Origin of the sequence: Streptomyces sp. CWNU-52B (assembly GCF_047444975.1) — a bacterium.
GTDB lineage: Bacteria > Actinomycetota > Actinomycetes > Streptomycetales > Streptomycetaceae > Streptomyces.
Genome location: NZ_JBLFJV010000021.1, coordinates 9,198 through 66,868, shown reverse-complemented (window position 1 = coordinate 66,868; position 57,671 = coordinate 9,198). Strand labels below are relative to the sequence as shown.

At 70.6% G+C, this 57,671-nt stretch carries 45 protein-coding genes and 2 pseudogenes (1 of these 47 only partly in view); 31 read left to right on the top strand and 16 right to left on the bottom strand.

Annotated elements, in window-relative coordinates; all coding sequences use genetic code 11:
- Window positions 1-158: 158 nt before the first annotated feature.
- The 8 genes from ACLVWQ_RS21270 to ACLVWQ_RS21235 all read left to right on the top strand — a co-directional run bounded on the left by ACLVWQ_RS21270 (window position 159) and on the right by ACLVWQ_RS21235 (window position 8,360).
- Entirely contained in the window at window positions 159-794 is a 636-nt protein-coding gene (locus ACLVWQ_RS21270) for an SRPBCC family protein (RefSeq protein WP_414110630.1), read from the top strand.
- Window positions 791-1,651 carry an HpcH/HpaI aldolase family protein gene (locus tag ACLVWQ_RS21265; RefSeq protein WP_414110629.1) on the top strand — a complete coding sequence of 287 codons (861 nt, stop codon included), beginning with the start codon at window positions 791-793 and terminating at the stop codon, window positions 1,649-1,651. Before ACLVWQ_RS21270 ends, ACLVWQ_RS21265 begins: the two co-directional genes overlap by 4 nt.
- 121 nt (window positions 1,652-1,772) lie before the next feature.
- On the top strand, window positions 1,773-2,852 hold the full coding sequence (locus tag ACLVWQ_RS21260; protein ID WP_414110628.1) for an amidohydrolase family protein: 1,080 nt from the start codon (window positions 1,773-1,775) through the stop codon (window positions 2,850-2,852).
- Complete coding sequence (locus tag ACLVWQ_RS21255) at window positions 2,849-4,501, top strand: thiamine pyrophosphate-binding protein (protein ID WP_414110627.1); 1,653 nt, start codon at window positions 2,849-2,851, stop codon at window positions 4,499-4,501. The genes ACLVWQ_RS21260 and ACLVWQ_RS21255 overlap by 4 nt, the downstream gene beginning before the upstream one ends.
- Before the next feature lie 48 nt (window positions 4,502-4,549).
- Window positions 4,550-5,428 (top strand): hypothetical protein, encoded by an 879-nt coding sequence (locus tag ACLVWQ_RS21250; RefSeq protein WP_414110626.1) that lies wholly within the window; start codon window positions 4,550-4,552, stop codon window positions 5,426-5,428.
- A gap of 70 nt (window positions 5,429-5,498) precedes the next feature.
- Entirely contained in the window at window positions 5,499-6,491 is a 993-nt protein-coding gene (locus ACLVWQ_RS21245) for an ABC transporter substrate-binding protein (RefSeq protein WP_414110625.1), read from the top strand.
- 58 nt (window positions 6,492-6,549) lie between these two features.
- Window positions 6,550-7,410, top strand: a complete 861-nt coding sequence (locus ACLVWQ_RS21240; protein WP_414110624.1) for an amidohydrolase family protein — start codon at window positions 6,550-6,552, stop codon at window positions 7,408-7,410.
- A gap of 224 nt (window positions 7,411-7,634) precedes the next feature.
- Window positions 7,635-8,360, top strand: a complete 726-nt coding sequence (locus ACLVWQ_RS21235; RefSeq protein ID WP_414110623.1) for a GntR family transcriptional regulator — start codon at window positions 7,635-7,637, stop codon at window positions 8,358-8,360.
- 261 nt (window positions 8,361-8,621) lie between these two features.
- Here ACLVWQ_RS21235 and ACLVWQ_RS21230 read toward each other — a convergent pair whose 3' ends face one another.
- From ACLVWQ_RS21230 to ACLVWQ_RS21220, 3 genes are read right to left on the bottom strand one after another with little or no spacing between them, the layout of a single operon-like run.
- Window positions 8,622-9,710 (bottom strand): DUF5954 family protein, encoded by a 1,089-nt coding sequence (locus ACLVWQ_RS21230; RefSeq protein WP_414110621.1) that lies wholly within the window; start codon window positions 9,708-9,710, stop codon window positions 8,622-8,624.
- Window positions 9,700-10,362, bottom strand: coding sequence for a DUF2399 domain-containing protein (locus tag ACLVWQ_RS21225; RefSeq protein ID WP_414110620.1), 663 nt, complete (start codon window positions 10,360-10,362; stop codon window positions 9,700-9,702). Before ACLVWQ_RS21225 ends, ACLVWQ_RS21230 begins: the two co-directional genes overlap by 11 nt.
- Before the next feature lie 43 nt (window positions 10,363-10,405).
- A complete protein-coding gene (locus ACLVWQ_RS21220) occupies window positions 10,406-11,011 on the bottom strand; it encodes a TetR/AcrR family transcriptional regulator (protein ID WP_414110619.1) in 606 nt (201 codons plus the stop codon).
- A 114-nt stretch (window positions 11,012-11,125) separates the two neighbouring features.
- Between ACLVWQ_RS21220 and ACLVWQ_RS21215 the strand changes: the two genes are divergently transcribed.
- The 7 genes from ACLVWQ_RS21215 (at window position 11,126) to ACLVWQ_RS21185 (ending at window position 22,939) form a co-directional block, all read left to right on the top strand.
- Window positions 11,126-12,280, top strand: a complete 1,155-nt coding sequence (locus ACLVWQ_RS21215; protein WP_414110617.1) for a sensor histidine kinase — start codon at window positions 11,126-11,128, stop codon at window positions 12,278-12,280.
- A complete protein-coding gene (locus ACLVWQ_RS21210) occupies window positions 12,277-12,960 on the top strand; it encodes a response regulator (RefSeq protein WP_414110616.1) in 684 nt (227 codons plus the stop codon). Before ACLVWQ_RS21215 ends, ACLVWQ_RS21210 begins: the two co-directional genes overlap by 4 nt.
- A 255-nt stretch (window positions 12,961-13,215) precedes the next feature.
- The gene (locus ACLVWQ_RS21205; protein WP_414110614.1) at window positions 13,216-15,507 is read left to right on the top strand and encodes an MMPL family transporter; all 2,292 of its coding nucleotides are present in this window, start codon (window positions 13,216-13,218) and stop codon (window positions 15,505-15,507) included.
- A 465-nt stretch (window positions 15,508-15,972) separates the two neighbouring features.
- On the top strand, window positions 15,973-17,625 hold the full coding sequence (locus ACLVWQ_RS21200; RefSeq protein WP_414110613.1) for a serine/threonine-protein kinase: 1,653 nt from the start codon (window positions 15,973-15,975) through the stop codon (window positions 17,623-17,625).
- A complete protein-coding gene (locus tag ACLVWQ_RS21195) occupies window positions 17,626-18,465 on the top strand; it encodes an N-formylglutamate amidohydrolase (protein WP_414110611.1) in 840 nt (279 codons plus the stop codon). It abuts the gene before it with no gap.
- A gap of 194 nt (window positions 18,466-18,659) precedes the next feature.
- On the top strand, window positions 18,660-20,543 hold the full coding sequence (locus ACLVWQ_RS21190; protein ID WP_414110610.1) for a DNA/RNA helicase domain-containing protein: 1,884 nt from the start codon (window positions 18,660-18,662) through the stop codon (window positions 20,541-20,543).
- Window positions 20,544-20,797: 254 nt separating this feature from the next.
- On the top strand, window positions 20,798-22,939 hold the full coding sequence (locus tag ACLVWQ_RS21185; protein ID WP_414110609.1) for a DNA/RNA helicase domain-containing protein: 2,142 nt from the start codon (window positions 20,798-20,800) through the stop codon (window positions 22,937-22,939).
- Window positions 22,940-23,018: 79 nt separating this feature from the next.
- On the opposite strand, the gene ACLVWQ_RS21180 is transcribed toward ACLVWQ_RS21185, so the two are convergent.
- Window positions 23,019-23,147, bottom strand: a complete 129-nt coding sequence (locus ACLVWQ_RS21180; protein WP_414110608.1) for a DUF6408 family protein — start codon at window positions 23,145-23,147, stop codon at window positions 23,019-23,021.
- Window positions 23,148-23,813: 666 nt separating this feature from the next.
- On the opposite strand from ACLVWQ_RS21180, the gene fusA reads away from it, so the two are divergent.
- Complete coding sequence (gene fusA, locus ACLVWQ_RS21175; RefSeq protein WP_414110847.1) at window positions 23,814-25,952, top strand: elongation factor G; 2,139 nt, start codon at window positions 23,814-23,816, stop codon at window positions 25,950-25,952.
- Between the two features lie 78 nt (window positions 25,953-26,030).
- On the opposite strand, the gene ACLVWQ_RS21170 is transcribed toward fusA, so the two are convergent.
- Window positions 26,031-28,859: a DUF6493 family protein gene (locus ACLVWQ_RS21170; RefSeq protein WP_414110606.1), complete on the bottom strand. Its 2,829-nt coding sequence runs from the start codon at window positions 28,857-28,859 to the stop codon at window positions 26,031-26,033.
- A gap of 537 nt (window positions 28,860-29,396) precedes the next feature.
- Here ACLVWQ_RS21170 and ACLVWQ_RS21165 point away from each other — a divergent pair.
- Window positions 29,397-31,403: a bifunctional polysaccharide deacetylase/glycosyltransferase family 2 protein gene (locus ACLVWQ_RS21165; protein WP_414110846.1), complete on the top strand. Its 2,007-nt coding sequence runs from the start codon at window positions 29,397-29,399 to the stop codon at window positions 31,401-31,403.
- A gap of 319 nt (window positions 31,404-31,722) precedes the next feature.
- Entirely contained in the window at window positions 31,723-32,691 is a 969-nt protein-coding gene (locus tag ACLVWQ_RS21160) for an LCP family protein (protein WP_414110605.1), read from the top strand.
- Between the two features lie 91 nt (window positions 32,692-32,782).
- On the opposite strand, the gene ACLVWQ_RS21155 is transcribed toward ACLVWQ_RS21160, so the two are convergent.
- Both ACLVWQ_RS21155 and ACLVWQ_RS21150 read right to left on the bottom strand, forming a co-directional pair.
- Window positions 32,783-34,000, bottom strand: coding sequence for a N(5)-(carboxyethyl)ornithine synthase (locus ACLVWQ_RS21155; protein WP_414110604.1), 1,218 nt, complete (start codon window positions 33,998-34,000; stop codon window positions 32,783-32,785).
- A 91-nt stretch (window positions 34,001-34,091) separates the two neighbouring features.
- Window positions 34,092-34,364 (bottom strand): hypothetical protein, encoded by a 273-nt coding sequence (locus ACLVWQ_RS21150; RefSeq protein ID WP_414110603.1) that lies wholly within the window; start codon window positions 34,362-34,364, stop codon window positions 34,092-34,094.
- A gap of 554 nt (window positions 34,365-34,918) precedes the next feature.
- Between ACLVWQ_RS21150 and ACLVWQ_RS21145 the strand changes: the two genes are divergently transcribed.
- Together ACLVWQ_RS21145 and ACLVWQ_RS21140 are read left to right on the top strand one after the other, a co-directional pair.
- Complete coding sequence (locus ACLVWQ_RS21145) at window positions 34,919-35,122, top strand: cold-shock protein (RefSeq protein ID WP_055513500.1); 204 nt, start codon at window positions 34,919-34,921, stop codon at window positions 35,120-35,122.
- 159 nt (window positions 35,123-35,281) lie between these two features.
- Window positions 35,282-36,478, top strand: coding sequence for a fatty acid desaturase family protein (locus tag ACLVWQ_RS21140; protein ID WP_414110601.1), 1,197 nt, complete (start codon window positions 35,282-35,284; stop codon window positions 36,476-36,478).
- 11 nt (window positions 36,479-36,489) lie between these two features.
- On the opposite strand, the gene ACLVWQ_RS21135 is transcribed toward ACLVWQ_RS21140, so the two are convergent.
- From ACLVWQ_RS21135 to ACLVWQ_RS21125, 3 genes are all read right to left on the bottom strand, one after another.
- Complete coding sequence (locus tag ACLVWQ_RS21135; RefSeq protein ID WP_414110599.1) at window positions 36,490-37,167, bottom strand: response regulator; 678 nt, start codon at window positions 37,165-37,167, stop codon at window positions 36,490-36,492.
- Complete coding sequence (locus tag ACLVWQ_RS21130; protein WP_414110598.1) at window positions 37,136-38,491, bottom strand: histidine kinase; 1,356 nt, start codon at window positions 38,489-38,491, stop codon at window positions 37,136-37,138. Before ACLVWQ_RS21130 ends, ACLVWQ_RS21135 begins: the two co-directional genes overlap by 32 nt.
- A 108-nt stretch (window positions 38,492-38,599) precedes the next feature.
- Window positions 38,600-39,178, bottom strand: coding sequence for a TetR/AcrR family transcriptional regulator (locus tag ACLVWQ_RS21125; RefSeq protein WP_414110597.1), 579 nt, complete (start codon window positions 39,176-39,178; stop codon window positions 38,600-38,602).
- 383 nt (window positions 39,179-39,561) lie between these two features.
- Between ACLVWQ_RS21125 and ACLVWQ_RS21120 the strand changes: the two genes are divergently transcribed.
- Window positions 39,562-41,100 (top strand): MFS transporter, encoded by a 1,539-nt coding sequence (locus ACLVWQ_RS21120; protein ID WP_414110595.1) that lies wholly within the window; start codon window positions 39,562-39,564, stop codon window positions 41,098-41,100.
- Here ACLVWQ_RS21120 and ACLVWQ_RS21115 read toward each other — a convergent pair.
- Together ACLVWQ_RS21115 and ACLVWQ_RS21110 are read right to left on the bottom strand one after the other, a co-directional pair.
- The gene (locus ACLVWQ_RS21115; RefSeq protein ID WP_414110594.1) at window positions 41,030-42,547 is read right to left on the bottom strand and encodes a sensor histidine kinase; all 1,518 of its coding nucleotides are present in this window, start codon (window positions 42,545-42,547) and stop codon (window positions 41,030-41,032) included. The genes ACLVWQ_RS21120 and ACLVWQ_RS21115 overlap by 71 nt on opposite strands.
- Window positions 42,534-43,214, bottom strand: a complete 681-nt coding sequence (locus ACLVWQ_RS21110) for a response regulator transcription factor (RefSeq protein WP_414110592.1) — start codon at window positions 43,212-43,214, stop codon at window positions 42,534-42,536. Before ACLVWQ_RS21110 ends, ACLVWQ_RS21115 begins: the two co-directional genes overlap by 14 nt.
- 128 nt (window positions 43,215-43,342) lie before the next feature.
- Between ACLVWQ_RS21110 and ACLVWQ_RS21105 the strand changes: the two genes are divergently transcribed.
- A complete protein-coding gene (locus tag ACLVWQ_RS21105) occupies window positions 43,343-44,890 on the top strand; it encodes a hypothetical protein (protein WP_414110591.1) in 1,548 nt (515 codons plus the stop codon).
- A 389-nt stretch (window positions 44,891-45,279) separates the two neighbouring features.
- Here ACLVWQ_RS21105 and ACLVWQ_RS21100 read toward each other — a convergent pair whose 3' ends face one another.
- Window positions 45,280-46,062 (bottom strand): CDP-alcohol phosphatidyltransferase family protein, encoded by a 783-nt coding sequence (locus ACLVWQ_RS21100; RefSeq protein ID WP_414110590.1) that lies wholly within the window; start codon window positions 46,060-46,062, stop codon window positions 45,280-45,282.
- Between the two features lie 144 nt (window positions 46,063-46,206).
- Between ACLVWQ_RS21100 and ACLVWQ_RS21095 the strand changes: the two genes are divergently transcribed.
- From ACLVWQ_RS21095 to ACLVWQ_RS21075, 5 genes and pseudogenes are all read left to right on the top strand, one after another.
- Entirely contained in the window at window positions 46,207-47,217 is a 1,011-nt protein-coding gene (locus tag ACLVWQ_RS21095) for a zinc-dependent alcohol dehydrogenase (RefSeq protein ID WP_414110589.1), read from the top strand.
- A 175-nt stretch (window positions 47,218-47,392) separates the two neighbouring features.
- A complete protein-coding gene (locus tag ACLVWQ_RS21090; RefSeq protein ID WP_055513514.1) occupies window positions 47,393-47,791 on the top strand; it encodes a 6-pyruvoyl trahydropterin synthase family protein in 399 nt (132 codons plus the stop codon).
- Window positions 47,792-47,814: 23 nt separating this feature from the next.
- Window positions 47,815-48,915: a glycosyltransferase family 4 protein gene (locus tag ACLVWQ_RS21085; RefSeq protein WP_414110845.1), complete on the top strand. Its 1,101-nt coding sequence runs from the start codon at window positions 47,815-47,817 to the stop codon at window positions 48,913-48,915.
- A complete protein-coding gene (locus ACLVWQ_RS21080) occupies window positions 48,912-49,898 on the top strand; it encodes a hypothetical protein (protein ID WP_414110588.1) in 987 nt (328 codons plus the stop codon). The genes ACLVWQ_RS21085 and ACLVWQ_RS21080 overlap by 4 nt, the downstream gene beginning before the upstream one ends.
- Window positions 49,898-50,929: pseudogene (locus tag ACLVWQ_RS21075) on the top strand (lysylphosphatidylglycerol synthase transmembrane domain-containing protein); the annotation flags it as partial. The gene ACLVWQ_RS21080 and the pseudogene ACLVWQ_RS21075, both read left to right, overlap by 1 nt.
- Window positions 50,930-51,081: 152 nt before the next feature.
- On the opposite strand, the gene ACLVWQ_RS21070 reads toward ACLVWQ_RS21075, so the two are convergent.
- Entirely contained in the window at window positions 51,082-51,912 is an 831-nt protein-coding gene (locus tag ACLVWQ_RS21070) for a creatininase family protein (RefSeq protein WP_414110586.1), read from the bottom strand.
- A gap of 39 nt (window positions 51,913-51,951) precedes the next feature.
- On the opposite strand from ACLVWQ_RS21070, the gene ribA reads away from it, so the two are divergent.
- The 3 genes from ribA (at window position 51,952) to tgmB (ending at window position 54,676) form a co-directional block, all read left to right on the top strand.
- Window positions 51,952-52,611 carry a GTP cyclohydrolase II gene (gene ribA / locus ACLVWQ_RS21065; RefSeq protein ID WP_414110585.1) on the top strand — a complete coding sequence of 220 codons (660 nt, stop codon included), beginning with the start codon at window positions 51,952-51,954 and terminating at the stop codon, window positions 52,609-52,611.
- An 867-nt stretch (window positions 52,612-53,478) separates the two neighbouring features.
- Window positions 53,479-53,670, top strand: coding sequence for a putative ATP-grasp-modified RiPP (gene tgmA, locus ACLVWQ_RS21060; RefSeq protein ID WP_414110583.1), 192 nt, complete (start codon window positions 53,479-53,481; stop codon window positions 53,668-53,670).
- A gap of 16 nt (window positions 53,671-53,686) precedes the next feature.
- Window positions 53,687-54,676 (top strand): ATP-grasp ribosomal peptide maturase, encoded by a 990-nt coding sequence (gene tgmB, locus ACLVWQ_RS21055; RefSeq protein ID WP_414110582.1) that lies wholly within the window; start codon window positions 53,687-53,689, stop codon window positions 54,674-54,676.
- Between the two features lie 25 nt (window positions 54,677-54,701).
- Here the strand turns inward: tgmB and ACLVWQ_RS21050 are convergent, their stop codons facing one another.
- Both ACLVWQ_RS21050 and ACLVWQ_RS21045 read right to left on the bottom strand, forming a co-directional pair.
- The gene (locus ACLVWQ_RS21050; RefSeq protein WP_414110581.1) at window positions 54,702-56,054 is read right to left on the bottom strand and encodes an MFS transporter; all 1,353 of its coding nucleotides are present in this window, start codon (window positions 56,052-56,054) and stop codon (window positions 54,702-54,704) included.
- A 246-nt stretch (window positions 56,055-56,300) separates the two neighbouring features.
- Window positions 56,301-56,966 carry a TetR family transcriptional regulator gene (locus ACLVWQ_RS21045; protein WP_414110579.1) on the bottom strand — a complete coding sequence of 222 codons (666 nt, stop codon included), beginning with the start codon at window positions 56,964-56,966 and terminating at the stop codon, window positions 56,301-56,303.
- 153 nt (window positions 56,967-57,119) lie between these two features.
- On the opposite strand from ACLVWQ_RS21045, the pseudogene ACLVWQ_RS21040 reads away from it, so the two are divergent.
- Window positions 57,120-57,671 (top strand): annotated as a pseudogene (locus tag ACLVWQ_RS21040) (shikimate dehydrogenase); it runs 340 nt beyond the window's last position.

Below are 57,671 nucleotides of genomic sequence, written 5' to 3'. Positions count from 1 at the left end.
TGACGGGACGCCACCGCGGCGCGGTAGCCCGCCCGCTTCCCGGCCGGCTTTCCGGCCCACTGCCCGAGGGCTCCGTGCCCCGTGCCGTCAAGTCGCCGTGGCCGCCGCCCCCTTTCCTCTCCATGCCGTCATGTCTGTCGCCGAGTGAGGTCACCGCTTTGATATCGATCACGGACGAGATAGCCGTGCCGAGTCCGCCCCGACGTGTCTGGGAGGTCATCTCCGACCCCTCGGAGGTCGTGGGCTGCATCGGCGGCGCCGAACTGGGGCCTTCGCACGAGGACGGGTCCTTCGACGGGTCGCTGGCCATCAGGTTCGGCGGGATACGGGTCAGGTTCGCGGCCCGGATCACCCTGGACCTGGACGAGCCCGCGCACGAGGGCCGGCTCTCGGCCCGGGGCAGCGACGGGCAGGGCGCCACCCGCTTCAACGCCCACGCCACCTTTCGTGTCGCCGAGGGGGACGCTCCCGGGACCTCCCGGATCCACGTCGACGGCGAGATCAAACTCAACGGAAAACTCGCCAAGTTGATCGAATCCGGTGCGGGAGCGGTGGTCTCGCGCATGACGAAGGAGTTCTCCGACCAACTGGTCCAGCGATGCGCAGCGACCCCCGAGCCCGTCCCCATCACGGCCACGTCACCCGAGCCGCTCGTGGCAGCACCTCGACCGGCCGGACTGCTGGGCCGCCTGCGTGGCTGGTGGTCCGGGCTGCGGCTGAGGTCCGGGAGCCGCGGGACACGGCGTTCGGTGGACAACTCCGGTGAGGCACTCGGTCAGGGAGGCAGGCGATGACGGCGTCCAGGCTCAACAAGGTGATCGGTGCCCTGAGTTCGGGGAAGCACGTCTTCGCGACCTTCTCCGCGGCCGATCCGGCGTCCGCGGTCGAGCTGAGCAACTCGGACTACGACGCGGTGGTGTTCGAGATGGAGCACAAGCCCTGGGACATCAACGCGCTCCGGGACAGCCTGCAGTATCTGCTGAATCGACGTCAGGTCTTCGAGGCCGACAGCCTCGCGCCCGCCGTCACGCCGATCGTCCGTATCCCCGCCAACGGCGCGGAGAAGGCCCAGTGGCATGCCAAGCAGGTCCTGGACCTCGGCGCGTTCGGTGTCGTCTGGCCGCACATCTCCACGGTGGAGGAGGCCCGTAACGCCGTCGCCGCCTGCCGCTACCCGCGGCTGCCCGACGCCCCCCGCCACGAGCCCGCCGGTCTGCGCGGGGACGGCCCGCACGCCGCCACCCGCTACTGGGGCATCTCCAACATCGAGTACTACGCCAGGGCCGACGTGTGGCCGCTGGACCCGGACGGCGAGATCCTGGTGGGCCTCATGATCGAGGACCAGCTCGGTGTCCGGAACCTGCCGGACATCCTCGACCAGGTGCCCGGGATCGGACTGATCCTCATCGGCGAGGGCGACATGAGCCAGGAGCTGGGAGTCCCGCGCCAGTACGAACACCCGCGCGTCCTGGAGAGCAAGCGGCGGATCCTCGACATCTGCGCCGCCCGCGGGGTGGCCGTCGGCCATCCCCATGTGACGGCCGGCAACGTCGAGCGGGTGCTCGACGACGGTTACCGCTTCCTGATGTCGGCGCCGGTGCGCACCTACCCCGGCCTGACGAAGGGCCGAGAACTGACCGGCCGCGGCTGACGACGCGTAACCGGCCGGGCCGCGGCCGACGGGTGCACAGCCGGCCACGTCGCGGCCGAGGACACGTAACCGGTCCGTTCGCACACCACGAGACCACCGCAACGCGAGTTTCGGAGCATTCATGATCATCGACTGCCATGGCCACTTCACCACGGCACCCCCCGCGCTGGGCAAGTGGCGGGAGAAGCAGATCCGGGCGTTCGAGGAGTCCGGTGCGCGCGTCTCGCCCGACGAACTGCACATAGGTGACGACGAGATCCGCGCCGCCGTCGAGAACGGTCAGCTGAAGCTGCAGACCGAGCGCGGCACCGACCTGACGGTCTTCTCGCCGGGTGCGGGCAAGATGGCCCACCACTACGGCGACGAGCGGACCAGCCTCGACTGGTCCCGGGTCAGCAACGACCTGATCGCCCGGGTGTGCGGCCTCTTCCCCGAGCGGTTCGTGGGGGTGTGCCAACTCCCGCAGTCCCCGGGCGACGCCCTGGCCGCCTCGGTACGCAACTCCGTCACCGAACTGGAGCGCTGCGTCGAGGAGTTGGGCTTCGTCGGCTGTCTGCTCAACCCGGACCCGTCGGACGGGTTCTACCAGGCCCCGCCGCTGACGGACCGCGTCTACTACCCGCTCTACGAGAAGATGGTGGAGCTCGACGTCCCCGCGATGGTGCATGTCGCGATGTCGAGGAACCCCGCGATGCAGGGCACCTGTGCCCACTACCTGGCGGGTGACACCGCCGCGTTCATGCAGCTGTGCATGTCGGACCTGTTCAAGGACTTCCCGACGCTCAAGGTCATCCTGCCGCACGGCGGCGGCGCGGTCCCCTACCACTGGGGCCGCTACCGCGGAGTGATGCAGGACCAGGGCCGGCCGCCGCTGGAGGAGTCGATCCTGCGCAACGTGTACTTCGACACCTGCGTGTACCACAAGCGGGGCATGGAGCTGCTCCTGGACATCATCCCCGCCGGGAACGTCCTCTTCGCATCGGAGATGATCGGCGCCGTCCGCAGCGTGGACCCCGAGACCGGGCGCCGGTTCGACGACACCAAATACACCCTCGACTCCATCGACAGCCTGAGCGACACCGACCGGCAGGCGGTCTACGGAGGCAACGCGCGACGGGTCTTCTCCCGGCTCGACGGTGTTCTGAAGGCCAGGGCCGGCACGGCGGCCACCGCGACCAAGGTGAAGGAGTCCCAGAAGTGAAGGTCTACGAGGCGCTGGCCGAGGCGTTCGTCAAGGAAGGCACCAGGGACGTCTTCGGCATGATGGGTGACGCCAACATGCACTGGATGAACGCCCTCGCCGACCGCGGGGTGCGGCTGTTCGAGGTGCGGCACGAGGGATCCGGCCTCGGCATGGCGGACGGCTGGGCCCGTGGCGCGGGGCAGCCAGGCGTGCTCACCACGACCAGCGGGCCCGGCGTCTCGCAACTGGCGACCTCGATGATCGTGGCGAGCCGGGCCCGCACTCCGCTGGTCGCCTTCTGCGGGGAGACGCCCTTGGGGGACGAGAGTGCCACCCAGTACCTCGACCAGCGGCGTTTCGCCGCCGCGATCGAGTGCGGGTTCATCCACATATCCCGGGCCGAGCAGGCCCAGGAAGCCGTACGGCAGGCCTTCTACCTGGCACGGACCGAGTCCCGGCCGATCATGATCAGCGCGCCCTTCGACGTACAGCTGGAGGAACTGGACGACCCTGAGGAGTACGTGCCCTCCACCGCCCTCCTCCAGAAGCGCCGGCTGCTGCCCGACCCGACCGCGGTCCAGGCGGCCTGCGACCTGATCCAGGACGCCAAACGCGTGGTGATCATCGCGGGCCGGGGCGCGCGCCACGCGGGCGCCGGTGAGGAGATCCTCGCCCTCCAGGAACGGACCGGCGCGCTGCTGGCCACCACCCTGCAGGCGAAGAACTGGCTGTGCGACCGCACCGAGTTCCACGTCGGTCTCTCGGGACTGTTCGGTGACAAGGCCTCGATGGAACTGCTCCAGGAGGCCGACTGCGTGATCGCGGTGGGCGCCAGCCTGAACCACTACACCATCGAGAGCGGCTACCTCTATCCGGACGCCAAGTACGTGCAGATCGACACGTCCGCGCACGTGGTGATGGGCAACGGCAAGGCGGCCGACTGTTATCTGCAGGCCGACGCGGTGACCGCCGTCACCGAGCTGACCCGGGTGCTCCAGGAGCGGTCCGTACGGCTGGACGGCTTCCACACGGGCGACGTCCAACAGCGCCTTGCCGTACGGCTCCAGCCGCCGGCGGAGTACGTCCGCGAGCCCGGACTGATCGACCCGCGTGAGGCCATCTGGATCCTCGACGAGGAACTCCCCGGCTCGATGGGCCTGGTGCTGGGCAGCGGTCACCAGACCGACTTCGGCACCATGCTCTTCCAGCGCTCGCGTGACGTGCTCTCCAACTACGGCATGTTCGGCGCCATCGGCCAGGCCCCGCTGATCGCCCTCGGCCAGATGGTCGCGAACGGCAACAGGCCCGGCTTCGTGGTGGAGGGCGACGCGAGCTTCCTGATGCATCTGCCGGAGTTCGAGACGGCGTGCAGGTACGACATCCCGCTGCTGGTCGTGGTGATGAACGACGAGGGCCTTGGCGCCGAGTACCACAAGTCCAAGGCGAAGGGTCTTGACCCGGACCTGGCGCTGATCCCCACACCCGAACTGGGCCTGGTCGCGCAGGCGTTGGGCGGCGGCGGAGCCACGGTCCGCACACCGCAGGAACTGCGTGACGCCTTGGCCCAGTACGTGCGCTCGCCCCGGCCGACCGTGATCGACGTCCGCATCACCCGTCAGGTGCTGAGCACTCCCTACCGCCGTATCCAGTTCGGCGAGGACGTCTGAGCGAGCCAGACCCATGGACCGAGCCAGTCGACACGACAGGAGAGAGACATGAAGTTGGTACTGGGCCGTGACGATCTCGCGGCAGCCGCGGAGTCGGCGGTCCGTGAATCGGGTACGGAGCCGGAGCGGGTCGACATCAAGCCGGTGCACAAGGCCTCCCGCGGCTTTGTGAACGAGTCGGTCGTGGACCTGTGCGAAGTGGCGATCGTGACCGTCCTGCAGGCTCTCGCCCACGGCAAGCCGGTGCTGCTGCTGCCCGTGACCACCCTGGGCAGGCACCAGCACCAGACCTTGGTGACCCTCGGGAAGCTGTCGGCCGAGGAGGTGGAGGGGCGCAGCGTCGGAGTCCGTTCCTGGAGTCAGACCACCGGTGTGTGGATGCGCGGGTTTCTCACCGAGCAGTACGGCGTCGACCTGCGTAAGGCGGACTGGACGACGTACGAGGGCAGCCATGTCGACGGAGCTGAGGACCCGTTCTGGGTGCACCGGGCGCAGGAAGGGGCCCGGTTGCAGACGGACTTCCTGGAAGGACGGCTGGACTTCGGGATCATGGGCAATGAACTCCCCGCGGACGACCGCATCCGCACCGCCGTCGACAGCGCCCACGAGGTCGCCGAACAGTGGTCGAGGGACCAGGGGTTCATCCCGGTCAACCATGTGGTCGGCGTGTCCGAGGCCGCTGCTGCGGAGCACTCCGCTGCCGTTCTCGCCGCGTACGACGCGATGCGGTCGGTGCTCACCGCCGCCGAGGAGGGCGGGCCGGTCGCCCTGCACCCGGTGGGTTTCGAGGCCCTGCGCGGCGCTTTCGCCAAAGCGGCCGTCTACGCCCTGGAGCAGGGTGTCATTCCCCGGGCGGTGGACTACGACGAACTCGTCGAGCGGTCCTGCGCGGCGCTCGGTGTGCCGCCGTCCCGCCTCGGCGGCTGAGGACCGCGGCACGGGCAGCCGAACCAGAACCAGAACCAGAACCAGGACCAGAAGAAGCAAAGGACAGGCCATGGACAAGCTCACGGTGGTTCTCGGGGAGTTCCCGCACGCGCAGCCGCTGCTGGACGGTGACGTCGTGACAGACGGGTACCTGGTCGAGCCGGTGGAGGTCAGGCCGGTCATCGGCGCCTACCGGCGGATGATCCGGGACCTGGAGTTCGACGTGTGTGAACTGGCGCCGGTGTCCTACCTGATGGCACGCCAGGAGGGGATACCACTGACGGCGGTCCCGGTGTTCCTCAACCGGCGCTTCCACCACGGCGATGTGCAGTGTGCCGCGCATTCCGGCATCCGGGTGCCGCGGGACCTGGAGGGGCGCCGGGTCGGCGTGCGCGCCTACTCGGTGAGTACGGGCGTGTGGGTGCGCGGTGTCCTGCGCGACGAGTACGGGGTCGATATCGACTCGATCACCTGGGTGGTGGATGACGACGACCACGTCGAGGGCCGTGCTCCGGCCAACGTCGAGCGGGTCACCGACGGCCGCTCGCTGGGGGAGTTGCTGCGTGCCGGGGAGATCGACGCCGCGCTGACCGGGAACGCCGGGACGGGACGGGCGGGCGCACCCAAGGCCGGCTGGGCGGCGGCGTCCGAACCGAAGACCGGCAGTGACGGAGGTGACGGCGGCCCGTACCCGCTCTTCCCTGAGGCCGCGACCCTCGCCGTGGACCACTATCTGCGCAAGGGCGTCTACCCGCTGCACTCGGTGATCGCGGTGCGCACCGAACTCGTGGAGCGCGATCCCGGCCTGCCGGCCAAGCTGTACGCCGCGTTCGCGGAGAGCAAGCGCCGGCACCTCGCCGACCGGCCCGACTGGTCGGCGGTACCCCGGCTGGCCCGTCAGAGGCGCGTGATCGGTGGCGACCCCGTCCCCTACGGCATCAAGGCCAACGAGCCCAGCCTCAAAGCGATGGTCCGTTTCTCGAAGGACCAGGGTCTGCTCGACGCGAACTTCCCCTCCGACCTGCGCTCACTGTTCGCCGCGGGCGACTTCCCGGACGCCTGAGCCGGCCCGTACGGAACACACCGAAGACGCACACACCGAAGACAAGGGAGCACCACACGTGGACGTCGTCGACGCACACTGCCACATCATCTCCGAGGACCTGACCGGCTACCCCAGGGCCCCGATCGGGGGCAAGCAGTCGCAGTGGGCCGCGACCCGGCCGGTGACCGCCGAGGGCATGGCAGGACGCATGGACGAGACCGGCATCGGCCAGGCCGTCCTGGTCCAGGCCACCACGAACTACGGCTACGACAACTCGTACGTACTCGACAGCAGCCGGCGCCGGCCGGAGCGCTTCGTCGCCGTCGGCACCGTCGACCCGCTCCGTCCGGACGCCGCCGCGAACCTCAAGACCGCGGTCGGCGACGGCGGCCTGGCGGGGGTACGGCTGTTCACCAGCGGCAGCACCGTACCCACGCAGGGGGAGTGGTTCGTCGCCCCCGAGACGTTCCCCTTCTGGGAACAGGCCGGGGAACTGGACCTGCCGGTCTGCCTCCAGATGCGCCTCGGCCCGGCCACCCGGCAACTGGTGGAACTCCTGGAGCGGTTCCCCGGAGTGAAGGTGCTCCTGGACCACATCGGCTACCCCGACATCGCCGCCTCGCCCGCCCGCGCCGGCGCCGACGTCGCGGAACTCGCGGCCCACCCGGGCCTGCACCTCAAACTCACCCACCGCAACCTGGAGAAGCTGCGCGACGCCGGCGAGCGGGCGGCCGAATTCCTCGGACCGGTCGTCGAGGCATTCGGAGCGGAGCGGATCGCCTGGGGATCGAACTGCCCGGCGGCCGAGCAGACCCTGCCGGAACTCCTCACCCTCGCACAGGAAGTCCTCGCAGGGCTGCCGGAGCGGGACCGGCAGGAGATCTTCGCCGGGACGGCCCGGCGCCTGTACCCGGGACTCACCACATCCCGAGCCTGACCCTCACCCTCCTGCCTGATCGTCTCGCCCGCCCCTTCTCAGACGCACATTGTGCAACGATAAGCGGGTGGCGCTTCGGGTCCGGTCCCTTTCGAGGCGAAGAGCGGCTTCTGTAGCTTGCGTCATCCACCGGTTCTCGCCATGCTGTGGTTGAAGTTGTTATACAATATTTCGGACAACGCGACGCGTGTGCTGTATCCGGGCCCACGTTGGAGGACCACACCATGGCGCTAGCTACGGGAGCCACGGGTACGGACCCGGGCAATGAGGGTGGTGCGGACTCGAGTGCCAACCGGACGTCGCAGGCGTACAACGACCTTCGTGCGCTGCTGCTCTCCGGTCACTACGAACCGGACTCACGTCTCACCGAGTCGGAGCTGACGACACGTCTGGGAGTGTCACGCGGCACGCTGCGTTCCGTCCTCGCGCGTCTTGCCCAGGAGGGGTACGTCACCGCTGAGGCGCACCGCAGCGCCCGTACCCGGTCGTTCTCGGTGAACGAGGCCCTTGAGATCCTGGAGACCCGCGAGGTGCTGGAGACGGCGCTGGCGGCGAGCGCCGCCCGACGCGCGACCGACGCCGACATCGCCGCGATGACCGAGACCTGTGAGCGGATGTGGGAGTGCCAGGTACCTGGCGGACGTGACGAGTACTGGAGGCTCAACCGCAGGTTCCACGAACAGATCCGTGCGACGGCGCGCCACGCCACGCTCACCAGATTCGTCGACAGCCTGCTTTACCCCCTCGTCATGCAGCAGTACCGCGACGCGGACCGGGCCCACCCGCGGACCGACTCCGTCAAGGAGCACGAGGCCATTCTCGCCACGATCGCCACCCGTAACCCGGAGGCTGCCGCGGCGGCGATGAAACACCATCTGTCGGCGGCCCGGCGGGCTCTTCAGCTGCAACTCGCCGAGCCCGCCGACCCGCCGCCTCCGACCGGCCGTTAGAGGCGGTGTGCCGGGCCGGGTGTGGAGTGGCGGGGTGCTTACGTATGCACCGAGGTGCTCGTCGGGGTGCCCGGGAGGGCCTCGACGGACCCTCCAGGCTTCCTGTATCAGCCCACCGTCATCGGGATACCTCATCCCTCGGGCGTGGCGTGGCCCACGACAACCGTCACGCCCCGACGTAACCCGCAACCGTTAAAGACCTCTAGCCTCATGGGCGCCTGGTCCGCCGGGCCGTTGCCCTGCTGTGCTCGGACGGCCGGCTCAGTGTGGCCGCCTGCCGTCCGGCCCGTCGCCGCCCGCGCTCGTCCGGTCGTCCTCGGGCTGGATGACGCCGTTCTCGTCCAGGAGTGGGCGGATCCGCATCGGCTCGGTGGTCTCCGGGTCGGAGTGGCGGGGCGGCTCGGGGCCGTCGGGGCCGGTGCGCAGCATGCGTTCGACGCGGCAGATGCGGTAGGTATCGCTCCGGACCGTCATCTCGTTCACGTTCGGTGTGGATTCCAGGTGCTCCGCGGCGCGTGCGTAGGTGTCGCGGGTCGCGCCGTCCAGGTCGTACATCTCGGCCCAGAGCCCGGACAGGCCGCTGTGGAGGACGCGACGAGCGTCGTGCGGGGTCGGCTGGAGACGGCTGGCCGGCCGCCAGCCGGCCCCGGCGCGCTTGACGAGGCCGAATGCGACCGGGAGCAGGGCGAGTTCGGGGTGGTGGTGGACCGCCTCCCGGGACTCGGCACGCATGGCGGGTGGGATGTGCTCACCTTCGTAGGTGAGGTCCCGAAGGCCTTGGCGGGTACCTTCGGCCATGACGCTGGGATACTCCGTGGGACCGGCCGGCAGGGCGTCGAGCGGATGGCCGATGTCGGGCAGGGTCCGGGAGCGGCCGGGCTGGTGACCCCAGGAGCGGTCGGCCGGTTCGGGGTCGGTGGGGCGGGGCGGCTCAGGACCCTCGGTCAGGCCGCAGCGTGTGTACTCGTCGCCCCGTACGACACGGTAGCGGTTGCCGAGCACGGTGAGCTCGTCGATCCGCTCGCACTCCAGGAGGCGAACGGCCGCGAGGAGTTCGCGGCGTTCGGCGACGGTGTCGGCCTCGTCCTTCGCCCGGAGCCACAACAGCGAGTTGAGGGCGTCCCGGGCCTCCTGCGGGGTGCCGTCGGTCGCCTCGGACACCAGTCGCCAGCGGGCATCGGGTTCGGGACCGAGTGCGGCCACGCCGAACACCGGGCCGCGTGGCCACACATGGGGAAAGCGGGTTGAGGCGTTGAGCGCGTCGACCTCGCGGACCAGGGCCACCGGGTCGTCCCGGCGCAGCAGTTCAGCCGCAGCCCGTTCCATCCGTCGCTTCCAGTCATCGTTCATGCACACATTGTGGCCGTGGGGAGTGTGCGGTGTCAGAGAGTTCACGAAGATCACTGTCGGTGCGCAGGCCGCCCCAGCCGAAGTCGCCGTGGTGGTGGAGGGAGGTTCCGTTGTCGTGGAGCAGGCCGAGCAGGGCGAGGGCGGCGGCGGAGGGGGGCTGGCCCTGGAGACAGACCAGGAGCGGGCAGGCGTTGCCGTAGGCGTCGGCGGCGCCGGCCAGGACGGCCGGGTTCTCGCAGATGTACAAGGCGGCGGGCGCTGTCCGCGGGGGTGCCGGGTATCGAGTACGACCGTCTTGCCGACCGCGTACCGGGCGAGACCTGGGCGGGCCTCCACACGGTCGGCGGTGCGAGTGAGCAGGCCGAGCGCGGTCAGCTCGGCCGGCGCCTGCCCCACGAGCTGTGGTTCCGCGCCCGCCTGCTTGGCGGTTGGACCAGAACCCGGCGTGTTCGACGGCCAGTTCGCGTACGCGCCGCTCCGGATCCGCGACGACGACCGGCCCAGCCGCCGTCGCGATGTACTCGGCGACCAGGTCGGCGAGCCGGTCCTCGAAGGTCTGCTCGGTGACTGTGGACGGGCCCTTGCGGCCGACGGGCAGCCCCGCCAGGACACGGCGCTCCACGTCGTACAGGACGTCACCGCTCCCACTCACGTACGCGTCCTCGCGATCCGTCTGATCCGTCCGTCCGTTCGCATCAGCGCAGGTCGCGGACGAGCAGGTCGATCAGTCGATCGTAGGTGTCAGGGGAGCCGGACACCTGCCCGATTCCCCCCAGTTCCAGGTGGACCGCGCCGTGCAGGGCGGTCCAGACGATCTGGGCGGCCTCTCCCGAGTCGGCGAACCGCTTGAGCGAGTCGCGGCCGGCCAGGCCTTCGACGAGCTCGATCAGGACCTCGAAGACCGCGTGGCCGTACACCGACGCCTCGGAGCCCGTAAGGGCGACCGGTCCGCCGCCGCCGAAGACGAGCGCATAGCGCTGCGGGTGTGCCAGCGCGAACTGCCGGTAGCCGGCGCATCCCTGGCGGAAGCGCGCCTCCGCGTCCAAGGAGCGGTCCACCGTGACGGCGTCCCAGAGATCGTTGAGGGCCCGAACCGCCAGCGCCTGCAGCAGACCGTCCTTGCTGCCGAACCTGTTGTACACGCCCATGGGCGCGACGTCGGCCTCGCGGGCGACCGCGCGGACGGTGACGCGGGGCAGACCTTCGCGGTCGAGCACGTCCTGGGCGGCCTCCAGCAGGGCTGCCTGAACCTGGTCGCTCGCCGTGCGCCGTCGGGGTTCCGGCTCGGCTTCGACAGCCATCCGCTCCGCGTCTCCCCTCAGTCGCTCGTACCCTGTGGCACGTTGTCCTGTAGAACAGCGTGCCATAGTCTCCTCGGAAACTGGCGGACCCGGATGCGTACGGAGTGATCACTGGTGCGATCGGACCGATGGGCGGTCGGGGGCCTGCTCGCGGTGGTGGTGGCGTTGGCCGTGGGTGCCGTGTCCGCGGTCGTCGGCGACCAGGGCGACGCGACGACCCTGTGGGTCATCCTCGCCGTGGGAGTGGTGGGTGCCGGGTCGGCCGCACGGGCGTCGCCCCTCGCCGTGATCGTGTCCGCGCTGCTGGCCGGCCTCGAACTGCGTGATCCGGCGCCGTGGGGCACCTGGGCGGTCGCCGGGGGACTGCTGTTCCTGTTCGCGCTGCGGCGACCCCGCTTCGATGCGGTCGCCGCCGGTGTGGTGGTCGCGGGCACCGCGCTGTGCGCGACGTACGTTCCGTGGCTGGGCGGCAGCGGCGGCGGGGCGTTCGGCCTGATCGCCCTCGTGGTCGCGGTGGTCGGGGTGGGCCAGTGGGTGCAGGCGCAGCGGCGTTACGTGATCGCCGAGGCGGGACGGCGCCGGCAGGAGGCGGAACGCAGGCGGGAGGAAGTGGCCCGCCACGTCGCGGAGGAGCGACTGCGCATCGCCCGCGAACTCCACGACAGCGTCGCCCATCATCTCGCGGTGGTCAGCGTCCACACCAATGTCGCGCGGGCGAACCTCACGCGCTCGCCCCAGGTCGCCGGGCGCGCACTCGACGACGTCCAGGTGGCCACCCAGTCGGTGATGGAGGAGCTGGGAGTGATCCTCAGCGTCCTGCGCGCGTCGGAACCCGAACCGCTCTCGTCCACTCCGGTCGACGCCGCCATGATCGACGACCTGCTGCAGAGCTTCGAGGGCATCGGTCTGCGGGTCAGGACCGACGGGCTGGACCATCTGCTCGCGCTGGCGCCGCTGGCCCGTACCGCCGCCCAGCGTCTGCTCCAGGAAGCGCTGACCAACGCGCAGCGGTACGGCGACGGCGGCGCCACGGTGGTCGTCGACGCGCCTGTCGACGGGTACGTCACGCTGTCGGTCCGCAACACATGGGTGCCGCGCGAGACGGCGTCCGCAGGCAGCGGCCTCGGCCTGATCGGCATGGAGGAACGGGTCCACCTGCTGGGTGGCACCTTTCACGCGGGGCCGGACCCGGACGGGTTCGTGGTCACCGCGCAGCTCCCGGCGGCCGCGCCCCGCATCCCGGACAACTCGAAGGAGACGCCCGCATGAGCGTCGTACGCGTACTCGTCGTCGACGACCAGGTCATGATCCGCTCCGGGATACGAGCGCTGCTCGAGACCGGTGACGGTGTCGACGTCGTCGGTGAGGCGGCCGACGGACGCCGAGCCGTCGACATGGCGCGGGCCCTCGTGCCCGACGTCATCCTGATGGACCTGCGGATGCCGGTGCTCGACGGGGTGGGAGCGATCACCCAGCTGCGCGCCGACGCCGTCACCGCGGACATCGGCATCCTGGTGCTGACCACCTTCGACACCGACCAGAACATTCTTGCCGCCCTCCAGGCCGGGGCCAACGGCTTCCTCGGGAAGTCGGCGGACCACGAGGAGCTCATGCGGTCGGTCGAACGGGTCGCCGCCGGAGGCGCGTCCCTGTCCGCCGTCGCGACGGACACCGTCGTCGGGCATCTCGCGAGCACGGCACGCCGGCCCCGGCGGCACGAACCGGCCTCCCCCGAGGACCTGCGCAAGGCCGCCTCCTTGACCTCCCGTGAGCGGGAGATCGCCGTACTGGTCGCCCAGGGCCTGAGCAACGACACCATCGCGGAGCGCCTGTTCATCTCACCGCTGACGGTGAAGACCCATGTGAACCGGGCCATGAGCAAGATGCACGTCGGGGACCGGGCGCAACTCGTCGTCGCCGTACTCCGCGCGGGCCTGCTCGACGACTGACCGCGGTACGCGGCCGGCGGCTGACCGGCCGGTGACGTACGAGCCGGTCATGCCCCGGCCGGTGACGCACAAGCCGGTCATGCCCCGGCCTGCGGCGCGCGAACCTGCGGCGCGCGGGCCGAAAAATACACCGGACGCGGTATGCCCAGTACCGCGGATACGCGACGACCAGGAGGCACCCTCCGGCGGAAGGTGAGGCATCGGGTCCGCACCAGCGGCCCAAGTCCGGCCTTGACCTTGACCGCAGGAGTTCTGATGTCTCGATTGCTGTCCAGGGTCGGCGCGTTCAGCGCCGGCCACCGACTCGTCGTAGCCGGCGCGTGGATCGTGCTGACCGCGGTCTTCACGTTCCTGACGATCAGCGGAGCCAAGTTCTCCGACGCCGAGTTCAGCATCGCGGGCGCGGAGTCGACCACGGCACTCGCCACGATGGACAAGGCGTTCCCCGCGGCGGCCGGCCCGGAGTCCGGTGAGCTGATGCTGGTCGTCGAGGCGCCCGACGGCACGTCCCTCGCCGATCCGGCCGGCAAGAAGCTTGTCACGGGGGCGGTGTCCCGCGCCGCTGAGATCCCCGACGTACTGTCCGCGGCGGATCCGTACGACGAGAACCGCCCCTACGTGTCCGAGGACGGCTCGGTCGCCGTCTCGACGCTCACGGTCGACCTGGAGGCCGACCAGGCAGTCGTGGAGGCCGACATCCGTGAGGCGTCGACCGCGCTGACGGACGAGGGATACACCGTCGAGCTCGGCGGCGCCCTCGAAGACGGACCGCCCGAGATCGCCGGCATCACCGAGGTCGTCGGTGTCGTGGTCGCCTTCGTCGTACTGCTGCTGACCTTCGGTTCACTGGCCGCGGCCGGTGCGAACATGCTGACCGCGCTGGGCGGTGTCGTCGTGGGCGTCGTGGGCATCCTCGCGTGGTCGTCGGCCGGTGAGGGCATCCAGTCCACCACGCTGATCCTCGCGGTGATGCTGGGACTGGCGGTCGGTATCGACTACGCCCTCCTGATCCTTTCGCGGTTCCGCGACGAGCTCCGGCGCGGAGCCGACGTCACCTCCGCCGTGGCCCGCGCCTCCGGCACCGCCGGCACCTCCGTGGTGGTGGCCGGCACCACCGTGGTCATCGCACTGGTGGGGCTGTCGATCGTGCAGATCGCGTTCATCACCGAGATGGGGCTGGGCGCGGCCTTCGCCGTGATCGTGGCGGTGGCCGCCTCGCTCACCGTCGTACCGGTGGTGCTGAAGACCCTTGGGCACAGGGCTCTGCCGCGCAGGGAACGCCCGAGCGCCGGCGCGGTGAGCGGGGACGGGACAGCGGCGACGGTCCCGGTTCGGCGTGCGGTTCAGCGCGCGGTTCCGCGTGAGGCGAAGTCCCGGTCGGGACTGTTGGGCCGCTGGGCCCTGCTGGTGGTCAATCGGCCCGTCGTCACCATCCTGGGCGCCCTGATCGCCGTCGTGCTGCTCGCTCTGCCCGCCCTCTCGCTCAAGACGGAGCTCGAGCCGCCGGGCGGCCCCGACCCGGCCAGCTCGCAGCGCGCGGCCTACGACACCGTGAGCGACGCCTTCGGTGAGGGCGAGCAGAACCCCCTGATCGTGCTCTTCGAGGGTGCGGACGCGGCACGGACCGCCGCCGGTACGACGAAGGAGATCGCCGCGGTGGACGGCGTGGTCGACGTCAGCCCCGTGCAGCCCGCCGAGAGCACGGAGGTCGCCTTCGTGGCGGTCACTCCCGAACACGGCCCGACCGACGCGCGTACCGGCGACCTGGTGACCGCCCTGCGCACGGCGATGGACGACGTGGAGGGTGCGAAGGTCTCGGTGACCGGTCAGACCGCGGTCGACGTGGACGTCGACTCGCAGCTCTCGTCCGGCCTCGTCACCTATCTGATCTGCGTGGTCGGGCTCTCGCTGCTCCTGCTCACCCTCGTGTTCCGTTCCGTCGTGGTGCCGTTGCTGGCCACCGTCGGGTTCCTGATGTCCCTGGCGGCGGGCCTCGGAGTCACCGTGGCGGTCTTCCAGTGGGGCTGGGCGGGCGGCCTGGTCGGCCTCGACGAAGCGCGCCCGCTGGCCAGTCTGATGCCCCTCATCGTGGTGGGCGTGCTGTTCGGCCTCGCCATGGACTACCAGGTGTTCCTGGTCTCCCGTATGCACGAGGCGCACAAGCAGGGACTGCACACCCGGGCGGCGATACTGAAGGGGTTCGGGCAGGCGTCCCCCGTCGTCGTCGCCGCGGCGACCATCATGGCGGCGGTGTTCGCGGGCTTCGCGTTCAGCGGCGGTGACCCCATGGTCGCGTCGGTCGGCCTGGCCCTGACCGTCGGCGTACTGGTCGACGCGTTCGTGGTCCGCATGCTCCTGGTCCCGGCGACCCTGCAACTCCTCGGCGAGGCCAGCTGGTGGCTGCCGCGCCGGCTGAACCGGGTGCTTCCGAACGTGGACACGGAGGGTACGGCGCTGGAGCGGGAAGAGCCCGCCGGATCGCAGCCGCAGTCGCAGTCGCCGTCGCAGGATGGTGAGGACCAACTCGCTGATTCCGTAAGGTCGTAGCCGCCTGCGAAACCACGACAGGCCTCGGTCTGGACGAGGGCTGCGACCTGATGGCCGCGGTCCTCGTCGTGTATGGCGTGTACGGCGCGTACGTCGTGTACCGGACGTCGGCCGGACCCGCCACCGGGCGACACGGGCGGGGCGACACGGGCGGGGCGACACGGGCGGGGCGGTCGGCGAGACCGGCCGTGCCCGAGGTCTCCCCAAGGTCTCCCCGAGGTCTCCTCGGGCGGCCCCGGCGGCGAACGGTCTGGGCCGCGATCGGACTGTGACCGGCGGCGTATGCGCTCGTCGGGCCCGACGTCCGGGACATCCGGTCCGTCCTTCCTGCCCTGTCGTCCTTGCCCCGCTGCCGTCACTCAGGGCACGACCGGGCGCCGCTCTCCCCGCTATGCTCGCCGGTGTTCGAGTGATGCATGGAACCGGTGGCACGGAAGCCATCGGGAGGGGCGTGAGGCGGGCGTGATGTCCGGCAGTGATGATCAGCAGGGTGCGGCTTACGCGGCACGAGGCGCCGGGCGTCTGATCGCCGGCCGGTACCGGCTGACCGGTCAGCTCGGCAGAGGCGGCATGGGCACGGTCTGGCGGGCGCACGACGAACTGCTCGCGCGGAATGTCGCGGCCAAGGAGCTGCACGTCTTCACCCAGGGCGACGAGGACCACCGCGTGTGGCTGCGCCGTGCCGTGCGGGAGGCGCGCGTGGTGGCCCGGGTGCCGCACCCGCACGTGGTCGGAGTCCACGACCTGGTCGAGTCCGAGGACCGGCTCTGGATCGTCATGGAACTGGTCGACGGCCCCTCACTCGCCCAACTCATCGCACAGTACGGCCCATTGGAGCCGAAGCGGGTCGCCTTGCTGGGATCGCAGGTGCTCAGCGCGCTGGACGCCGTGCACGCCGTGGGAGCCCTGCACCGCGACGTCAAGCCGGCCAACGTCCTGCTGCGCCGCAACGGCAACGCGGTCCTGACCGACTTCGGTATCGCCGTCCTCGACGACGGTGAACTGCACACCAACTCCGGTGAGTTCGCGGGCTCCGCCGAGTACATGGCGCCCGAACGCATCAACGGCGGCGAGGTCGGGCCCGCTTCGGACCTGTGGTCGCTGGCCGCGACCCTCGTGACCGCCGCCACCGGGGTGTCACCGTTCCGCCGGGCGGTGAACGTGGCCACCCTGCACGCCGTGGCCTACGACGAGCCCCACCTGTCACCGCAGTTGGGTCCCCTGCTGCCGGTCGTCGAGGCGCTGCTGCGCAAGGCGCCCGAGGAACGGCTCTCGCTCCCCGACGCGACGACCGCGCTGCGGTACGCCGCCGAGGGAGGCGCGGCGGGCGGCGCGGAGCCAGGCGCGGGTCCCCGGTCGCTGCCGGCGCCCACGGTCCGGGCGGCGCTCCCTTCAGGGGTGTCCCCCGACGCGGAGACCCGGATCCACCAGCACACCCCGTGGGTGGACCAGGCGGCACCCACCTCGCGGTACGACGCCCGGACCGCGTCCGAGCTGATGAGAAGAGACATGGCCCGGCGTGACAGACGGGTCCTGGGATGGGTGGTCTCCTCCGTCGCGCTCCTCGTCGTGGGGACCGGCCTGGGCCTCTTCGTCACCGGGGCCCCGCCCTTCGACGGGACGGCGCAGGCCGACGCGGCGGGGGGCCGCGAGGAGCAGGAGGTCGGGGCCTCCTCGCCGGTCGGAACCCCTCTGCCACCGACACCCGTCGTCAGCGAATCGGTGGTCCAGAGCGCCCAGGGCTGGCAGCAGGCCGGCGACACACCCATCGAGGCCGGCGACACCGTCACCGTCCGCTTCACCTCGGGCCAGTGGACCGTGGACGACCCCGAGATGCCGCTGACCGGACCGAACGGCTACGACGCCGAGACCGACAGGGCGCTGTCATTCGCCGCGGCGGACTGCAAGGTAAATGACTCGGCTCCCTTCGGGGCGCTCCTCGGGCGCGTCACCGAGGGCGGGGAGGGCGAGGAGAGTCACCTCGTGGGCGAGCGGTGGGTCTTCGAGGCGAAGAGCGGCGGCACCCTCGAACTGCGCATCAACGACGCCGACGACGGCTGTATCGGCGACAACGCGGGCGAGCTCTCCGTGACGGTGACCATCACCAAGGGAGCCTGAATGGAGGGCGGTTCGCCGGCGTACCGGGTTGTGCAGGGCGCTCCCGAGTCACCGGTGATCCTGCACGTGCCGCACTCCTCCCGGACCGTCCCCGCGGACGCGCGCAGCACCATCGTGCTCGACGACGCCGCGCTGGAACGGGAGTTGGACCACATCACCGACTCGCACACCGCCAGGATCGCCGCGGAGGCAGCCGACCGGTGCGCCGGGCGACCCTGGCAGTTCGTCAACCGGCTGTCCCGACTGGTCGTCGACCCCGAACGCTTCCCGGACGAGCGGGAGGAGATGCGGGCGGTGGGCATGGGAGCGGTGTACACCCGCACGACGCACGGCGCCCCGCTCCGCCGGCACCACGGCAGAGATACGGGCCTCCCGGGCGCCTCTGTCGAGCACCAGCTCCTCGACCGCTACTTCCACCCGTACGCCGCCGCCATGACCGAAGCGGTGGCACGGCGACTGGACGCCGTCGGCCGGGCCGTGATCATCGACGTGCACTCCTACCCGACCCGGCGGCTGCCCTACGAACTCCACGGAGAGGGGCCCCGGCCACCCGTCTGCCTAGGACACGACGCCTTCCACACCCCGCCGGCCCTGCTGGCCCACGCGGAGCGGGCGTTCGCCGGCTTCGGCGGCACAGGCATCAACAGCCCCTTCGCCGGAACGTACGTCCCGCTGAGGTACTACGGCGACGACCGCCGGGTCGGCGCCCTGATGATCGAGATCCGCCGGGACACCTACATGACCGAACCGGGCGGCCCGGCGGGGCCGGGGCTCGCCCGGGTGGCGGGGGCGTTGGCGGAACTGGTCGACGGGGTGGCTGGCGTGCCGGGGACTGCCTGAACCCGGCAGCGGGACGCACACGGGGCTCGCTCGGCCGCCCCGGCAACGGGTAAGGAAGCCCATCGTGGTTCCGTCCCCGGTACCCTTGATCACATCGTTGTCGCGGCCCGACGGGCTTCCGCTCCATCCCGGTGGAGTATCGAAGGACACGCCCCCACCCGCACGAGTCACTTCGTGCTGCCTGGGGGAAGTCGTTGCTGTTCCGTGGGTCCGCTGAAACGGTCGCCCTCATGGCGCTCGACAATTCGTTGTTCCTGCATCTCACCGAGCAGTTCGTCCACACGCACGGGTATGGTCCCGGTGCGTCCGAGGTCCACTCCTGGGAGCGGAGCATTCCGGCGTTGACCGCTGTCCTGAACGAGGCAGGTCTTGGCGATGTCGAAGTCCTGATCGAGTACGCGTTGCCGCTGAGCAGCAAACGTGCCGACGTCGTGCTCGCGGGCGTGCACCCGGTCACAGGTGACCCGTCGTACGTTGTGGTGGAGTTGAAGCAGTGGAGTCAGGCGGTGCCCGATGAGGAGGACCCGGTTCTCTGCCGGGTCGAGCCGTACACACATCTCGTCCTCAACCCCATCGAGCAGGTACGCCGCTATTGCCAGTACCTCGTCAACTTCAGCGGCGCGGTAGCCGAACACCCGGAGCGCGTCAGCGGAGTGGCATTCCTGCACAATGCACTCGACGCCGGGGTGAGCGGCTTGCGTGAGATCGAACTTGACGACCAGGGCCAGCTGTTCACCGCCCAACGACGAGGAGAGTTCCTCGATCACCTCCGCACCAAACTGAGCGACACGGCTCCGGGAACCCGAGTGGCTGACGAGCTCCTCGGCGGCAGGACGGTGCCGTCCAGGCAGCTGATGTCTGTCGCGGCCCAGGAGGTACGCGACCGCGAGCAGTTCGTCCTGCTGGACGAGCAGCAAGTGGCGTACCGTACGGTGCTGAACGCCGTGCGCAAGGCGAAGCGGTCCGATCACAAGGAAGTTCTGATCGTCACCGGGGGCCCTGGAACGGGCAAGAGCGTCATCGCGCTCTCCCTGCTGGGTGAGTTGTACCGACAGGGCGTTCCGGCCCTGCACGCCACTGGTTCCCAGTCGTTCACCAAGACCATGCGTAAGGTCGCGGGCGCCCGCAAGCGAGAAGTGCAGGATCTCTTCAAGTACTTCAACAGCTTCATGGCCATCGAGAAGAACGCCCTCGACGTCCTGATCTGCGACGAAGCCCACCGCATCCGGGAGACCTCGGCGAACCGTTACACGTCAGCCGTTCACCGCACCGGAAAACCGCAGATAGACGAACTGATCGACGTCGCCCGTGTTCCTGTGTTCCTCCTCGATGAACATCAGGTGGTGCGTCCGGGGGAAATGGGCACGGTTGCCGAGATCGAGGCAGCCGCCGCCCGCAAGGGACTGCGCTGTCATGTCGTTCCGTTGGAGAGCCAGTTCCGCTGCGGTGGCAGCGACGCCTATCTGCGGTGGGTGGTGAGGCTTCTCGGCCTGGAGCCGGGCGGTCCCGTGACCTGGGACCCGGACGACCGCATGCAGCTCTTGGTCGCCGACAGCCCGCAGGAGGTGGAATCCTTCCTGGAGAGTCGCCGTGCTCAGGGCTACGGCGCTCGCATGTCCGCCGGCTACTGCTGGCCCTGGTCCCCGGAGCCGAAGCCCGGACACCCGCTCCCGCTGGATGTCGTCATCGGCGGCTGGGCCCGCCCGTGGAACCTGCGCGGTGAACGTTCCGTCTCGGGTGCACCCCCGTCGGCCTTGTGGGCCACCGACCCGGCGGGTTTCGGACAGATCGGCTGCGTCTACACCGCCCAGGGTTTCGAGTACGACTGGTCCGGTGTCATCCTCGGCCCGGACCTGGTCTGGAGAGGTGATCGCTGGGTCACGGACCGTACGGCGTCCAAGGATCCGGTGTTCAGGAAGGCCACGCCGGACACGGACGTGGACCGGCTGATCCGCAACACCTACAAAGTTCTCCTGACAAGGGGCATGATCGGTACCGTCGTGTACTCGACGGACCCGGAGACCCAGGAGAAGCTGCGGAGCCTGGTCGGTGTGGAGCGGGAAGTGGCCGCAGTGTGACAGTGCGGTTCGCCTGACGGCTCATATGCTGAACGCCACCGTCGATCAGGCATATGAACCTTGAGACGGCGTGGATCGGCGCCGCAACTTTTGCGCCAACTGCTGTGTCCGACCGTGGAAGCCCCGGCCCGGACGTGTCTGCGTGAGCGATCGAACTGCCTATGATCGCTGGTACCGGTTGCGGCCCGACGGGCTTCCCCACGAGGACATGCCCCCACCCGCACGAGTCACTCGTGCCCTGGGGGAACCACCACATGTCCATGCTGCTGCTGAAGTTATCGGCGCAGGATCTGCTCAATCTGAACGCAAGACGGCGCATGGTGCCCCACCTCGCAGCGCGGTGGCGACACTTTCGAGGTGCTGACGCCTCGGACTCGGAGCGCTCCGCCTGGGCGGAGAGCCTCATCGACCTTGCGAACGATCTGGTCGCGGCCGACCGTGGCAACGTGGAGATGATCGTCGAGTGTGCGGCGACGGTCGACGAACCCGAGGACCGCAGCAAGCCCCATCTCATCGACGTGGTGCTCGTCGGCAGACACCCCGAGACAAGACTGCCCTCGTTCCAGTTGGTGGAACTCAAGAGATGGTCCATGGTGACCCGAGTGGAGGCAGCCACCGCTGAACTCGTATGGGTTCCGGGGATGGACAGGAACGGGCCGAAGCGGCACCCAGCCCTTCAACTGCGTGACTGTTTTGAGCTCTTCACCGGGGACAAGGGGCCGCTGAGCGGCGTCACCGTCGAGTGCGGTGGCTTCACCTACCTCCACAACGCGACCGACGAGTCGGTGAAGCCGCTGCTGGACGTGAACGCACCCACGGGGGCCTATGCGCGCACATACACCAACGACAGCCGACACAGACTCCTCACCGACCTGCGGAAACACTTCGCAGAGGACGGTGCCGAGTCAGAGGCCGAGCAGCTCCTGCGCCGCATGAACCTGCGGAACACTCCGTTGCTCGACGCGATGATCCGATCGCAGGGTGAGGACACGGTGTTCACCCTGCGAGGTCAGCAGAAGAAGGTCGCCGAAGATGTCCTGGAGCGAGCCGACTTGGTCCTCGGGGACCCCGAGCGCCCGGGACTTGTCCCGGACGACAGACGAGCGGTGTTCCTCGTGACGGGCGGAGCCGGCACCGGCAAGAGTGCGGTCGGGCTGCAGCTCAAGGCGGATCTGGAAGCAGCCCACCGCACGGTCAAGTACGCCAGTGGAAGCAGGGCGTTCAACGGTGCGATCCAGGAGCATGTGGGGTATGGGGACAAGGAGTTCAAAGAGTCCTTCACCTACTTCAGCAACTTCGTCACACCTCCTGACCCGCCTCTGGACGTCCTGATCTGCGACGAGGCCCACCGCCTGCGCGACCGCACCACCAACCGCTACCTCCCCAAAGAGATGCAGGGCACGAAGCCGCAAGTGGACGAGTTGCTTGACGCTTCCCGCCTCGCTCTGTTCTTCCTCGACGAGAGTCAGTCCGTGCGGCCCAACGAGGTGGGCACGGTCGACTTGATCGAAAAGGCCGCGAAGGACAGGGGTATCGATCCTGTGCGGTACAACCTCCGCGAGCAGTGGCGCTGCGGGGGCAGCGACGCCTACGTGCGGTGGGTGCGTGCCGTGCTCGGCCTCTCGGGCCAGACGCCGGAGCCGTGGACCCCCGACGGGCTGATGCACGTCGAGGTGGCGGAAAGTCCCGCGGAACTCGAACGGATCATCAGTACTGAGGCCCGTTCCGGAGCCTCGGCCCGCATGGTCGCCGGATTCTGCTGGCCTTGGACCAAACCCCTGGGCAAGGAGAAACGGCTGGAGGCCGACGTACGCATCGGCGACTGGCACCGGCCTTGGAACGCGGACAGTTCGAGCTTCTGTGAGGGCGGGACGGTACCTCCCTCCAAGATCTGGTCCGTGCATGAGAACGGGATCAATCAGATCGGCTGCGTCTACACGGCCCAGGGCCTCGAATGGGACTGGTGCGGTGTGATCCTCGGCGAGGACATGGTGCGGAGAGACGGGCAGTGGGTCTTCAAGAAGGGCAAGGCGCGCAAGGACACGGAAGCGGGAGTGAAACGCGTCGCGGTACCGGGTTCGTTCGACTCGAGACTGAACGGGACAAAGCTGAGCGAGGACGACTTCGCCCGGTGTGTGCGACACGCTTATCACGTCCTCATGACGCGAGCGAGCCGCGCGACGGTCCTCTACTCCACGGATGAGGAGACTCAGTCATATCTGCGGGAGGTCGTCGGCGACGTGCACATCCACGGCCTGCGCCCCACCTGGAAGAACCTTCCTCCTGAGGCTCGGCCGCCGCATTCGCCCCGTCCATCGCGAGGGCGAAACCGTTCACGGGCCAGGAAGAAGAAGCAGCAGGAGAAGAATCCCCCCGGGCAAAAGCCCCTCTTCTAGATGTGCTTGACAGCGCTTGCGTGAGCGGCGCGGAAACGGAGAAGAGTGGCGGGCTCACCGGGCCCGCCACTCGCCTGCCTCAGATGAGCAGGCGGGCTGCCGCCGCCAGGCACTCCAACACGAGGTTGGAGATGATTCCGGCGGCGGCGCCGACCAGGATCTCGCGGATCCACGGACGACGCGCAGGCGTGCACTCGACGGGGTTCATGAAGGCCACTCCAGTTGTGAGTTCGGAATGGCAGGGATCGCCCTACCGGGCATCCGCCCTCACCGCAGTGAGGTCCACGTGGTGGCTTCACCATTCGTCACTCACGACCGGCGGACCGGACCGTGAACTCTGCCTTGTACCCTCCGGGAAGGTGCGCAGCGCTCAGAAACTTTATCGCACCGAACGAGGTTCGCGCGGTGACCAAACCCTCCCAGGACGAGTGGTGTCGGACGCCGACCTCCACCGCTGGGTCGCAAACCGGCACTCACCTGCTCGCGGATCGGATTCCGCCGGAAAATAACCCGGTGCCCTGGCTTCACTCGGTTCCCTACACTCACCACACACAGCGTGCCCTGCACCGTCGCAGCACGCTCCGTGACCATTGAGGGGAGCCCGGCCATGCGCTACCGCACCGCCGTCGTCGTTCCCCTGTCGCGGTACGAGGTGATCCTCGTGTCTCCGTGGAGCCGGTGTGTGCTGCGCGGCTCGCACCGGATGCCCGTCACGAATCTCTGAGCTTCCACGTATTGCTGCCATGGCTTCGTACGGGAATCGCGCCGACCCCCATCTGGACCGCTGATCAGCGAGTAATGGTCAGCGAACAGTTCTGAAAGGCCATGGGCCGTGCGTACCGAAACCCAACTCCACCGTCAGGCCGGCCGAGCCGTGCAGGTCGCGAACCCGATCACCGCGGTCCGCAATCTCGGCATTCTCGCCCACGTCGACGCGGGCAAGACCACCGTCACCGAGCGGATCCTGTACGTCACCGGGACCACCCACAAGCGGGGCGAGGTTCATGACGGGACGACCGTCACCGACTTCGACTCGCAGGAGCGTGACCGTGGGATCACCATCTTCGCCGCGGCCGTCAGCTGTGCCTGGGACGAGCATCGGATCAACCTGATCGACACTCCGGGGCACGTCGACTTCTCCGACGAGGTCGTCCGTTCGCTGCGCGTCCTCGACGGGGCGGTCGCGGTGTTCGACGCCGTCGCGGGGGTCGAACCGCAGAGCGAGTCCGTGTGGCGGCAGGCCGACCGGTTCGGTGTGCCGCGGATCGCCTTCGTCAACAAGCTGGACCGGGCCGGGGCCGACCTCGACTCGGCGGTCGCGTCCATCCGGGCACGGCTCCATCCGGCGCCGCTGGTGGTGCAGTTGCCCATCGGCTCCGAGGACGGGTTCCGCGGAGTCGTCGATCTGGTGCGTATGCGGGCGTCGGTCTGGGGCGACGGAGGAGACGGGGTCGTGGAAGGGCCCGTACCCGAAGCCCTGCGGGAAGAGGCCGAGCGGCGTCGGCGGTTGCTGGAGGAGGCCGTCGCGGAACTGCATACCGGCGCGTTGGACGAGTTCTGCGCCCGGCCCGGCCTGTCCGCGACGACCCTCGCGGGTGCGCTGCGCGACCTGACCCGTACCGGTGACGGCGTGGTCGTGCTGTGCGGCTCGGCCTACCGCAACCGGGGCATCGAGCCGTTGCTGGACGCCGTGGTCGCGTACCTGCCCTCGCCGTCGGACGTGCCCGCCGTACGCGGCACGCTCGACGGTACGGACGGTCACGACGGTGCGGAGCAGGAGCGGGCCGCCGATGCGGACGCGCCGTTCGCGGCCCTCGCGTTCAAGGTGAACGCCACCGCCACCGGGCGCCTGACCTACCTGCGCGTGTACTCGGGAACGATCCGGAAGGGAGAAGCCGTGGCCGTGTGCGACACGAGCACGACGCGTACCGAGCGGATCGGCCGGATCCTGCGTGTCCAGGCCGACCGGCACGCCCAGTTGGACCTGGCGGTCGCCGGGGACATCGTCGCCGTCGTCGGGTTGAAGTCCGCCCGCGCGGGGACGACCCTGTGCGCACCGGGTGCTCCACTCGTCCTCGAACCGACGGTCACGGCCGAACCCGTGGTCTCGGTCGCGGTCGAGGCCCGTGCGAGCACGGACACGGACCGGCTGGTCGCGGCGTTGGTCCGACTCGTCGAGGAGGACCCCTCACTCGTCGTCCGGACCGACGACGAGACCGGCCAGACCGTGCTGTCCGGCATGGGCGAACTGCATCTGGAGGTGGCGGTGGAGAAGATCCGCCGCGCCCAGGGTCTCGACGTCCGGGTCGGCCGGCCGAAGGTGGCGTACCGGGAGACCGTCGTACGCGGAGTCGCCGGACTGCTCTACCGGCACGTCAAACAGGACGGCGGGGCAGGGCAGTTCGCCCATGTGGTGCTGGACGTGGAACCGCTGGAGCCGCCGGAGACCCGGGCCGAGGGTGTCGCTCCCGACCATGGGGGCAGCGCGACCGGGTTCGAGTTCCGGTCGGCCGTCGTCGGCGGCCGGGTCCCGCAGGAGTACGTGCGGGCCGTGGAGGCGGGCTGCCGGGACGCGCTGGGCGAAGGTCCGCTCGGCGGCCATCCGGTGACCGGGCTGCGGGTCGTCCTGCGGGACGGGGCGACCCATACGAAGGACTCGTCGGAGATGGCGTTCCGCACCGCCGGACGGCTCGCGCTGCGCGAGGCGCTGCGAGCCGCCGTCATGACACTCCTCGAGCCGGTGGTCGAGGTCACGGTCACCACGCCCGACGAGTCGGTGGGCGGGGTCCTCGGTGACCTGGCGGCACGGCGGGGTCGGGTCACCTGCTCCACGACACGTGCGGGGGCGGCAGTCGTCACCGCCACCGTGCCGCTGGCCGAACTCTTCGGCTACGCCACGCGGTTGCGGAGCCGGACGCAGGGCCGGGGCGTTTTCACCGCCCGGCCCATGGGGTACTCCCCGGCGCCGGGAGAGGCGTCTGACGCGGTGCGTGAGGGGGCATCGGGCCGGTAGTACCCGCACGACGGTCCCGCCCAGTACTCGGGCGGGACCGTCGTCCATGGGCGCATGGGGGCTCTCCGCGAGTGAGCCTCAGCGCAGCGCGTCGCGCAGCAGGCCGGCGTTCTTCACCAGCCGGCTCGATCCCGTACGCGCCGCCGTCGCCGTGACCTCGGGCAGTTCCCCCTTCGCCCCGCAGCGCGACACGCATTCCACGGCCAGGGCGAGCAGTTCGCCCACGCCCCTGACCGGTGTGTCGTGGAGCAGGCCGGGCAGGGCGGACCGGAGCACGGACCACACCGTGGCGTACGCACCTGTCTCGGCTGCGGTGCGCAGTGTGTCGGCCGCTCGGTTCGCGCCGGGCCAGCCGTGGTTCAGTAGCGCCTCCAGCTGCCGGCCGAGCAGGTCGGTGTCCAGTTGGCCGCGCGCGGCCAGGACCAGCAGGGCGTCCACCACTGCGTCGGGGTCCAGCCGCCAGATCAGTCCGAAGGCCGCCGCCAGGTGCACCGAGTAGCCCGCCGGGCCGCCGGACTCCGCGACGCGGGGCAGGACGCTCGGCCAGCCCTTCTGGGACATACGCGGCTCGAAGTAGTCGCGCGCCATCAACTCCTCGCGGTGATGCGGAAGTTGGGCCACCCAGAACGGGCGGATCGGGTCGGCCAGGCCGTTGTTGCCCTCGTACGGGCCGATCAGCGCCGCCGCGACCGGCGGGAACGCGGGATCGATGGCCGCTCCAGGGCGTACGGGCGTCCACCAGCCCTGGGAGGCGGGCTTCGGCGGCTTGCGGTGGGGCCAGCCCGTCGGCTCCGAGTCCTGGTGCGCGAGCCCGCCCTCGCGCAGCCAGTGCGCCAGGCGGCGTCCGGCGTCGGAGGTGAGGGCTTCGGCCGCGCCGATCACCTGTCGGCCCACCTGGTCGTCCGCCGACGGGGTGACGCGCAGCAGGGCCTGGGCCAGGTCCACCGGGGCGGGTGTGACCCCGAGTGCGTCGAGCGCCGTGATCCGCTCCAGCAGCACGGCCGCGTCCAGCGCCCCTGTGGACAGGGTCGGCACGGCCAGCAGGAACGGCTGTGTGCCGGACTCGATGACGGCCATCGCCTCGGCCAGCCGCGCGGCGAGCATCGATCCGGCGAGGGAGTAGCCGCCGCTCGGGCGGATCCCGCTGAGGTGGACGGCCCGGTGCAGCAGGCCGACCCGTGACCTCGGTTCGTCACCCCGCACCGCGCGCGCCACGTCGTAGAGGTCGCCCTGGACCCAGTCGACGGTGCCCTTCGGCTCCTTGCGCATGACCGGCTTCAGCGACTCGGCCAGTGCTCGCCTGTCCAGGTGGGCGTGGCGGACCAGGCCGTCCAGGGCGCGCTCGAACGCCACCACGTCCTGGTCGTCCGCGACGACCGCCGCGACCTCCTCGGCGACCTCGGCGGGCGAGGCGAGGGGGTCCGGCACCGGGCTGGGCTCGGGCACGCGGGGGAGCGTGTCCGCGTACGGCCGCTCGGTGGCGAGCCCCTCCGGTGCTCCGAACAACTCTGCGGCACGCGCCGCCAGTCCGGGGGTCAGCCGCGCGGCGGCCGAACGCAACTCTGCCCGCAGTCCCGACAGTTCCGGCAGTCCCGGCAGTGCCGACTCGTCCGCGGCCTTCAGGTGGCGGCCGATGACCGCGAGGGCGCGCTCCTGCAACGCCATGTCCCGGTGCTCGAAAGCTATGGCCACGTCGGCCAGCGTCCGTGCCGCTCGGGACGGGTCCCGCCGGACTGCCTTGTCCAGCCACATCAGTTGGGCGCGCACCAGCTTCTTCTCGGGGCGGAGCAGGACCCGTTCGCACGCCTCGGTACGTAGGCCGGGCTCCAGCAGTCCCGCCTCGTCCAGCCCGGTCAGGACCTCCTGGGCGTACGTGGCCACCGGCAGCGACCCGTCCAGCAGGGCCACGTACTCCCTCGCCAGTGGTGCGTTCTCGGCCGGCGTGGCGTCCAGGGCCCGCAGGAACGACAGCGACGGGGCGGTCTCCACCCGGGTACCGTCGTCGAGCAGCCGCCCGAGGTGATCCCCGACCAGTGCGGCTCGTTCGGGGGCCACCCCGGCATGTTCGGCCGGGGTGAGCGCGAGCGCCTCCAGGACCGCCCCCGCCTGGGTCGCCCGAGCCCCCTGAACCGGATGAGGTGACTGGGCGGCCATGTCCGCGAAGAGGTTGCGGACCAACTCGGCACGGTCGACGGCTCCTTCGGCGGCGAGGCCGAGCAGCGCCTCCAGGACCCAGGCCGGCCGGTCGAGGACGAAGTGCCCAGGTCTCGCCACGACCACGGGGAGCAGCCGTGGGGCGAGGACGTCCGCCCGCAGCCGCGCCAGAAGGTCGGCGCCGGGTGCTCCGCCCAGCACCCGCGTGGGCCGCTCGCGGTTGTTGGCGCGGTTGAACAGCCAGGCCAGGACGAACTTCTGGGAGGTCGGCAGCGGACAGCCAGTGTCGTGGACCAGGTGTTCGGTGAGCGTGTACACGGTGTCCGAGGACGTCGCGCGGTCGTCGAGCCGCGCGACCAATTCGGCCCGCCAGGCGACGGGGTACAGGTTCAGGACGTCCACCGTCCAGGTGTCCAGCTTGAAGTACCGGTAGCTCAGGAGCCAGGCCGTCGTGGCCTCCGGGGTGACCTGGCACCCCAGTTCGGCGGCGAACAGGGCGGCCTTCTCCTGAGCGGTGAGTCCCTGCCGGGCGACCGCCTCGCGGTGGCCCTTCAACCCGGCGGCACAGGCCTTGCGCCGGGCGGGCGTCAGCGCGCGCAACTCCCGTACGACTCCCGGGACGTCGCCGGCCCGCACACGGGCGATCAGCTTCTTCGTGTCGTCCTCGTCGTCATCGTGATGGGCGCGTCCGCCGTCGGACCCGCCGACAGCGGATGATCGCGAGCGCGTACGGGAGTCGGTGTGTTCGGTCACTCGGACACGCTAAGGCCGAGCGCCGACAGGACGAAGAATGCGTTCAAGTACCAAGCAATAAGCGGGAGTTGGGCGGAGGGCGAGGTGCGGCCGACCTGCTCTCGACGAGGTCCGGCCGGAGGCGGCCTGTGAGACTCGTCGTCCGGCCCGTGCGATCGCAAAGCGGTGGCTAGACTCGCGCCCCATGCGTAACTCAGGCCCCGCCACCCAGTGGCAGCAGACGTTCCCCAACGCATCGGCCGTCGACGCCGGGGGCCGGAGAAGAACGGACCGGGAGATGGTGCGGTCCCTGTCCCAGTCCCACTCCCAGTCCCACTTCCAGTTCCCGTCCTTGTTCTTGTCGCCGTTCCCGTTCCCGTCCCCGTTTCTGTCTTTGGCTCAGCGTGCCTCGGACGAGGGCGACCTGGGCGACCGGGGCGCCGGGGATGACAAGGATGACCGCGACGACAGGGGGGACGACCTTCCGTGAGGGCTCGGCACAAACAGTCCCGCGATCCCCGAGGTCACTGGCTGCTCCTGATACTCGTACTGCCCGCGATGTTCGCGGCCCTCCTCTTCGAGGGCTGGACCAACCACGAGGTCGACGCCGCGGACACCCGCTCCGCCTGCACCTCGCCCGCACCCGACGTCGTCACCCGTGGCGGCCCGGTCATCGGCATCAACCGCGACGGCGTACGGACCGCCTCGATGCCGGCTCGCACCGTCGCGCTCACCTTCGACGGCGGCCCCGACCCCGTCTGGACCCCGCGCCTCCTGGACCTCCTGAAACAGCGTCAGGCCCGCGCGACCTTCTTCCTCCTCGGCTCCCAGGCCGCCCGCCATCCGGACCTCGTGCGACGGATCCGCGCCGAGGGGCACGAGATCGGCTCCAACACCTACACCGGAGCCGTCCTGGGCGAGACGTCCACGGTCCGCTTCGGCGCCGAACTCGAACTGACCCAGAGTGTGTTGGCGGGCACCGCGGATCTGCGTACCAACCTGCTGCGGATGCCGCGGACCACCTCGCCGGACACCCTGTGCGGCCGCGAGTGGACGGCGGCCCGGCGCGCCACCGCACAGGGGTACGTGCTGGTCGCCGCAGACAAGGGGACACGCAAGCCGGCGCAGGGCCTGGTCCGTCAGTTCAGCCAGACGGCGACCGCGTACCGCGAGACGGCAAAGCTCCTCAAGAACCCGGCTGTCGACCGCTTCACCACCGTCTCGGCGGGGCTCCGGCTGGACCCGTACGAGCCGGTCTCGGCCGTCGAGCGGTGGCGCGGCACCGCGCTGATCTGGGCCACCACCCTGGGGCGCGCGTTCTCCGACGCCATGACCTGGATACTCGGCATCGCCGGTGCCCTCGGCGTGCTGCGCCTGATCCTGCTCGTCCTCTTCGCCCGCGCCCATGTCCGCCGGCTCGAACGCTCCCGGCCTGGCGCGCCCTGGCTGCGGGAGGTGACGGAACCGGTCACCGTGCTCGTGCCCGCCTACAACGAGGAGGCCGGGATCGAGGCGACCGTCCGCTCGCTGCTCGCCTCCGACTACCCCCGGCTGCAGATCGTCGTGATCGACGACGGCTCCACGGACCGTACGGCTGAACTCGCCGAAGGAGTCGACGACACGCGGGTCCTGGTGATCCGCAAGCCCAACGGAGGCAAGGCCGCAGCCCTCAACACCGGTCTGGAGTACGCCAGTCACGACATCCTCGTCATGGTGGACGCCGACACCGTCTTCGAGCCCGACGCCATCCACCACCTCGTCCAGCCGCTCGCGCACCCTGCCGTCGGCGCGGTCAGCGGCAACACCAAGGTCGGCAACCGGCGCGGTCTGCTCGCGAAGTGGCAGCACCTGGAGTATTGCTTCGGCTTCAACCTCGACCGCCGGATGTTCGAGGTGCTGGAGTGCATGACCACCGTGCCCGGCGCCATCGGGGCCTTCCGGCGGGACGCGCTGGTGGGGGTCGGCGGGGTCAGCGACGACACCCTCGCCGAGGACACCGACCTCACGATGGCCCTGTGGCGGGCCGGCTGGCGTGTCCTCTACGAGGAGTCCGCCGTCGCCTGGACCGAAGTGCCCACCTCGCTGCGGCAGTTGTGGCGGCAGCGCTACCGCTGGTGCTTCGGCACGATCCAGTCCATGTGGAAGCACCGCGGTGCCGTCCTGGAGACGGGCGTCGCCGGCCGCTTCGGCCGCCGCGGCCTCACCTACCTGGCGCTCTTCCAGGTCGCCCTCCCGCTGCTCGCGCCGGTCATCGACGTCTTCGCGCTGTACGGCGTGCTGTTCCTCGACCCGCTGAGTTCGGCCTCCGTGTGGATCGGCTTCATGGGGATCCAACTGGTCTGCGCCGGGTACGCGTTGAAGCTCGACGGGGAGCGCGTACGGACGCTGTGGTGGATGCCGTTCCAACTCGTCGTCTACCGGCAGCTGATGTACCTGGTCGTCATCCAGTCCGTGGTCGCGGTGCTGCTCGGCAGCCGCCTGAAGTGGCACCGCATGAACCGATCCGGCACGGCCGCTGAACACATCGGTGACCCCGCCACGTATAAGAGCCTGCCCACGAGATGACCCCGTGGCGACTTGTGGCGGTCCGTTACCGACCGTTATGGACCGCGATGGGGTGACGCCATGTGCTGAGGGACTGGACAGGCCGATGAACGACGGGATCCACCACCCCATCCGCGGCGACGGGCCCACGTCGCCCCGTGCCGGCGGACCCTGGCCGTCGGGGCGTGGGAACGGCGCCCCGACCTCGACGCGTACGGCGCCCCTGCCCGGTATGCCTTCGCCCGCCACACCGGGCCGTACGGGCGACGGGAGCCGGCCCCACCGGGACCCGGGCAGCGGCAGATCCCCGAAGCCCCGCCCCACCCGGCGCCGCAGAGTCGTGCGACTGACGGTCCTGCTGCTCGCCGCGGCGGTCGCCTCCTCCGTCGGCACCTATGTGTGGGCCGACACCGAACTGGAACAGGGGGTCGACCTCGGCGCGCTTCCGGACCGCGCGCGGGACGGAAAGGGCACCAACTACCTGATCGTGGGCTCCGACAGCCGTGCCGGACTGTCCGAGCAGGCCAGGAAGGAGCTGCGCACCGGGTCGGCCGAGGGCCGCCGCACCGACTCGATGATCCTGCTGCACACCGGCGCGAACGGCTCCACCATGCTGAGCCTGCCGCGCGACTCCTGGGTGACCATCCCGCCGTACGTCCGACCCGAGACCGGCAGGAGCTACCGCGCCGAGCCGAACAAACTCAACGCCGCGTTCTCCCTCGGCGGCCCCGACCTGCTCGTACGGGCCGTGGAGCGCAACACCGGGCTGCACGTCGACCACTACGCGGAGATCGGCTTCGCGGGGTTCGTCGGTGTGGTGGACGCGGTCGGCGGCGTGGACATGTGCCTGGAGCGGGCCGTCAAGGACGACAACTCGGGCGCCGACCTGCGCAAGGGGTGCCAGACGCTCGACGGCTCCGAGGCGCTGGCGTTCGTCAGGCAGCGCAAGCAGGAGGCCCAGGGCGACCTGGGCCGTACCCGCAACCAGCAGAAGTTCCTGACCGCCCTCGCCGAGAAGGCGGTCACACCCGGGACCCTCCTCAACCCCGCCAAGTCCTTCCCGACTCTCGGCGCGGGCCTGGACACCCTCGTCGTCGACAAGGACACGGACCTGCGGGACCTCATGACGCTGTTCCGGTCGATGCGGGGCGTCACCGGGGGCGGCGGCCGGCAGATCAACGTGCCTGTGTCCGACCCCGGGTTCGCCACCTCCAAAGGCAGCGCGGTGAAGTGGGACGACCGCCGGGCGCGGACACTCTTCGCGGAGCTCAGGGCCGACCGGCCGGTGACGCTCGCGCAGGAGAGGTGACCACGCCCGGGTGCCGAAACGCCAGCCCGTCGGACCGCCGGACCGCCGGTCCCTGGACCGCCAGTCCGCCAGTCCGGAGGCAGGCAGTCCGTCAGGCCGGCTGCGCGGAGGAGCGCAGGCCGGGGGCGGGGGCGACCGCCGGGACGGGGGCGGCGGCCGGCGACGGGGCGGCCACGGCGTGCGGGTACTGGGCCGGCCGGTTCTGGAAGGAGAGGATCTTCGGGTTCATGACGACGCCGTCGCGGATCTCGATCGCGTTCTTGACCGTGGCGTCGGTGTCCCAGGACGTGGGACCGCTCAAGACCTTGCGCAGATACGGCAGGAGCGCCTCGCTGATCTCCCACGTCGCCGAGTTCCACAGGTGGGACGGGCTGTGGTCCACGCCGTAGTAGTGGCAGCCGGGGCCCACCAGGGGCATCGGGTCCTCGAAGGTGGTCGGCCGGGCCCATTCGAAGCCCATGCCCTCGTCGCAGGAGACGTCGACGAAGAAGGTGCCGGGCCGGAACTGGGCCAGCTCCTCCTCGGTGACGAATGTCAGCGGTGCGTCGGTGTCCTGCCGGATGCAGTTGACGATGATGTCGAACCCGGCGAGATACTCCGCGAACGGCACGGGCCCGAGCCCGGTGAGCGCCTCCAGGCGGGTCGGGTCGTCGTCCCGCTCCGCGAAGTGACCCATCACGACCGACGGCATCGGCGAGGCCACCGCGGCCGCGGCACGCTGGGTGAGCACCGTGACGTCGGAGACACCCATGGCGCCCAGACCCGTGACCGCCCCGCGGGCCGTGGCGCCGAAGCTGATGACGACCGCGCGCATCCGACGGCCGTAGCTGCCGGTCAGCCCGCCGAGCTGCAGGGCGTGCAGCACGGAGCAGTAGCCGGCCAGCTCGTTGTTCTTGTGGAAGACGTGGACGCTGAAGGCGCCCGTGGAGGTCCAGTGGTTCATGGCCTCCCACGCGATGAGCGTGAGCTGCCGGTCGATGGCGAGCTGGGTCATCCGCTCGTCCTGCACGCAGTGCGGCCAGCCCCACAGCACCTGGCCCTGGCGCAGCTGGGTGACGTCGTCGTGCATCGGCTTGGGCAGCAGCAGCACGTCGCACTCGTCGAGGAGCTGCTCGCGGGAGCGCAGTCCGCCCACCAACGACCGCAGTGCGTCGTCACCGACGCCGAACCGTCCGCCGTAACCCTCTTCGAGGAAGATCTTCGCGCGTACGTCGGGATCGATCCGGTCGAGGTGACCGGGGTGCAGCGGCAGCCGGAACTCGTTCTCCTTGAGGGAGGAGGCGAGTACTCCGAGACTCATCAGACTCATTGCGCGTCCTTCTATTTCGTTGTGGTCGTGCTATTTCGCCGACGCCCTGCGTGTACACATATATACATGTATGCGCTTGTGCGTGCGTCGGTCAGGAACGGTCGCCCTGGTGCCGGCTGACGCGTTCGCTCAGCGGGAGGGCCGTCTCGCCGAGACCGTTGACGGACCCGCACGCCATACGCGCACACGTCCCGTGGCAGGCGAGGATCTGTCCGCCGTCGTGATGGGAGACCACCACGGCGTCCGGGTCGGGAGAGTTCCGGTAGTCGGTGCCGCACATGAGGCAGGCCAGTCCGGAGAGCATCTCGGCGGTCGGTTCGGGGCGGCCGCGGCGGTGGCCGGAAATCGATTCCTGGGAGTACATGTGTCCCGCATCCTCTGTCGTCGGGTCGGGCCGTGCGCGAGACTCCGCATGTGCCTGGAACGCCTGGGAAACCCGGAAGGCGCCAGGGGTGAGGGGAGTCGGGAAAGGGCGCGCGGAGCTATCGCCGGGTGCGGAAGGGGCTGCGGGAGACGGCGGGACGGTACGAGCCAGAAGGCATCGCGCGGCTCATTTCCGGCCGGATTCGATCGTGTCGGCCATTGCCGTTCTCCGAGTGCGACGCCGAAACGGATGACGGCGTACGAGGTGCGCCCGGTCACGCCACCGTACTCCCTTCCTCGGCGGCCGCCGACCGTCGGGAACGGGCCGAACCCCTGCTCGGGGCCTTTTTCGCCCGGCCGGGAACGTTTCCGGCACACCAGACGTTTTAGAAGATGGTTGTAGTTGAAGTTTGCGAACGTGGAAGCGCCCGCGGAGTTCTCGCAGCGGGCGTCATGTCGTTTTCGGGGGTTTTCTTCGACGGCTGACGACCGGCAACCCGGAGTCGCGCGAGTGCGCGCTCTCCGATCAGCTCGTCAACTCGAAGGAGACATCACATGGCTCAGGGAACAGTGAAGTGGTTCAACGCGGAGAAGGGGTTCGGCTTCATCGCCCCCGATGAGGGCGGCAACGACGTCTTCGTGCACCACTCGGCGATCGACACCGACGGTTTCCGCTCCCTGGAGGAGAACCAGAAGGTGGAGTTCACCGCCAGCCAGGGCCCCAAGGGCATGCAGGCCGACCAGGTCCGCCCCCTCTGAGGCGACCCCCCTTCCCCACCCCAGCGGGCCCTTTGTCGAAGCAGGCCCATTTCCGAGGCAGGTCCGTGTACGGGCCTGCCTCGGGGCGCATCCGGCGCCCGCCGCGACCCCAGCGACCCCGAGCCCTAGCCCTAGCCAGAGAGGCGACACGTGACGCACGTGACCACTGAGACCATCGACCGGGGCGACGGCGGCGACCGACGCGGCCGAGTACTCGCCCACGATCACGAGCACGACCATGGCCACGTCACGGATCCGGTGGACCTCGCCCGGATGGCCAAGCCCCCGCCCGCCCGCCGCGGCAGCGACTACGCGGCGCTGTCCCGTGAGGTCAGGCAGAGCGGGCTGCTGAAGCGGCGCCCGCTGTACTACTCCGCCAAGGTGGGGGCGAACCTGGCCCTGCTGGCCGCCGGATGGACCGCCTTCGCCCTGATCGGGGAGTCGTGGTGGCAGCTGGTGACCGCCGCGTTCCTCGCGGTGATGTTCACCCAGACCGCGTTCATCGGGCACGACGCGGGGCACCACCAGATCGCCGCCTCGAAGCGGGTGAACAACCTGCTCGGCCGCGTCCACGCCGACCTCCTGGTCGGCCTCAGCTACGGCTGGTGGATCTCCAAGCACACCCGGCACCACACCCACCCCAACCACGTCGACCGCGACCCCGACATCGCCGACGGCGCGATCGCCTTCACCGAGGACCAGGCACGCGTCCGCCGGGGAGCGTACGCGTGGCTGGGCCGCCACCAGGCCTGGCTGTTCTTCCCCATGCTCCTGCTCGAAGGGCTGGCCCTGCACGTCGCAGGAGTGCAGGCGACCTTCGACCGCGCGGGTACGGGGAAGGGGGCAGGCACGGGTACGGGTACGGGGTCACGGACCGGGCGAGTGACCAGGCTGGCCGAGGCGAGCATGCTGGCCACCCACATCGTCGGCTACCTCGTCGCCCTCTTCGTGGTCCTGACCCCGCTCCAGGCCGTGGTCTTCCTCCTGGTGCACCAGGGACTGTTCGGGCTCTACATGGGGTGCTCGTTCGCCCCCAACCACAAGGGCATGCCTGTCTTCGCCAAGGACGCCAAAATCGACTTCCTGCGCCGACAGGTCCTCACGTCACGCAACATCCGTGGCCACCGGCTCACCGACCTGGCGCTCGGCGGCCTGAACTACCAGATCGAGCACCACCTGTTCCCGTCCATGCCGCGGCCAAGCCTGCGGCACGCCCAGGGGCTGGTCCGCGCGTTCTGCGCCCGGCACGGCATCGCGTACCACGAGACGGGGCTCCTCGACTCGTACGCCCAGGTGCTGAAGCACCTCCACGCGGTCGGCGGCCCACTGCGCCTGCGTCCCGAGCTGGAGTACTGAGCCCTCGGTCGCTACCGGGTGCCGGTGGCGCGCGGTACCACCAGCCCGCAGTCGTACGCGAGGATCACGGCCTGCACCCGGTCGCGGAGCCCGTACTTCTCCAGGATGTGCGCGATGTGCGTCTTGACCGTCGTCTCTCCCACTCCCAGTTCCGCCGCGATCTCCGCGTTGGACAGCCCTCGGGTCAGGGCGCGCAACACGTCGATCTCGCGGCCGGTGAGAGCGCCGAGGCGGGACGGTACGTCGGGGGCGACGGGCGCGCCGAGATGGGCGAAGCGGTCGAGCAGCCGGTGGGTGATCCGGGGTGAGAGCACCGCGTCACCGGCGGCCACGGTCCGGATGGCGCCGACGAGCGAGTCGGCCGGGCCGTCCTTGACGAGGAAGCCGCTGGCTCCGGCGCGCAGGGCGTCCACCACGTGGGCGTCCAGGTCGAAGGTGGTCAGGATGAGGATGCGGCTCGGCGATCCCGATTCCGCTATGCGTCGGGTGGCCTCGACACCGTCCATGTTCGGCATGCGGATGTCCATCAGGACGATGTCCGGGCAGAGCGTGCCGGCGCTCTCGACGGCTTCGACCCCGTCCGCCGCCTCGCCGACGACGGTGATGTCCGGCTCGGCCTCCAGGATGAGCCGGAAGCCCGTCCGGATCATGGGCTGGTCATCGACCAGCAGGACGCGGATGGCATGCATGTGGGGTGTGCCCTTCGTACCGGGAGTCGTGCGGAGCGGGGTCGTGCGGAGCGTGGTCGTCGTGCGGGGGAGCGGCCGGCGTCGGCAGCGGCACCACCGCGTGGACGCAGTAGCCCCCGTCCGGGCGGGCGCCGGTGTGCAGGGAACCGCCCACCGCGCCGACGCGTTCGCGCATGCCGACCAGTCCGTGACCGGGGCCGTCCGGCCCGTGCGGCAGGGCGGGCGGTCGCGGCGCGGCCCCTTCGCCGGGCCGGGGCCCGTCGTCGCAGAGCCGGACGGTGACCCTTCGGTGTTCCGGTTCCCAGGCGAGGGCGAGTGCGGTGTGCGTGTGGCCGGCGTGCTTGAGCGTGTTGGTGAGGGCCTCCTGCACGACGCGGTAGACGGTCAGATGTGACCCGGCCGGCAGCTCCGCGGGCGTCCCGGTCGTCGTGAAGTCCACGGTGAGGCCCGCCGCGCGGACCGAGTCCACCAGCGTCGGCAGGGCCTCGATGGTGGGCTGCGGCGGTTCCTTGCTGGGGTCGGTGCCGGCCTCGTCCTCCGTGCGCAGGACGTCGAGAAGCCTGCGCAGTTCGGTGACGGTCGCCCGGCCGGTCTCCTCGATGGTGCCGTGCAACTCGTGGGCCTTGGCGCCGTCGCGGTCCTGGATCCGGTCGGCGGCGATCGTCTGGACGACCATGAGGCTGACGTTGTGCGCGACGATGTCGTGCAGTTCGCGGGCGATCCGGGCCCGCTCCTCCATGACCGCCGCCCGGGCGTTCGCCTCCTGGGCGCGTTCGAGGGCCCCGGCCCGTTCCAGCGCCTGGTCGCGGATGGCGGCCCGCGCCCGGGTGAGCCGGCCGAGCGCCCAGGCGGCGACCAGCAGCACGGCCTCCGTCAGCAGGGTGGCCATGTGGTGTCCGGCCGGGGCGAGGACCGCCTCGGTGACGGCCGCTGCCGGGATGAGCGCGGCCACCACCAGGGTGGCCGTCCTCGGCGTGCCCCGCAGCGCGGTGAGGAACACGGCCGTGGCCACACCGACGTAGGCGGGACCGATGGACGTGCCGTCCGGTCCCGACAACTGCGGGATGTAGTGGCGTCCTTGGAGCACGGCCACCGCGACCGTCATCACCAGCAGGGTCGGCAGCGGGAACCGCCGGTGGACGGCCAGCGGCAGCGCGGACAGCGGGGCGAGTACGAGGAACAGGGCGTCCGGGGCGCGCAGGTGGGGCCCGTCGGGCGGCAGCGTCCAGGGGAGCACGGACGTCCCCGCGGCGAAGAGCAGTGCCAGACCCACATCGGTGGCGGCGCGGGGTACGCGCCGTCCCGCGAACGAGTCCAAGTCCATGGGCCCAACGGTAGACGGGCTGCCGGGCCCGTCGGTCTCACCTGGGGTGGAACAGCGCCCGGCGGTCTCCTCCGTGAAGACATCCTCCGCAGGGAGGAGGGGGCCGGGTCAGCGGGTGGCGCGTACCCCGTCGAGGGCGATGGACAGGATCCGGTCGCGCTGGGCGTCGTCGTCGAAGGTCGTCGCGGTGATGCCCGAGACCATGCGCAGCAACTCGACGAAGTTCATGTCCGTACGCGCCCGCCCGGCCTGCTGGGCCCGTTCGAACAGCGGGCCGCCGGCCGCGTACATCGAGTCGCGGCAGGCGGTGAAGATCTCCGACTCGTCGTTGAGCGCCTCACGGACGGCCCGCTTGGTCACCATGTAGCCGGCGAACCGCTTCAGCCAGGTCGTCAGCGCTTCCCACGGGTCGAGCCCGGCGACGTCCTGGGCGACCTGGCACAGGGCGTCGACCTCGTCCGCGTAGAGGCTCTCGAAGAGGTGTCTGCGGGTGGGGAAGTTCCGGTACAGCGTGGCGATACCGACGCCCGCGCGACGGGCGATGTCCTCCAGGGAGGCCTCCGCGCCCTGCTCGGCGAAGGCCTCGCGGGCGGCGGTGAGCAGCGCGTCGTAGTTGCGCGCCGCGTCCTTCCGGTGCGGTCGCCGCGACGCGACGATCTCGCTCACGGGGAACGACTGGACGGTCACTGCTGCCTCCTTGGGCGGAAACCGATTGAACCGGAGGTGTGCCTCCGCTACAGTGGAGGTGTACCTCCACTTTACCAGTGCGGGGTGCGTCCACCGGGGACGCGTGCGGCCGCACGCGGCTGCGGCGCGACGCCACCCCGCCTCCGGCCCGTGCCGAGCGCACCGCCCACCCGACACCTGACATCTCGACTCCCTGACATCTTCCGCGACCTGTGACCTCCCCCGCTCCGTGCCGCACTCGGGCGACTCCCGACCGGCGCCCGGGCGGGGGAGACCCGGTCCCGTGACCATCGGTGTGCCCCGCGCCTGCTGCCTTCGGCCTGCGCGGAACCCGTACGGGACGGCCCGGGGCCTCGGCCGCAACCAGTTCGGAGAGGCTTTCCATGCCCCGCAAGTCCACCACCCGCCTCACCTTCGCGGTCCTCGCGACCGGTGCGGGCGTCTTCTCCATGCTCCAGTCGCTGATCGCGCCGGCCCTGCCGACCGTCCAGCACGAGCTGCACACCTCGCAGTCCACGGCGACCTGGGTGATGACGGCGTACCTGCTGTCCGCCTCGGTCTTCACACCGATCCTCGGCAGGGTCGGCGATCTGATCGGCAAGAAGCGCACCCTCGTCGCGGTCCTGGTGACCGTGATGACCGGCTGTCTGATCGCCGCGCTCGCCCCGACCATCGGCGTACTGATCGTCGCCCGGGTCGTCCAGGGCATAGGCGGCGCGCTGTTCCCGCTGTCCTTCGGGATCATCAGGGACGAGTTCGACCCGGCCAGGGTGAGCCCCAGCATCAGCAACCTGTCCGCGGTGATCGCCGCGGGCGGCGGTGTCGGCATGGTCGCGGCCGGCCCCATCGTCTCGGCGCTCGACTACCGGTGGCTGTTCTGGCTGCCCGTCGGTGTCGTCGCGGTGACCACGCTGATCGCCGTCCGGTACGTCCCCGAGTCGCCCCGGCGCGCCGAGGGCCGCGTGAACTGGCTCGGCGCCGTCCTCCTGTCGGGATGGCTGGTGGCCCTGCTCCTGCCGCTCAGTCAGGCGAGCCGGTGGGGCTGGGGCTCGACCCGGGTGATCGGGCTGTTCGCCGCCGCTCTCGCCCTGTTCGTGCTGTGGCTGCTCTCCGAGGCGCGCTCCCGCTCTCCGCTGATCGACCTGCGGGTCCTGCGGCTGCCCGCCGTGTGGACCACCAACACCGCCGCGCTGCTGTTCGGCGCGGGCATGTACTCGATCTGGACCTTCCTGCCCGGCTTCGTCCAGACGCCCAGCTCCGCCGGGTACGGATTCGGCGCGAGCGTCACCGCGTCCGGGCTGCTCATGCTGCCGATGCTGGTCGCCATGTTCTTCTCCGGCATCCTGAGCGGCCGGCTCGAACCTGTGGTGGGCGCCAAGAAGCTGCTCGTCACCGGTGCCGCACTCGGTGCGGTCGCCTGTGGGTTCCTTGCCCTCTGGCACGACGAGCAGTGGCAAGTGGCCTTCGTGTCAGGGGTGTTCGGCCTCGGAATCGGCCTCGCCTTCGCCTCGATGGCCAACCTGATCGTGGGCAGCGTCCCGGCCGAGCAGACCGGCGCGGCGACCGGCATGAACGCCAACATCCGTACCATCGGCGGGTCCGTCGGAGCCGCGGTGACCAGCATCCTGGTGACGGGCCGTCAGCAGCCCTCGGGCCTGCCCGAGGCCGCCGGCTACACCCGCGGGTTCACCCTGCTCGCCCTGCTCTGCCTCGCGGCGGCGCTGGCCGCGCTCCTCGTCCCGGTCCAGCAGGTGCGCCGGGTGCCCCGGGTGCCGCGCGCCACGGGCGACGACGCCATGGCGCACGGCGACCGGGGCGGCGATCGGGCCGACGGGGAGCTGGTGGAGCAGATCATTTCTCGGTCGGGGCAGGGGCTCGGGGGAGACGTAGCCGGAAGCACGCGCCGAGGGTCCGGGGGGTGAGGGTGAGGGTTCCCTGGTGACGCTGGGCCAGGTCACGGGCGATGGCGAGGCCCAGGCCGGTACCGCCCTGGTCGCGGGAGCGGGCGTCGTCGAGCCGGACGAAGCGTTCGAAGACGCGCTCGGCGTCCTCGGTGGGCACGCCGGGGCCGTCGTCGTGCACCGTGAGGACGACCCAGCTGTCCTGGTTCCGGATGGTGATCTGGATGCGGTGTGCGGCGTGGCGGGCGGCGTTGTCGATGAGGTTGCACAGCAGCCGCTCGTGTTCGTCGGGTCTCCCGTGTACGTGTGCGGGGGCGGTGCTGTCGCAGGTGAGGGTCAACGACCCTTCGCTGAGGTGGTGTTGCTCGGCCAGCCGGGAGGCGAGAACCGTCAGGTCGACGGTCTCGGGGCCGGACACGGGGGTGCGGGTGTCGAGGCGGGCGAGGAGCAGCAGGTCTTCGGTGAGGGACTGGAGACGGCGGGTCTGCCGGGCCGCGGTGGTGGCCGCGGCGGGCCAGTCGGTGCGTTCCGGGTAGGCGAGCGCGACTTCCAGACTGGTCAGCAGTGTGGTGAGGGGGCTGCGCAGTTCGTGGGCGGCGTCCGCGACGAAGCGGCGTTGCTGGGCGGCGGCGTCGTCGAGACGTTGCAGGGTGCTGTTGATGGTGGTGGCCAGGGCGGTGATCTCGTGTCCGGTGGCGGGCACGGTGACGCGTTCGCGGGGGTTGCTCGCGGTGACGGAGGCGGTGAGGACGCGGATGGCCTCGACCGGCCGCAGCGCGATACGGACGGCGAAGTAGGCGACGGCGGCGATCAGCACGAGGCTGACGAGCCCGGCCCGCAACAGCCGGCGGTCCGTGGCCTCGGTGATCGTCTCGGCCATTTCCTCGCCCGCGTGCGGAAGCACCACCACATGGACCCGCAGCTGGGCGTCGGCGGCGACGCCCAGCGCGGCGGCTCGGTCACTGCTCAGTTCATCGGCCCTGATGTCGCTGTACAGGACCAGGTGGATTCCGCCCTCCTCGCCGAACCGGTCCCAGGGCTCGGAGTCGTGGCGCGCCGGTATGCGCGTGGGGTGAGTCGTGTAGCCCCGCTCCGGCCCGTCGTCGGGTGGAGCGGACCCCTCGGCCTTCGGCGGGGCGGACAGCACATGGCGGGTGCCGGGATCGAACTCCTCCATGCCTCCGCCGTAGGCGACAGCGGCACGACGGCCGGTCGCGACGACCTCGTACGGCACGGTGTTTCTGCGCACGGGGACATGGCCCTCCGCCAGCTGGTCGACGAGAGCGAAGAGCTGTGCCTCCGCCTGCTCCTCGGCGATCAGCGTGCTCTGGCGGTAGACGTCGAGATGGACCCACCAGCCGATGCCGGTCAGGATGACGGCGGCGGTCGCGGCGGCGGCCAGAGCCGTGCGGGCTCGTACCGAACGCGGCCACGGCCGCAGGCGGCGTCGCGGCTCAGTCACGGTCACGGTCGTCCACCAGTCGGTAGCCGGTACCCCGTACGGTCTGCAGCGACCGTCGGCCGAACGCGGCGTCCACCTTCTTGCGCAGGGCGCTGACGCGCGCCTCCACCAGGTTGGGATCCCAGGCTTCGTCGGGCCACGCGTGATAGAGCAGATCCGCTTTGGGGACCGCCTGGCCCGCCCGGCGGGCCAGCAGTTCCAGTACGGCGAACTCCCGGGGGGTGAGTTCCACCCGGGTCCCGGCCCGGCGGCAGACCCGGCCGGCGACATCCAGCGAGAGGTCGCCCACGGCGAGGACGGCCGGTGCGACCGTGGCGGACCGTCTGACCAGGGCCCGCAGTCTCGCGACGAGCACCAGGTAGGAGAAGGGCTTGGCCAGGTAGTCGTCGGCCCCCGTGTCCAGGGCCTCCGCCTGGTCCCACTCCCCGTCCTTCGCGGTCAGTACGAGGATGGGGGTCGCGTTGCTCTCCCGGCGCAACTGGGCACAGACCTTGTAGCCGTTGAGTCCGGGCAGCATCAAGTCCAGTACGACCAGGGCGTATTCGCCGGTACGGGCCATCCACAGTCCCTGTCGCCCGTCATGGGCGAGGTCGACGCTGTAGCCCTCGGCGGTCAGGCCGGTGTGCAGGGTGTGGGCAAGGTCCACCTCGTCTTCGACCACCAGAATGCGCATGCGGTGCAGCCTCGCACAGCGTCGGCCCGCCTTCCTGATCAGCCGGTCAGGTCGGGTCAGCATGCGGTCAACGAGGTCCGGGCACGCTGGCGGAGTTTTCTCGCCGCCGCTGAAAGGCCCTGCCGTCGATGTCCCTCGCCGAGCTCGAAATCGTCAACGACAAGAAGACCGCTCCTCGGGGAGTTGCCGCGCCTTTGCGCCGGAGATTCCTCGTTCCGTCGCTCCTGCCCGTTCTGCTGTCCCTCCTGCTCGGCCTGTGGGGAATTCGCAGAGACGAGAAGGTGTGGCATGACGAGGCCGCGACGCTCGGACTGGCTTCCCGCAGCCTGCCGGACCTGTGGCAGACGCTGGGCACCATAGACGCCGTGCACGGGGCGTACTACCTCGTCATGCACGGCCTGTTCGGCCTGTTCGGGACCGACCTCCTGGTGCTGCGCCTTCCCTCCGTTCTCGCCGGCGCGCTGGCGGCGGCGGGAGTCACGGCACTCGGGGGCCGACTGGCGGGGACGCGAGCCGGCGTACTGGCAGGTCTTTCCTTCGCCCTGCTTCCGGCTGTTCAACGCTATGCGCAGGAGGGGCGTTCGTACGCGCTCGTCTGCGCACTGGTGGTCTGGGCCACGTATTTTCTGGTGAGCGCGGTACTCGGCTGCCGGGCCCCGGCGAGCACCGGGCGCGCAAGGCCGGCGGCGCCGTGGATCGCCTATGGCGCTCTCATGCTGGCGGCGTGCATTCTGCATCAGTTCGCCGCGCTCGCCCTGGTGGCACACGCCGTCGCCCTGCCGGGCCGGGCGCGGCGCCCGTGGGCCCGCACCGCACTGGTGGTCGCGGTGGGAGCCGCACCCCTTGCGGCGCTGGGAATGGCACAGTCCGAGCAGGTCGCCTGGATCAACGGTGTCACCGGCGGTCAGTACCAGCGCTTCGCAATACAGTTCTCCCTCGCGATCGTGCTGTTCCACTTCGCTTCACCAAGGAACGCCGGCAGGGCCTGCCCCGAAGTGCCTTTCAGTCTGCGGGCGATAGCCCTTCCGCTGTTCGTGCTGCCCACCGTGCTTCTTGTGCTGATCTCTCTCTACAAGCCCTTCTATGTGGAGAGGTACGTGCTCTACGGTTTCGTCGGTCTGGCGCTCCTCCTGGGAGCGGTGCTGGACCGTGTGTCCGAACTGGGGCGCAGTCCGCGCGTGACCGCGGTGGTCGTTGTCGCCGTGGCCATCGGGCTGCTCGTGCCCGAATCCCTCAAGGTGCGGACACCGGAAAGCCGATCGGACGATGTCACCGAGCTGGCGAGGGTGCTGTCCAGGGAAGCCGCTCCCGGTGACGCGATTCTCTACCTGTCAGTGAAGAGGCGCGCATGGACACTGGCCTATCCGTGGCTCAGTCGACGGATGTTCGACCTCGCCCAGGAACTCACCCCGGAAGCCTCGCACGGCCTTTACGGCACGGAATTGCCTTCCTCGCAGATCCGCGCGCGCATGCGCGGCAGCGAACGCATCGTCGTGGTGACGGAACCCCAGGGAAATCGTGTCGAACGCACCGAGACGGAGCGGATGAAGGAGAGGGTTCTGGCGGAATACTTCACCAAGGACCACGCCGCGCGGATCAACGGGGCGCAAGTCATCGTGTACGAGTCCCGTGCAGCGGCGACCGCGACCGCCCGTGCTGAACGCGCGGTGCCGTAGGAACCGTTCGGAGTCAGCAGGGTCTCCGACGCCCAGCTCATTCCGGGGACGTCGTCGCGAGCACATCGCTGCGGCGGACCTGGTTCTGCCGCCGGCGGAGATCGAACGCCTGAATGCGATCGGCGGCCGACGTACGTCGACTGCGGGTGGGTGGGGGCTGAGCGCGCAGTTCCCCGCGCCCCTGGAAGGCGGGGCTTCGCCCTCGCCTCCGGGGCCGGTCGTGGCTGGTCGCGCAGTTCCTCGCGCCCCTGGAGGGCGGGGCTGCGCCCGCGCCTCCGGGGCCGGTCGTGGCTGGTCGCGCAGTTCCTCGCGCCCCTGGAGGGCGGGGCTGCGCCCGCGCCTCCGGGGCCAGCCCCCGTCCGCCCGCAGGTGAGGGTGAACGTCGAAACCTACTGGGCCGCCGCGGCAGCGGGCTCGCGGAGGCGTTCCACCTCCAGGTGGGCGGCCTCCCGCTCGACGGAGCCGCGCGTGCGCCGCAGCCAGCCGATGTCCCGGCCGAACGACCACGTCAGCAGGGCCAGGGCGAGGGCGACGACCCCGAACGTCGGGGCGTACGGAAGGATCCCCGAGCCCGCGAGCAGCAGCAGGACACCCTGCAGCGCCGCCACCGTCTTGCGGGCCGTGCTCGGCGGGAGCGTGCCGTTGAGCCACGGCAGGAACTTGGCCGCCGCCACGAACGCGTAGCGCATCGCGCCGATCGCCAGGGCCCACGGCCCCACCGCCGTGGCGACGTACACACTGAGCACCAGGATCAGGAACGCGTCGACCTCCATGTCGAAGCGCGCCCCCAGCGCCGTGGAGGAACCGGTGCGGCGGGCGACCTTGCCGTCGACCGCGTCGAGGATCAGGGCGACCGCCGTGAGCGCGACCAGCACCGTGACCGGCGGCGGGCTCTGGAAGGAGTCGGCGACCAGCGCGGTCACCCCTCCGACGAGCGTGGCCCGGCCCAGCGTCACGCGGTTGGCGACGCCGAAGGAGCGGGGCCGCGACCGGTGCAGCGCGCGGGAGAGCACCGCCCAGGTCGCGATGCCGAACGCCAGCCCGGTGAGCCAGCCCGCGGGGCCCAAGCCGATCGCCGTGCCGAGCACGGTCAACAGCAGAAGTTGCACGCCCGCTCCCACGGCCGTCTCCTGCTGCAAGAGCCTCGCGTCGTACGTGTTGTTCAGGGCCACCGCACATCCTCCGGCCAGGTGACAGAGTCGATCGTCGCCGCGTACCTTGTGCGCGGCTTCGCAAAGGTCGGTACGTGGCTCGTCGCCCGATCGTTCAGCCCGCGCGCTCAGCCGATTCACATGAACCACTCAGGAGGATGCCGAATGGACCGTTCCGCCCGCGCCTTCTGGCTCAGCTCTCCCGGTCACGGCGAACTCCGGGACACCCGCCTGCCCGAACCCGCCGAGGGCGAGGTCCTGGTACGAACACTCTTCTCGGGGGTGAGCCGCGGCACGGAGACACTCGTCTTCCGCGGCGGAGTCCCGCAGAGCCAGTACGCGGCGATGCGGGCGCCCTTCCAGGAAGGCGACTTCCCCGGACCCGTCAAGTACGGCTACCTGAACGTCGGAACGGTGGAGGCAGGTCCCGCCGAACTCCTCGGACGGACCGTCTTCTGCCTCTATCCGCACCAGAGCCGGTACGTCGTCCCCGCGAGCGCGGTCACCCCCGTGCCCGAGAACGTGCCCGCCTCACGTGCCGTGCTCGCCGGCACCGTGGAGACCGCCGTCAACGCCCTCTGGGACGCGGCCCCCCTGCTCGGTGACCGCATCTCCGTGGTCGGCGCGGGCATGGTCGGCGCGAGCGTCGCCGCGCTCCTCGCCCGGTTCCCCGCCGCCCGCGTCCAACTGGTCGACGCCGACCCGGCGCGCGCGAAGATCGCACAGGCGCTGGGCGTCGAGTTCGCGCTCCCGGCGGACGCCGCGGGCGACCGCGACCTCGTCGTGCACGCCAGCGCGACCGAGGCCGGGCTCTCCCGCGCCCTCGAACTCCTCGCCCCGGAGGGCACCGTCCTCGAACTGAGCTGGTACGGCGACCGGCAGGTCAGCCTGCCGCTCGGCGAGGCGTTCCACTCCCGCCGGCTCGTCATCCGCAGCAGCCAGGTCGGGACGGTCTCACCGGCCAGGAGCTCCCGGCGTACCTATGCGGACCGGCTCGCGCTGTCGCTCGAACTCCTCGCCGATCCCGCGTTCGACACCCTGATCACCGGCGAATGCGCCTTCGAGGATCTGCCCGGGGCGATGGCCGCTCTCGCCGCCGGCGAGACGACGGCGATGTGTCACCTCGTGCGGTACGACGCCGATGTCGATGCCGGCACCGGCACCGGCGACGAGTAGTCACACCCCACCACCGGTAACCAAGTCCGCACCACGCGCCCAGCTGGCAACCCTGTCTCGGGAAACCTGTCCGAAACTCCGACCCGAACCCCCTGAACACGGAGAACGGACCGGCCGTACTACACGGCACGCCCCGGCAGAGGGGTCAGACGCGCCGCACCTGGAGGGTCGTCCGTTGTTCAGCATCACCGTCCGCGATCACCTGATGATCGCCCACAGCTTCCGCGGAGAGGTCTTCGGACCCGCGCAGCGACTGCACGGAGCGACGTTCCTCGTGGACGCCACGTTCCGCCGCGCCGAGCTGGACGACGACAACATCGTCGTCGACATCGGACTCGCCACCAGGGAACTCGGGGAGGTGGTGGCCGAGATGAACTACCGGAACCTCGACAACGAGCCGGTGTTCGCCGACACCAACACCTCGACGGAGTTCCTGGCGAAGGTCGTCGCCGATCGCCTCGCCGAGCGCGTGGAAAAGGGAGCACTGGGCGAAGGAGCCCGCGGCCTGGCCGGCATCACGGTCACCCTGCACGAGTCGCACATCGCCTGGGCGAGTTACGAGCGTGCCCTGTGAACCACAACGCCGACATCATCCCCATGTCCCTGCGCGCCATGCACTTCGTGATGCCCGGCGGAGTGGACGACCCCACCATGCCGAGCGGCGGCAACGTCTACGACGCCCGCGTCAGCCTCGATCTGCCCGGCTTCGGCTGGCAGGTCCACAAGCACGCCCTCGACGGCAGCTGGCCCCAGCCCGAGGCGCCGGCCCGTGCCGAACTGGCCCGCACCCTCGCGGAACTGGCCGACGGCACCGTCGTACTCCTCGACGGACTGGTCGCCTGCGCGGTCCCCGAGATCGTCATCCCGGAGGCCGAACGGCTGCGCCTGGTCATCCTCGTACACCTGCCGCTCGGCGACGAGACAGGGCTCACGCCCGAGGTGGCCGCGGACCTGGACGCCCGGGAGCGGCACACCCTGCGCGCCGTGCCGGCCGTCGTGGCCACCAGCGAGTGGGCGGCCCGCAGGCTCGTCGCCCACCACGGACTCGCGCCCGACCGTGTCCACGTCGCCGCCCCCGGCGCCGACATCGCACCGCTGGCCCCCGGCACCGACGGTGTCTCCCGGCTGCTGTGCGTCGCCTCGGTCACCCCGCGCAAGGGGCAGCACCGGCTCGTCGAGGCCCTCGCCACCGTCACCGACCTGCCCTGGAGCTGCGTGCTCGTCGGCGGCCTCGACCACGATCCCGGGTACGTGGCCGGGCTGCGGGACCTGATCGACCGGCACGGCCTCGGCGACCGGCTGCAGCTCGCCGGACCCAGGTCGGGTGCCGCGCTCGACGCCAGCTACGCCTCGGCCGACCTGATGGTCCTCACCTCGTACGCCGAGACGTACGGCATGGCCGTCACCGAGGCGCTCGCCCGCGGGATCCCCGTGCTGGCCACGGACGTCGGCGGGCTCCCCGAGGCGGTCGGACGCGCACCCGACGGCGGGGTGCCCGGCCTGCTCGTCCCGCCGGAGAACCCGGCGGCCCTCGCCGCGGAACTGCGCGGCTGGTTCGGCGAGGCCGACGTACGCCGGCGTCTCAAGGCCGCCGCACGCGCCCGCCGGGCCTCCCTGGGCGGCTGGGCGATCACGGCCCGGAACCTGTCGGGTGTCATGGGGCGACTGAAGAGCGAGGCAAGGAGGGGGGCGGCATGAGCGGCACGAGCACGACACCGACCGGGGTCGCCGGAGCCGGTCCCGTGCCGAGTTCCGGCTCGGGTCCCGTGGCGGGTTCCGGGGCGGGGGCGCCCGGCCGGGACACAGGAACGATTCGGCTCGGGGACCGCACCCGTGGCGAGGCCACCGACGACACCACCCGCTACGCGCCCGAGTGGCTCCAGCTGCGGGAGGGCGTCGACGCCCCGGCCCGGTCGGCCGAGCTGCTCGATCCCCTGCGGATCCGGCTCGCCAACCTGCCGCGGCGGTCGGGCGGCCTTGTCATCCACGACCTCGGCTGCGGCACCGGCTCCATGGGACGGTGGCTCGCGCCCCGGCTCGACGGGCCCCAGCACTGGGTCCTGCACGACCGTGACCCGTATCTGCTGCACTTCGCCGCCGTCGGGTCGCCCCGTTCGGCCGCCGACGGCAGCCGGGTGACGGTGGAGACCCAGCGCGGTGACGTCGGCCGGCTGACCGCCGACGCCCTGGCCGGCGCCTCCCTGGTGACGGCCTCCGCGCTGCTGGACGTCCTCAACGCCGACGAGATCGAGGCACTGGCCGCGGCCTGCGCCGGAGCCGGCTGCCCCGCCCTGCTCACCCTCTCGGTGGTGGGACGGGTCGAACTCACCCCGGCGCACCCGCTGGACGCCGAGATCACCGAGGCGTTCAACGACCACCAGCGGCGAGGGGACCTGCTCGGTCCCGAGGCGATCAGCGAGGCCTGCGACGCCTTCTCCCGGCACGGCGCGACCGTGCAGGTGCACCCCAGCGCGTGGCGCCTGGGCCCGGACGAGTCCGCGCTGACGGCCCAGTGGCTGCGCGGCTGGGTCGGCGCGGCGGTCGAGCAGCGTCCCGAACTGGCCACCCGCGCGGAGACCTATCTCCAGGAGCGTCTCGCGGCCTGCGAGGCGGGGGAGTTGAACGCGGTGGTCCACCACAGCGATCTGCTCGCGCTGGCCCGCCCGGTCGGGGGAGCCTGATGAGTGCGGGAGCCGTGGCGGAGGAGGAGCGGTCGCCTGCCGCCCCGCACGAGGAGCCGGCGGCGGTCGAGGCGGCGGCGACGGCCGGGTCCGCGGCGCCGACGGTCCGGAGCGGTGACGCCGACGGTGCCGCCGTCCGTTCGCGCGGTGGCGTGGTCCGTGTGCTGGTCCGCGCCGTGGCCCGGGGCACGGCCAGGGTCCGTGCCCGCCTCGACTCCCGCTTCCTGCGCACCCACTTCGGCACGGTGGCCGGTGTCGTCATCCTCACCGTGCTGACCTGGCGCCTGGGCACCGGCGTCTTCCTGGACGGCCTGCGCCGGATCGACGGGGTCACGCTCCTCGCGGCGCTCGGCATCGGCCTGCTCACCACGGTGTTCAGCGCCTGGCGCTGGTGCGTGGTCGCCCGGAGCCTGCGGCTGGAGCTGCCGCTGGGCCCCGCCGTCGCGGACTACTACCGCGCGCTGTTCCTCAACGCGGCGCTGCCCGGCGGCGTACTCGGCGACGTCCACCGGGCGGTACGGCACGGGCAGAGCGCCGGGGACGTCGGGCGCGGGGTGCGCGCGGTCGTCCTCGAACGGGTCGCGGGCCAGGCCGTCCTGGCCGTGGTCGGGGTGGCCGTACTGCTGACCCAGCCCTCGCCGGTCCTCGACGAGACCAGGCACCTCGTCGTGCTGCTGGCCGCCGCATCGGTGTGCGGGGTGGTCACCGTGGGCGTCGTGCGCGGCAGGGGCAGGGCGCCGCGCACCTCCCGCCGCCACCAGGCCGTACGGACCACGCTGGCCGAGGCGCGCGGGGCACTGCTGTCCCGCGGCAGCTGGCCGGGCGTCGTGTTCTCGTCCGTCGTGGTCCTCGCGGGGCACATCCTGATGTTCCTGCTCGCGGCGCGGGTGGCCGGCTCGACCGCGTCCGTCGCCGCGCTGGTGCCGCTGGCACTGCTGGCCCTGATCGCCATGGGGCTGCCGCTGAACGTCGGCGGCTGGGGACCCCGGGAGGGCGTCACCGCCTGGGCGTTCGGCGCCGCGGGGCTGGGCGCGACACAGGGCCTGACCGTGGCCGTCGTCTACGGCGTGCTCAGCTTCGCGGCCGCCCTGCCCGGGGTCGCCGTACTGGTGGCGCGTTGGTACGCGGGACTGCGCGGCCCGCGCCGGGCCGGCGCGCGACAGGCGGAAGGGAACGGGGACGCTCAGTGCGGATCAGCGACCGGCGGCACGGCGGGCGGTGCGGTGGGCGGTACGGCGGCGACGTCGTCCTCGGACTGCGATGTCAGCAGCGAGAAGTACGCTCCGAAGGAGTCGGCGAGCGAGGCCAGAAGCTCCTTCCCCTTCTCCGCCGACGCCCTCGAAGGGCGGCCTATGACACCGGACCCGGTGTAGGCGGACATGCCGAGGGTGAGCAGATGCCGGCGGTCGTCGGCGACGGAGTCGGAGGTCTCGTAACCAGGCCTGAGAAATTCCGGATTGGTGTGCAGAAGAATGGAGGTCTCGATTTCCCCCGCATGCATATCAGTGAGCAGCGAGGTCTCCACCCCAGCCGCCTCCCGGGCCGTTTCCCAGTCCTCGACCGCCGGGAAGAGAGCCATTCTCGCACCGGCCGCGGAGGATTCCTGGACGACGTTGCCCAACACGTAATTGCCGCCGTGACCATTGATCATCACCAATGTGTCCACGCCCGACCGACGCAGCGAATCGGCTATGTCCCGCACCACCGCATGGAGTGTCACGGAGGAAATGCTCACCGTTCCCGGCCAGGCCGCGTGTTCGTGCGAGCAGGAGATCGTCACCGGAGGAAGGAGATGGACGGGGAATGCGGAAGCGACCTCCCGGGAGATCGCACACGCGACGAGCGTGTCGGTCGACAGCGGAAGATACGGACCGTGCTGCTCGAAGCTGCCCACGGGGAGCACGGCGATCTGCCGGGCCACCCCGGCGCCCCGGGCCCGTACGTCTTCCGTGGTGTCCGCGGGCAACGGCCCTGACGCCGTGAGCCGTATTTCCGAACCGTCCGAATTGACCATGTTCTCGCGACCTTTCGTCTCTGCTTAGGAACCAGAATCATGACAGAAATAGATGGCGTACTCGCCGGGAAATCCCACTCCTCAGGCGTCGAGCGGGTCGTGAATGCCCCGTTGCCCACGGTGTACGGCGATTTCCAGGCCGTCGGCTACCTGGACCGTACCCGCGGAGACGAACAAGTGGCCTTGGTGCACGGTGACATACGAGAAGAGGGCGTGCTCACGCGGCTGCACTCCGAGTGCCTGACCGGCGACGCGTTCGGGTCCCGGCACTGCGAATGCGGGCCCCAACTCACCACGGCGCTGCGGGAGATCGCGACGGAGGGCCGTGGCGTCCTGATCTACCTGAGGGGGCACGAGGGCCGGGGTATCGGGCTGCTGGCCAAGCTCCAGGCGATGAAGCTCCAGTCGGAGGGGCTCGACACGGTCGAGGCGAACCTCGCGCTCGGACTGCCCGTGGACGCCCGTGACTACGGCGTGGGCGCGGAGATCCTGCACGACCTCGGTGTCCGCTCGGTGCGGCTGCTCTCCAACAACCCGCGCAAGCGTGAGGCGTTGATACGCAACGGCATCAGGGTCGACGAGCAGGTTCCGCTGCTGATCCCGCCCTGCGACGACAACATCACCTACCTCCGCACCAAGCGTGAGCGCCTGGACCACGACCTGCCCCACCTGGACGCCGTGGTGGGCCACCGCGTCTGACGCCACTCCGTCCACCCGTAGTCCGCCCGTAGCCGCCCGTGCGCCGTCGACCTGTGTCGCGGCGCACGGGCGGTTCTTCGTCCCGCGGGGGGCGCGCGTCCGGCGCCCGACATGTCCAACTCGCCTGTGAACGAGGCAACTTGCCCCCTCGGCCGGGAGCGGCGTCCGGTACGACCCTGCGCACACACCCGACCACGGTCGGAGATCGGTCCGGCGGGTCCTGAAACCTCCCGCGGGCCCTCAGGCGTGAGATGTGCGCCACACTCATGCCGAGGCGCGGCGGTCGGGAAGCCGGGAGGCCGGTCTCCGTCCGAGAGGTCAGATGTCGGGAGGCGAACCGGTTCGACCGGATCCCGTACGGCTCGTGCGCGTCGGTCGCGATCCGCTCCACGACGTGTGCCGGCCCGTCGGCGTCCGGCGCCAACCTCCGTTCGGCGCACCTCCGGTGGGCGGCCGAGCGTGCCGCGCGAGAGCCGCCCGCGGTGTGAAGTCCATGGTCACGGCCGTGCGGGGGTGATGTTCCGCGCTCCGGCGTGCGCCGGGCACGCCCGTCCCCGGGTGCCCGACGGGCGCGCGGGGCGTCCGACGGACACGGGTGTGCTCCCGTGCGCCCGACAGCCGGCCCGGCGCTGGATCCACGAGTCGGGTGCGCGCGTCATACAGGGCGCATGGCTGCTCTCTGCACGCAGGATCGGCCCGGACGGAACGAGTGACGAAGGGTACGGCTTCTGTGACTACGCAGCGTGAGGCAACCATTCTCCAGTTCGATTCGTATATCTCCGTGGAAGCCCTGTGGACCCACCGGGCGGAGTGATGCCGGAGCGTCACAATCCGCTTGACCGGGTCCGCACCGAGCAAGGAGAACCGATGCGACCGTTCGCGCTCAACTATGCCCGTCCGGCCCAGCAGTTGGAGGTCAGCGTTCCGTACGCTTATGACTCCGGACTGCAGTTGAACGTACTCCCGGACGGGCGGCTCGCCGCTCACGACTACGCCGTGTTGCGGGAGTTGGGGTCCACGACCTCGACCGCGGGCTCCAAGACCCACTTCGACGACTGAATCAGGACCCCTGACGATGACGGTTCTGATCCTGACGTGCGAACAGGATGTGACCGCGGACATGGTGGTGGCGGAGCTCGACGGGGACGGCGTCCCGGTCGTCCGCCTCGATCCCGCGGACCTGCCCGGCCCGGTGGCCCTGTCGGGCGAGTATGTGCGCGGTGGCTTTCGCGGACATCTGTCCGCCGGTGGCCGGCTGGTGAGCATGAACGGGCTGCGGTCCGTCTGGGTCCGCAGGCCCGGCGTGCCCGCGTCCCATTCCGCCGAGCCCTCCGACTGGCTGACCGAGGAGTCCTCACAGGCGCTCTACGGCATGCTGCGCTCCACCGACGCCCGCTGGATGAACCACCCCGACGCCGCCCACCGGGCCCGGCACAAGCCCTGGCAGCTGCACCTGGCCCAGCGCTGCAGCCTCCCGGTACCCGCCACTTTGATCACGACGTTCCCGCAGGCCGCCCGTGACTTCGCGATTCGCTTTCCGGATCTGGTGGTCAAGCCGGTCTCCGGCGCGCATCCGCAGGAGCCGCCCAGGGCGGTGCCCACCAGCAGGGTCGCACCCGACACGGACTTCGCGGCGGTCGCCTTCGGTCCGACCCTGTTCCAACGACGGGTCGTCAAGCGGGCCGACATCAGGCTGACCTGTGTCGGCGACCGGCTCTTCGCCGCCCGGAAGGCCGTCGCCCCGGACGCCGACCCCGACGAGGTCGACGTACGGTTCGCCACCTCCGACGCCCTGTGGCGCCCGGTGGACACGCCGTCGTCGATCGCCGCCGGGGTGCGTGCCTATCTCCGGGACGCCGGACTGGCCTTCGGAGCCTTCGACTTCGCCGAGGACACCGACGGGATGTGGTGGTTCCTGGAGTGCAACCAGTCCGGCCAGTTCGGATTCGTACAGATCGATTCGGGTCAGCCCATCGCGGCGGCCGTCGCCGACTGGCTGGCCGCCCCCGTTCCGTCCGGCGGACAGTCAGAAGGCAGCCGGGTGTGGGCGATAGAGGGGCACTGAGACTGCTGACGCGCGCCTCGTGGGCTCAGGCCGGCACTTTCTGCCGGCCCGGTGAACCCTGGGGCGCCGGTTCGCCGAGCCGTTCCGTCGGCACCTTGTGCGTCTCGCGCGCCGAGATCGCGGCGATCACCGGCGGGACGCACAGCGCGGCCGTGAACAGGCCCACGGACACCCAGCCGTCCCCGTCGGGCCCCGCAATCCGCGCGGCGAAGGTCACCGCGAACCCGGCGACCGCGAAACCGATCTGCGTCCCGATGGCCGTACCCGACAGCCGGACCCGCGTGGAGAACATCTCCCCGTAGAAGGAGGGCCACACACCGTTCGCGGCGCTGTAGACCACGCCGAAGGTGAGGATGCCGAGGACCAGGACCAAGGGGTACGAGCCCGTGGAGATGGCCCACAGATAGAGGAACATCAGTACGGCGCTGCCCGCGGCGCCGATCAGGAAGACCGGGCGGCGGCCGACGCGGTCGGACAGGACGGCCCACAGCGGGATCGCGCCCAGCGCGGCGAGGTTGGCGAGCGCGCTCACCCACAGCATGGACGTGCGGTCCATCCCGACCGAGTCACTGGTCGCGTACGCCAGCGCCCACACCGTGAAGATCGTGCTGACCGAGGCGACGAGGGAGGCCGCGACCACCCGCAGGACGTCCGCCCAGTGCTCGCGCATCAGCACGGCGAGAGGCATCTTCGCGACGCCCTCGGTGGCGGCCTGCTGAGTGAAGGTCGGCGTCTCCTGGAGGGTGCGGCGGATGACGTACCCGACGACGGCGACCGCGATGCTCATCCAGAACGGGACACGCCAGCCCCAGGAGAGCAGTTGGTCCTCGGGGAGGGCGGCGACCGGGATGAACACCAGGGTGGCGAGGAGCTGGCCGCCCTGGGTGCCGCTGAGGGTGAAGCTGGTGAAGAAGCCGCGTTTGTCCGGCGGTGCGTGTTCCAGCGACATGGAGTTGGCGCCGGCCTGCTCGCCCGCCGCCGAGATGCCTTGCAGGATCCGGCACAGGACGAGGAGCACCGGGGCCAGGGTGCCGACCTGGTCGCGCGTCGGCAGGCAGCCGATGAGGAACGTCGACACGCCCATCAGGATCAGCGTGAAGACCATGATCTTCTTGCGGCCGACCTTGTCGCCGAAGTGCCCGAGGAACAGGGCGCCCACCGGGCGGGCCGCGTACGCGACTCCGAACGTGGCCAGTGACAGCAGGGTCGCGGTGGCCGGGTCCGAGTCGTCGAAGAAGACCTCGGGGAAGATCAGCGCGGCGGCGCTGCCGTAGATGAAGAAGTCGTAGTACTCCAGCGCGCTGCCTATCCAGGCGGCCGTCGCCGCCTTCCTGGGCTGGCCGGGGGGCGCGTCGAGGGGTGCTGCGGGGACGGACACGACGGTGCTCCTTTGCACGGAGGGGGGGGTGGGGCGACCCGTTCCGGGTGCTGAGCGGCTAATTAACCCACTGGATAGTTAGTAGCGATGGCTACGGATGGTGCGCTGGTGCTTCCCGGGTGTCAAGAGGTCGCGTCCAAGGATCTTGGTGCCCGCCGCTCGGGCGCGCCCGTGCCCCGGGCCCCGGTTTTCCGCGCCCCGCGCCCCGAGCCCTGCGCTCGGCGCCGCCGCGCTCGGTGCCCGTGCTCAGTGCGCCGCGCGGTCCGCCGTCAGATAGGCGATGACCATGTCGCCCAGCATGCTCCGGTAGTACGCGTGGCGCGCGGGATCGACCAGGTCGCGGCCGAACAGGGCCCCGAAGGTGTGCCGGTTGGCGACCCGGAAGAAGCAGAACGAGCTGATCATCGCGTGCAGGTCGACGGCATCGACATCGGCCGTGAACAGGCCCGACTCCCGTCCCGACGCCAGGATGCGGCGGATCACGTCCAGGGCGGGCGAGCCGATCCTGCCCAGTTCCTCGGAGGCGGCGATGTGCTGGGCCCCGTGGATGTTCTCGATGCTGACCAGGCGGATGAAGTCCGGGTGCGCCTCATGGTGGTCGAAGGTCAGCTCGGCCAGCCGCCGGATGGCCGCGACCGGGTCCAGGTGTTCCACGTCGAGTCTCTGCTCGGCCTCGCGGATCACGCCGTACGCCCGCTCCAGCACCGCTGTGAACAGCCGTTCCTTGCCGCCGAAGTAGTAGTAGATCATCCGCTTCGTGGTCCGGGTGAGGGCGGCGATCTCGTCGACCCGGGCCCCGTCGTAGCCGGCCCGCGCGAACTCCCTGGACGCGACGTCGAGGATCTCGGCCTTCGTGCGGGCGGCGTCACGGATGCGCCCGTTCGGCCGTGCCGGTTCTTCGACGCTGGTCATCGGGTTCCTTCGGGCGAGGGGCCAGTGCCCGCGATTGTAGAAGCAGGCGTCGGTGCGCGGCCCCGCTCGTCCGGTGGGCCTTCCCGGGGCCGGGCATGCCTGATATAGCTAACGTACTAGTTCGTACATAACGCGTCGTTCAGGAGGTCCGCCGTGGTCAAGGACTCGTATCTCGTCGGACTGATCGGCGCGGGGGTCGGGCCGTCGCTCAGCCCGGCCCTGCACGAGCGGGAGGCCGGAAGGCAGGGGCTGCGCTATCTGTACCGCCTCATCGACATCGACGAGCTCGGTGTCGCCCCGGACGCGGTGGGGGATCTGGTGCGGGCCGCACGCGACCTGGGCTTCGACGGGCTGAACATCACCCATCCTTGCAAGCAGCTCGTCATCGAGCACCTCGACGCGCTGTCTCCGCAGGCCGAGGCGCTCGGCGCGGTGAACACCGTCGTCTTCGACGCGGACGGCGGGCGGGCGGTGGGCCACAACACGGATGTCACCGGGTTCGCGGCGTCCTTCGCGCGCGGGCTGCCGGATGTTCCGCTGGAGCGGGTGGCGCAGTGCGGGGCGGGGGGAGCGGGGGCGGCCGTCGCGCACGCCCTGCTCACGCTGGGCGCCGGGCAGGTGACGGTGGTGGACGCGGTGCCCGGCCGGGCGGTTGCGCTGGCCGCCGGGCTGAACCGGCGCTTCGGGGCGGGGCCGGCGGCCGCG

Coding starts and splice junctions, on each gene's coding strand:
- ACLVWQ_RS21265 (WP_414110629.1), top strand. CDS start 791: ATGACGGCGTCCAGGCTCAACAAGGTGATCGGTGCCCTGAGTTCGGGG.
- ACLVWQ_RS21260 (WP_414110628.1), top strand. CDS start 1,773: ATGATCATCGACTGCCATGGCCACTTCACCACGGCACCCCCCGCGCTG.
- ACLVWQ_RS21250 (WP_414110626.1), top strand. CDS start 4,550: ATGAAGTTGGTACTGGGCCGTGACGATCTCGCGGCAGCCGCGGAGTCG.
- ACLVWQ_RS21245 (WP_414110625.1), top strand. CDS start 5,499: ATGGACAAGCTCACGGTGGTTCTCGGGGAGTTCCCGCACGCGCAGCCG.
- ACLVWQ_RS21235 (WP_414110623.1), top strand. CDS start 7,635: ATGGCGCTAGCTACGGGAGCCACGGGTACGGACCCGGGCAATGAGGGT.
- ACLVWQ_RS21230 (WP_414110621.1), bottom strand. CDS start 9,710: ATGAACGATGACTGGAAGCGACGGATGGAACGGGCTGCGGCTGAACTG.
- ACLVWQ_RS21220 (WP_414110619.1), bottom strand. CDS start 11,011: ATGGCTGTCGAAGCCGAGCCGGAACCCCGACGGCGCACGGCGAGCGAC.
- ACLVWQ_RS21210 (WP_414110616.1), top strand. CDS start 12,277: ATGAGCGTCGTACGCGTACTCGTCGTCGACGACCAGGTCATGATCCGC.
- ACLVWQ_RS21205 (WP_414110614.1), top strand. CDS start 13,216: ATGTCTCGATTGCTGTCCAGGGTCGGCGCGTTCAGCGCCGGCCACCGA.
- ACLVWQ_RS21200 (WP_414110613.1), top strand. CDS start 15,973: ATGTCCGGCAGTGATGATCAGCAGGGTGCGGCTTACGCGGCACGAGGC.
- ACLVWQ_RS21195 (WP_414110611.1), top strand. CDS start 17,626: ATGGAGGGCGGTTCGCCGGCGTACCGGGTTGTGCAGGGCGCTCCCGAG.
- ACLVWQ_RS21185 (WP_414110609.1), top strand. CDS start 20,798: ATGTCCATGCTGCTGCTGAAGTTATCGGCGCAGGATCTGCTCAATCTG.
- ACLVWQ_RS21180 (WP_414110608.1), bottom strand. CDS start 23,147: ATGAACCCCGTCGAGTGCACGCCTGCGCGTCGTCCGTGGATCCGCGAG.
- ACLVWQ_RS21165 (WP_414110846.1), top strand. CDS start 29,397: ATGTTCGCGGCCCTCCTCTTCGAGGGCTGGACCAACCACGAGGTCGAC.
- ACLVWQ_RS21155 (WP_414110604.1), bottom strand. CDS start 34,000: ATGAGTCTGATGAGTCTCGGAGTACTCGCCTCCTCCCTCAAGGAGAAC.
- ACLVWQ_RS21150 (WP_414110603.1), bottom strand. CDS start 34,364: ATGTACTCCCAGGAATCGATTTCCGGCCACCGCCGCGGCCGCCCCGAA.
- ACLVWQ_RS21145 (WP_055513500.1), top strand. CDS start 34,919: ATGGCTCAGGGAACAGTGAAGTGGTTCAACGCGGAGAAGGGGTTCGGC.
- ACLVWQ_RS21135 (WP_414110599.1), bottom strand. CDS start 37,167: ATGCATGCCATCCGCGTCCTGCTGGTCGATGACCAGCCCATGATCCGG.
- ACLVWQ_RS21130 (WP_414110598.1), bottom strand. CDS start 38,491: ATGGACTTGGACTCGTTCGCGGGACGGCGCGTACCCCGCGCCGCCACC.
- ACLVWQ_RS21120 (WP_414110595.1), top strand. CDS start 39,562: ATGCCCCGCAAGTCCACCACCCGCCTCACCTTCGCGGTCCTCGCGACC.
- ACLVWQ_RS21110 (WP_414110592.1), bottom strand. CDS start 43,214: ATGCGCATTCTGGTGGTCGAAGACGAGGTGGACCTTGCCCACACCCTG.
- ACLVWQ_RS21105 (WP_414110591.1), top strand. CDS start 43,343: ATGTCCCTCGCCGAGCTCGAAATCGTCAACGACAAGAAGACCGCTCCT.
- ACLVWQ_RS21095 (WP_414110589.1), top strand. CDS start 46,207: ATGGACCGTTCCGCCCGCGCCTTCTGGCTCAGCTCTCCCGGTCACGGC.
- ACLVWQ_RS21085 (WP_414110845.1), top strand. CDS start 47,815: ATGTCCCTGCGCGCCATGCACTTCGTGATGCCCGGCGGAGTGGACGAC.
- ACLVWQ_RS21080 (WP_414110588.1), top strand. CDS start 48,912: ATGAGCGGCACGAGCACGACACCGACCGGGGTCGCCGGAGCCGGTCCC.
- ACLVWQ_RS21070 (WP_414110586.1), bottom strand. CDS start 51,912: ATGGTCAATTCGGACGGTTCGGAAATACGGCTCACGGCGTCAGGGCCG.
- ribA (WP_414110585.1), top strand. CDS start 51,952: ATGACAGAAATAGATGGCGTACTCGCCGGGAAATCCCACTCCTCAGGC.
- tgmA (WP_414110583.1), top strand. CDS start 53,479: ATGCGACCGTTCGCGCTCAACTATGCCCGTCCGGCCCAGCAGTTGGAG.
- tgmB (WP_414110582.1), top strand. CDS start 53,687: ATGACGGTTCTGATCCTGACGTGCGAACAGGATGTGACCGCGGACATG.
- ACLVWQ_RS21045 (WP_414110579.1), bottom strand. CDS start 56,966: ATGACCAGCGTCGAAGAACCGGCACGGCCGAACGGGCGCATCCGTGAC.